The organism is Nocardia lasii, assembly GCF_042658545.1.
Classification (GTDB): Bacteria; Actinomycetota; Actinomycetes; order Mycobacteriales; family Mycobacteriaceae; genus Nocardia; species Nocardia lasii.
The window spans coordinates 113,924-170,645 of the sequence record NZ_JBHSQN010000005.1 but is presented as its reverse complement, the minus strand read 5'-3'; the positions used below and the strand labels follow the sequence as shown (position 1 = coordinate 170,645).

The 56,722-nt window shown below is 67.8% G+C and carries 53 protein-coding genes (1 of these 53 only partly in view); 30 read left to right on the top strand and 23 right to left on the bottom strand.

Annotated features, from left to right (window positions below; genetic code table 11):
* Window positions 1-122: 122 nt before the first annotated feature.
* Window positions 123-692, top strand: a complete 570-nt coding sequence (locus ACFP3H_RS11250; RefSeq protein WP_378603639.1) for a hypothetical protein — start codon at window positions 123-125, stop codon at window positions 690-692.
* A gap of 69 nt (window positions 693-761) precedes the next feature.
* On the opposite strand, the gene ACFP3H_RS11245 is transcribed toward ACFP3H_RS11250, so the two are convergent.
* Both ACFP3H_RS11245 and ACFP3H_RS11240 read right to left on the bottom strand, forming a co-directional pair.
* The gene (locus ACFP3H_RS11245; protein ID WP_378603636.1) at window positions 762-3,212 is read right to left on the bottom strand and encodes a hypothetical protein; all 2,451 of its coding nucleotides are present in this window, start codon (window positions 3,210-3,212) and stop codon (window positions 762-764) included.
* Entirely contained in the window at window positions 3,209-3,664 is a 456-nt protein-coding gene (locus tag ACFP3H_RS11240) for an NUDIX hydrolase (RefSeq protein ID WP_378603721.1), read from the bottom strand. The genes ACFP3H_RS11245 and ACFP3H_RS11240 overlap by 4 nt, the downstream gene beginning before the upstream one ends.
* A 169-nt stretch (window positions 3,665-3,833) precedes the next feature.
* Between ACFP3H_RS11240 and ACFP3H_RS11235 the strand changes: the two genes are divergently transcribed.
* Window positions 3,834-5,300, top strand: coding sequence for a CCA tRNA nucleotidyltransferase (locus ACFP3H_RS11235; RefSeq protein ID WP_378603633.1), 1,467 nt, complete (start codon window positions 3,834-3,836; stop codon window positions 5,298-5,300).
* On the opposite strand, the gene ACFP3H_RS11230 is transcribed toward ACFP3H_RS11235, so the two are convergent.
* Window positions 5,301-6,116 (bottom strand): hypothetical protein, encoded by an 816-nt coding sequence (locus tag ACFP3H_RS11230; protein ID WP_378603630.1) that lies wholly within the window; start codon window positions 6,114-6,116, stop codon window positions 5,301-5,303. It lies immediately after the preceding gene.
* Between the two features lie 93 nt (window positions 6,117-6,209).
* On the opposite strand from ACFP3H_RS11230, the gene ACFP3H_RS11225 reads away from it, so the two are divergent.
* The 3 genes from ACFP3H_RS11225 to ACFP3H_RS11215 all read left to right on the top strand — a co-directional run bounded on the left by ACFP3H_RS11225 (window position 6,210) and on the right by ACFP3H_RS11215 (window position 8,589).
* Entirely contained in the window at window positions 6,210-6,959 is a 750-nt protein-coding gene (locus ACFP3H_RS11225) for a LamB/YcsF family protein (protein ID WP_378603627.1), read from the top strand.
* 15 nt (window positions 6,960-6,974) lie between these two features.
* The gene (locus ACFP3H_RS11220) at window positions 6,975-7,640 is read left to right on the top strand and encodes a 5-oxoprolinase subunit B family protein (RefSeq protein ID WP_378603624.1); all 666 of its coding nucleotides are present in this window, start codon (window positions 6,975-6,977) and stop codon (window positions 7,638-7,640) included.
* A gap of 70 nt (window positions 7,641-7,710) precedes the next feature.
* Window positions 7,711-8,589 carry a 5-oxoprolinase subunit C family protein gene (locus ACFP3H_RS11215; RefSeq protein ID WP_378603621.1) on the top strand — a complete coding sequence of 293 codons (879 nt, stop codon included), beginning with the start codon at window positions 7,711-7,713 and terminating at the stop codon, window positions 8,587-8,589.
* Here ACFP3H_RS11215 and ACFP3H_RS11210 read toward each other — a convergent pair.
* Window positions 8,558-10,081 (bottom strand): DUF4185 domain-containing protein, encoded by a 1,524-nt coding sequence (locus ACFP3H_RS11210; protein ID WP_378603618.1) that lies wholly within the window; start codon window positions 10,079-10,081, stop codon window positions 8,558-8,560. The two genes, ACFP3H_RS11215 and ACFP3H_RS11210, sit on opposite strands and share 32 nt — an antisense overlap.
* A 99-nt stretch (window positions 10,082-10,180) precedes the next feature.
* Between ACFP3H_RS11210 and ACFP3H_RS11205 the strand changes: the two genes are divergently transcribed.
* The gene (locus ACFP3H_RS11205) at window positions 10,181-10,429 is read left to right on the top strand and encodes a hypothetical protein (protein ID WP_378603615.1); all 249 of its coding nucleotides are present in this window, start codon (window positions 10,181-10,183) and stop codon (window positions 10,427-10,429) included.
* Here the strand turns inward: ACFP3H_RS11205 and ACFP3H_RS11200 are convergent.
* Entirely contained in the window at window positions 10,401-11,711 is a 1,311-nt protein-coding gene (locus ACFP3H_RS11200) for an MFS transporter (protein WP_378603718.1), read from the bottom strand. The genes ACFP3H_RS11205 and ACFP3H_RS11200 overlap by 29 nt on opposite strands.
* A gap of 156 nt (window positions 11,712-11,867) precedes the next feature.
* On the opposite strand from ACFP3H_RS11200, the gene ACFP3H_RS11195 reads away from it, so the two are divergent.
* Entirely contained in the window at window positions 11,868-12,584 is a 717-nt protein-coding gene (locus ACFP3H_RS11195; RefSeq protein ID WP_378603612.1) for a pirin family protein, read from the top strand.
* Window positions 12,585-12,586: 2 nt separating this feature from the next.
* Here ACFP3H_RS11195 and ACFP3H_RS11190 read toward each other — a convergent pair whose 3' ends face one another.
* Complete coding sequence (locus ACFP3H_RS11190; protein ID WP_378603609.1) at window positions 12,587-13,120, bottom strand: hypothetical protein; 534 nt, start codon at window positions 13,118-13,120, stop codon at window positions 12,587-12,589.
* Between the two features lie 222 nt (window positions 13,121-13,342).
* Here ACFP3H_RS11190 and ACFP3H_RS11185 point away from each other — a divergent pair, with 222 nt between their 5' ends.
* The 4 genes from ACFP3H_RS11185 to ACFP3H_RS11170 all read left to right on the top strand — a co-directional run bounded on the left by ACFP3H_RS11185 (window position 13,343) and on the right by ACFP3H_RS11170 (window position 17,452).
* A complete protein-coding gene (locus ACFP3H_RS11185) occupies window positions 13,343-14,197 on the top strand; it encodes a helix-turn-helix domain-containing protein (protein WP_378603606.1) in 855 nt (284 codons plus the stop codon).
* 10 nt (window positions 14,198-14,207) lie between these two features.
* Window positions 14,208-14,567: a DUF397 domain-containing protein gene (locus ACFP3H_RS11180; protein WP_378603604.1), complete on the top strand. Its 360-nt coding sequence runs from the start codon at window positions 14,208-14,210 to the stop codon at window positions 14,565-14,567.
* A gap of 52 nt (window positions 14,568-14,619) precedes the next feature.
* Window positions 14,620-16,635 carry a M13 family metallopeptidase gene (locus ACFP3H_RS11175; RefSeq protein WP_378603601.1) on the top strand — a complete coding sequence of 672 codons (2,016 nt, stop codon included), beginning with the start codon at window positions 14,620-14,622 and terminating at the stop codon, window positions 16,633-16,635.
* 67 nt (window positions 16,636-16,702) lie between these two features.
* Window positions 16,703-17,452, top strand: coding sequence for an MBL fold metallo-hydrolase (locus ACFP3H_RS11170; protein WP_378603598.1), 750 nt, complete (start codon window positions 16,703-16,705; stop codon window positions 17,450-17,452).
* 41 nt (window positions 17,453-17,493) lie between these two features.
* Here ACFP3H_RS11170 and ACFP3H_RS11165 read toward each other — a convergent pair whose 3' ends face one another.
* Both ACFP3H_RS11165 and ACFP3H_RS11160 read right to left on the bottom strand, forming a co-directional pair.
* Complete coding sequence (locus tag ACFP3H_RS11165; RefSeq protein ID WP_378603715.1) at window positions 17,494-18,780, bottom strand: IS256 family transposase; 1,287 nt, start codon at window positions 18,778-18,780, stop codon at window positions 17,494-17,496.
* Window positions 18,781-19,518: 738 nt separating this feature from the next.
* Complete coding sequence (locus tag ACFP3H_RS11160; RefSeq protein ID WP_378603595.1) at window positions 19,519-20,508, bottom strand: Rpn family recombination-promoting nuclease/putative transposase; 990 nt, start codon at window positions 20,506-20,508, stop codon at window positions 19,519-19,521.
* Window positions 20,509-21,309: 801 nt separating this feature from the next.
* On the opposite strand from ACFP3H_RS11160, the gene ACFP3H_RS11155 reads away from it, so the two are divergent.
* Together ACFP3H_RS11155 and ACFP3H_RS11150 are read left to right on the top strand one after the other, a co-directional pair.
* The gene (locus ACFP3H_RS11155; protein ID WP_378603592.1) at window positions 21,310-21,558 is read left to right on the top strand and encodes a FitA-like ribbon-helix-helix domain-containing protein; all 249 of its coding nucleotides are present in this window, start codon (window positions 21,310-21,312) and stop codon (window positions 21,556-21,558) included.
* 3 nt (window positions 21,559-21,561) lie between these two features.
* The gene (locus tag ACFP3H_RS11150) at window positions 21,562-21,969 is read left to right on the top strand and encodes a type II toxin-antitoxin system VapC family toxin (protein ID WP_378603589.1); all 408 of its coding nucleotides are present in this window, start codon (window positions 21,562-21,564) and stop codon (window positions 21,967-21,969) included.
* 17 nt (window positions 21,970-21,986) lie between these two features.
* Here the strand turns inward: ACFP3H_RS11150 and ACFP3H_RS11145 are convergent, their stop codons facing one another.
* The 6 genes from ACFP3H_RS11145 to ACFP3H_RS11120 form a co-directional block, all read right to left on the bottom strand.
* Window positions 21,987-23,063 (bottom strand): ABC transporter ATP-binding protein, encoded by a 1,077-nt coding sequence (locus ACFP3H_RS11145; protein WP_378603586.1) that lies wholly within the window; start codon window positions 23,061-23,063, stop codon window positions 21,987-21,989.
* A 71-nt stretch (window positions 23,064-23,134) separates the two neighbouring features.
* Complete coding sequence (locus ACFP3H_RS11140; RefSeq protein ID WP_378603583.1) at window positions 23,135-24,463, bottom strand: ABC transporter substrate-binding protein; 1,329 nt, start codon at window positions 24,461-24,463, stop codon at window positions 23,135-23,137.
* Between the two features lie 19 nt (window positions 24,464-24,482).
* A complete protein-coding gene (locus tag ACFP3H_RS11135) occupies window positions 24,483-25,349 on the bottom strand; it encodes a carbohydrate ABC transporter permease (RefSeq protein ID WP_378603580.1) in 867 nt (288 codons plus the stop codon).
* Window positions 25,346-26,257, bottom strand: a complete 912-nt coding sequence (locus tag ACFP3H_RS11130; protein ID WP_378603577.1) for a carbohydrate ABC transporter permease — start codon at window positions 26,255-26,257, stop codon at window positions 25,346-25,348. Before ACFP3H_RS11130 ends, ACFP3H_RS11135 begins: the two co-directional genes overlap by 4 nt.
* A gap of 159 nt (window positions 26,258-26,416) precedes the next feature.
* Complete coding sequence (locus ACFP3H_RS11125; protein WP_378603574.1) at window positions 26,417-27,313, bottom strand: L,D-transpeptidase; 897 nt, start codon at window positions 27,311-27,313, stop codon at window positions 26,417-26,419.
* 320 nt (window positions 27,314-27,633) lie between these two features.
* Window positions 27,634-28,971, bottom strand: a complete 1,338-nt coding sequence (locus ACFP3H_RS11120) for a cytochrome P450 (RefSeq protein ID WP_378603571.1) — start codon at window positions 28,969-28,971, stop codon at window positions 27,634-27,636.
* A gap of 120 nt (window positions 28,972-29,091) precedes the next feature.
* Here ACFP3H_RS11120 and lppU point away from each other — a divergent pair, with 120 nt between their 5' ends.
* Together lppU and ACFP3H_RS11110 are read left to right on the top strand one after the other, a co-directional pair.
* On the top strand, window positions 29,092-29,715 hold the full coding sequence (gene lppU, locus ACFP3H_RS11115; protein ID WP_378603568.1) for an LppU family putative lipoprotein: 624 nt from the start codon (window positions 29,092-29,094) through the stop codon (window positions 29,713-29,715).
* A gap of 21 nt (window positions 29,716-29,736) precedes the next feature.
* Window positions 29,737-31,176: an MFS transporter gene (locus ACFP3H_RS11110; protein ID WP_378603565.1), complete on the top strand. Its 1,440-nt coding sequence runs from the start codon at window positions 29,737-29,739 to the stop codon at window positions 31,174-31,176.
* 57 nt (window positions 31,177-31,233) lie between these two features.
* Here the strand turns inward: ACFP3H_RS11110 and ACFP3H_RS11105 are convergent, their stop codons facing one another.
* Entirely contained in the window at window positions 31,234-31,902 is a 669-nt protein-coding gene (locus ACFP3H_RS11105) for a S1 family peptidase (RefSeq protein ID WP_378603562.1), read from the bottom strand.
* A gap of 477 nt (window positions 31,903-32,379) precedes the next feature.
* Between ACFP3H_RS11105 and ACFP3H_RS11100 the strand changes: the two genes are divergently transcribed.
* The 10 genes from ACFP3H_RS11100 to ACFP3H_RS11055 all read left to right on the top strand — a co-directional run bounded on the left by ACFP3H_RS11100 (window position 32,380) and on the right by ACFP3H_RS11055 (window position 42,550).
* Complete coding sequence (locus tag ACFP3H_RS11100; protein WP_378603559.1) at window positions 32,380-33,234, top strand: MlaE family ABC transporter permease; 855 nt, start codon at window positions 32,380-32,382, stop codon at window positions 33,232-33,234.
* Window positions 33,235-33,237: 3 nt separating this feature from the next.
* Window positions 33,238-34,101, top strand: a complete 864-nt coding sequence (locus tag ACFP3H_RS11095; protein ID WP_378603556.1) for an MlaE family ABC transporter permease — start codon at window positions 33,238-33,240, stop codon at window positions 34,099-34,101.
* A gap of 7 nt (window positions 34,102-34,108) precedes the next feature.
* Window positions 34,109-35,572 (top strand): MlaD family protein, encoded by a 1,464-nt coding sequence (locus ACFP3H_RS11090; RefSeq protein ID WP_378603553.1) that lies wholly within the window; start codon window positions 34,109-34,111, stop codon window positions 35,570-35,572.
* Complete coding sequence (locus ACFP3H_RS11085) at window positions 35,569-36,594, top strand: MCE family protein (protein ID WP_378603550.1); 1,026 nt, start codon at window positions 35,569-35,571, stop codon at window positions 36,592-36,594. Before ACFP3H_RS11090 ends, ACFP3H_RS11085 begins: the two co-directional genes overlap by 4 nt.
* Complete coding sequence (locus tag ACFP3H_RS11080; RefSeq protein WP_378603547.1) at window positions 36,594-37,589, top strand: MCE family protein; 996 nt, start codon at window positions 36,594-36,596, stop codon at window positions 37,587-37,589. Before ACFP3H_RS11085 ends, ACFP3H_RS11080 begins: the two co-directional genes overlap by 1 nt.
* Complete coding sequence (locus tag ACFP3H_RS11075) at window positions 37,586-38,683, top strand: MCE family protein (protein WP_378603544.1); 1,098 nt, start codon at window positions 37,586-37,588, stop codon at window positions 38,681-38,683. Before ACFP3H_RS11080 ends, ACFP3H_RS11075 begins: the two co-directional genes overlap by 4 nt.
* A 5-nt stretch (window positions 38,684-38,688) precedes the next feature.
* Window positions 38,689-39,783 carry an MCE family protein gene (locus ACFP3H_RS11070; RefSeq protein ID WP_378603541.1) on the top strand — a complete coding sequence of 365 codons (1,095 nt, stop codon included), beginning with the start codon at window positions 38,689-38,691 and terminating at the stop codon, window positions 39,781-39,783.
* Window positions 39,780-40,949, top strand: coding sequence for an MlaD family protein (locus ACFP3H_RS11065; protein WP_378603538.1), 1,170 nt, complete (start codon window positions 39,780-39,782; stop codon window positions 40,947-40,949). Before ACFP3H_RS11070 ends, ACFP3H_RS11065 begins: the two co-directional genes overlap by 4 nt.
* Before the next feature lie 138 nt (window positions 40,950-41,087).
* On the top strand, window positions 41,088-41,867 hold the full coding sequence (locus ACFP3H_RS11060) for a hypothetical protein (protein ID WP_378603535.1): 780 nt from the start codon (window positions 41,088-41,090) through the stop codon (window positions 41,865-41,867).
* A gap of 77 nt (window positions 41,868-41,944) precedes the next feature.
* The gene (locus ACFP3H_RS11055) at window positions 41,945-42,550 is read left to right on the top strand and encodes a hypothetical protein (RefSeq protein ID WP_378603532.1); all 606 of its coding nucleotides are present in this window, start codon (window positions 41,945-41,947) and stop codon (window positions 42,548-42,550) included.
* Between the two features lie 64 nt (window positions 42,551-42,614).
* Here ACFP3H_RS11055 and ACFP3H_RS11050 read toward each other — a convergent pair whose 3' ends face one another.
* From ACFP3H_RS11050 to ACFP3H_RS11025, 6 genes are all read right to left on the bottom strand, one after another.
* The gene (locus ACFP3H_RS11050) at window positions 42,615-43,232 is read right to left on the bottom strand and encodes a ribonuclease H family protein (RefSeq protein WP_378603530.1); all 618 of its coding nucleotides are present in this window, start codon (window positions 43,230-43,232) and stop codon (window positions 42,615-42,617) included.
* Between the two features lie 10 nt (window positions 43,233-43,242).
* Window positions 43,243-43,716 (bottom strand): SRPBCC family protein, encoded by a 474-nt coding sequence (locus tag ACFP3H_RS11045; RefSeq protein WP_378603527.1) that lies wholly within the window; start codon window positions 43,714-43,716, stop codon window positions 43,243-43,245.
* Window positions 43,717-43,765: 49 nt separating this feature from the next.
* The gene (lhgO, locus tag ACFP3H_RS11040; RefSeq protein ID WP_378603524.1) at window positions 43,766-44,983 is read right to left on the bottom strand and encodes an L-2-hydroxyglutarate oxidase; all 1,218 of its coding nucleotides are present in this window, start codon (window positions 44,981-44,983) and stop codon (window positions 43,766-43,768) included.
* Window positions 44,980-45,588: a hypothetical protein gene (locus tag ACFP3H_RS11035; RefSeq protein ID WP_378603521.1), complete on the bottom strand. Its 609-nt coding sequence runs from the start codon at window positions 45,586-45,588 to the stop codon at window positions 44,980-44,982. The genes lhgO and ACFP3H_RS11035 overlap by 4 nt, the downstream gene beginning before the upstream one ends.
* Before the next feature lie 518 nt (window positions 45,589-46,106).
* On the bottom strand, window positions 46,107-46,898 hold the full coding sequence (locus tag ACFP3H_RS11030; RefSeq protein ID WP_378603518.1) for a TIGR03084 family metal-binding protein: 792 nt from the start codon (window positions 46,896-46,898) through the stop codon (window positions 46,107-46,109).
* Between the two features lie 104 nt (window positions 46,899-47,002).
* Window positions 47,003-48,358: a DUF445 domain-containing protein gene (locus ACFP3H_RS11025; RefSeq protein WP_378603515.1), complete on the bottom strand. Its 1,356-nt coding sequence runs from the start codon at window positions 48,356-48,358 to the stop codon at window positions 47,003-47,005.
* Window positions 48,359-48,523: 165 nt separating this feature from the next.
* Here ACFP3H_RS11025 and ACFP3H_RS11020 point away from each other — a divergent pair, with 165 nt between their 5' ends.
* Window positions 48,524-49,399: a 3-hydroxyacyl-CoA dehydrogenase family protein gene (locus ACFP3H_RS11020; protein WP_378603513.1), complete on the top strand. Its 876-nt coding sequence runs from the start codon at window positions 48,524-48,526 to the stop codon at window positions 49,397-49,399.
* Window positions 49,400-49,404: 5 nt separating this feature from the next.
* Window positions 49,405-50,301 carry a hypothetical protein gene (locus ACFP3H_RS11015; RefSeq protein ID WP_378603511.1) on the top strand — a complete coding sequence of 299 codons (897 nt, stop codon included), beginning with the start codon at window positions 49,405-49,407 and terminating at the stop codon, window positions 50,299-50,301.
* 112 nt (window positions 50,302-50,413) lie between these two features.
* On the opposite strand, the gene ACFP3H_RS11010 is transcribed toward ACFP3H_RS11015, so the two are convergent.
* Window positions 50,414-50,749, bottom strand: a complete 336-nt coding sequence (locus ACFP3H_RS11010) for a hypothetical protein (RefSeq protein WP_378603509.1) — start codon at window positions 50,747-50,749, stop codon at window positions 50,414-50,416.
* A 155-nt stretch (window positions 50,750-50,904) separates the two neighbouring features.
* Between ACFP3H_RS11010 and ACFP3H_RS11005 the strand changes: the two genes are divergently transcribed.
* Both ACFP3H_RS11005 and ACFP3H_RS11000 read left to right on the top strand, forming a co-directional pair.
* A complete protein-coding gene (locus tag ACFP3H_RS11005; protein ID WP_378603506.1) occupies window positions 50,905-53,814 on the top strand; it encodes an ATP-binding protein in 2,910 nt (969 codons plus the stop codon).
* 206 nt (window positions 53,815-54,020) lie between these two features.
* Window positions 54,021-55,721: a serine/threonine-protein kinase gene (locus ACFP3H_RS11000; RefSeq protein WP_378603503.1), complete on the top strand. Its 1,701-nt coding sequence runs from the start codon at window positions 54,021-54,023 to the stop codon at window positions 55,719-55,721.
* Window positions 55,722-55,928: 207 nt separating this feature from the next.
* Here ACFP3H_RS11000 and ACFP3H_RS10995 read toward each other — a convergent pair whose 3' ends face one another.
* Complete coding sequence (locus ACFP3H_RS10995) at window positions 55,929-56,546, bottom strand: TetR/AcrR family transcriptional regulator (RefSeq protein WP_378603500.1); 618 nt, start codon at window positions 56,544-56,546, stop codon at window positions 55,929-55,931.
* Window positions 56,547-56,626: 80 nt separating this feature from the next.
* Between ACFP3H_RS10995 and ACFP3H_RS10990 the strand changes: the two genes are divergently transcribed.
* Window positions 56,627-56,722, top strand: partial view of an Rv1157c family protein gene (locus ACFP3H_RS10990; protein ID WP_378603497.1) — the beginning only. 675 nt of this gene lie beyond the right edge of the window; 96 of the gene's 771 nt are visible here — the first part of the coding sequence; its start codon is at window positions 56,627-56,629; its stop codon lies beyond the right edge, outside the window.

The following is a 56,722-nucleotide window of genomic DNA, read 5'->3' as shown; positions in this document are numbered from 1 at the left end:
CCCTGGGGTGGGCCGGGGCGCGCGGAGGGGGGTTGGGGTGCGCCGGGGTCGGCCGCATTGGGTCGATAGCCGGCGGGCCGATAACCCTGCGGACCGGCGGCATCAGGACGTTGTCCGGGCCCTTGCGGACGATTCGCCTGATCGCGCGGTCCCTGACCCGAATCGGGTTGCCGAGGTCCCCCGGACTGCCGAGGATCGGGTCGCTGCGGCGTTCCGGGGCGGCCCGTGAGGGGCATCCCGCCATCGTCACCGCTGCGCTGACCAGCGCGAATGCCATCACCCTGCGCGAATCCCGGTTCACCGGGGCGAGGCGCCCTGCCGGCCTCGTCCCCAACGGGTCGCTGACCAGGCGCTATTCCACCGCCCTGCTCGAATCCGGGTTCGCCGGGGCGAGGCGCCCTGCCGGCCTCGTCCCCAACGGGTCGTTGACCAGGCGCTATCCCACCAGCCTGCTCGAAACCGGGTTCACCGGGGCGAAGGGGCGGGCGTCCGTGGCGGTCGATGCTCGGCACGGACTCGTCGCGATCGGCGTCCTGACCGGCCGTCATGCCGCGCTCCCACGGCGCGGCGGGGGCCCGGCGCAGGGTCGGGTCGTCGCGATGGTCGTCGTGGTCATGCCGATGAGCGGAATCATCGTCGCTCATCATGCCTCCTGTACCCGGCCCGACCCGCGGATCCCGCCGGTCCGCTGAGCGTTTCGCTCACCCGTGCCACTCTCGTCCTCTGCCATGGTGCCCCTCTCGCGCGTCAGGCGCGGGGGTTCACTGCCGTTGCAGTCGTGCCCGTGCTCGTCGCAGTCGACCTGCCCGTTCGACCGTCTCCGGGGCGAACCCTTCGTCGGCGGGGTCGGGCTGCCCCCGGAACCGCCGCAGCAGTCGGCGCCCGGCCAGCAGCAACAGCAGTATCGCGGCACATCCGGTAATTATGGCCAAGGCCTGACCGTAGGCGTTCGAGCGCACCGAGACCGAGGTGGCCTCTCCTAGCGCTATTCCCTCGGGGGTGGTAAGGGCGATCGGAATGACCAGCTTACGGCTGTCGCTCACCTCGGTCGGGATCTGGAAGGACCGGGTCCCGAACGGTGGAAGCAGCTGTTCGCCGATGTCGGTGATGTTCGTCTCTGCCGGTGCCTCGATCCGGAACGTCACCCGGATGGCGACGGGCAGGTTGTTGCGCGCGACCAGCAGCAACGGGCTCTGTTCGGAGGCCAGCGTGTACACCCCGCCGGGTGGCAGCACCGAGACCGAGGAGAACATGGTGTCGAGTTCGCGGGTGACCTGGTCGACGCGCCGTCGGGCGTGCAGGTCGGCGAGGGTGTCGTCGTCGCCGCGCCGGTCCGACAGGCTCAGCGCGCGCAGCATGTCCTCGCGCGCGGGTGTCAGATAGGCCATCGGGGTGAGTTCGGCTTCGGGCACTTCGACCATGGCGCGCAGCAGCTCGGTGACCCGGGCGCCCTGGGCCTGGATCGGTGCGACGAGTTCGGTGGGCGCCGCGTCCTGGGCCGCGTGCGGCAGGTAGTCCAGGGCGAACGGGCGCGGGTCGGGCGCCTGGGCGACGAGGTCGACGAAGGCGCGCGGCCCGGCGAGGTTGTTGCGGGTGAGCAGTTCGATCTGTTTGAGCAGCGCCACCCCTTCCTCGCGGCTGGCGCCCCACTGCTGCGGCGGCATCAGCAGTTGTGAGCGCGGCCGGTCCGGCGCCGGGTTGAGCGCCGTCCACGCCATCGCTCCGAGCGCGTCCTGGAGGCGGGCCGAGCGGGAGTCGTTGGTGACGTCGAAGCGCACCTTCGATGGTGTGAACGACGGTGTCGGCGGGTTGGACCCGACCGCGGCCAGCGCGGTGGCCGACCAGATGTCGAAGGTGGTCACGTGCAGCGCCGGGTCGATTCCCGGTGCGTGCGGTTCGGTGCTCACGGCGGGCACCCGGACCACGTCGGGCGCGGCCTGCTCCCCGCCGACGACCACGTCGGGGGTCAGGGTGGTGGGCGCGGTGGTGAGCGCGTTGTCGGTGTCGGCGGGTTCGCCGTCGGCGGTCACCGCCGAACTGGCCAGCACCGCCGTCCCGAACCCGTGCGCGCGCACCAGGTGTCCGGCCGCGTCGTCGATGCTGCCGGAGTCGGGCAGGCTGACCCCGCGCAACGACTGGGTGCCCAGGATCGCGTCGACCACGTCGGCGGGTGCGAGCAGCGCCCGCGCCGACAGGCCCGGATCGTTCACCACCGCCAACGTCGACAGGTCGACCTGCGCGAACGGCAACGCCACCGTGCACATCGACCCGGCCAGCGCCCGCAACCGGTCGAGCCAGGCCTGCGCGGCCACCGCCCCGGTGCCCTCCCTGGTCGCCCCGCTCGGGTCGGACGGACTGGCCAGCACCCGGTACCCGCGCGTCATGGTCTGCACGGTCGAGAGCAGGTCGGGGTCGATGGCGATGCACACCGACCCGGCCACCCCCCGGTCCTTGCCGGGTGCGGGCACCACCGATTCGAGCGCGGCGACGAGCTGTTCGAGCCGTCCGCCCTTGCCGACCGACACCGCGAGTTCGTCGTCGAGCAGTTCGACTTCGCCGTTCACCGCGCCGGGCCTGCCCGCGACCATGCGCGGGCGGTCGGCCAATGGCCAGATCATCGTGGTGGCGACCGGGGTGGCTTCCGGCGGCGCGGCGATCGGCGTGTCGGTGGGCCCGGTCGGGGGCAGGCCGAGGACCGGCAGCAGGAAGCGGGCGTCGTCGAGCCGGGCTTGGGTTCCGTACGCGGGTTCGCCGTTGACATTGAGCAGCAGCGGATACACCCCGGGTTCGGTGAGCCCGAGCGAGGCCTCCGAGCCGGGTCGAAGGGCGATACTCACCGAGAACTGTTTGCGCTGACCGGGACTCAACCGCTCGGCCACGTCCTGGAACGGCCCGGTGACCTCGTAGTTCACCTGATCCAGCCGCAGCGAACTGCGCAGCCCGCTCGGTGTCTGCACCGCGCCCGCGCGCTGGATTCGCACGCTCACGTCGTCGACGACCCGGTCGCCGATATTGGTGACCGTGCCCGATACCGTGAGTTTGGGGTCGCTGCCGGTGGTGACCGTGCCCGGCGCCACCGCGTCGAGGGTCAATTTCAGAAACTTCGGTGTGCCCGACCCGTCTGTTTGAGCGTGCGCGACCGCGGGGAGCAGCGTCATCGAACCCAAGATGGTCAGGACCGCCGTGATCAGCCGGAACAGTCCACCCGTCATCGCTTGCCGGTCTCCATCCGGTCGATCAATCGATTCGCCACTTCGGCCAGGCGCCGTTCGTCGGCGTAGGCCAACCGGGAATCCAACTCGCTCAACGGAACCCACGCAACCTGGGTGACCTCGATATCGGCGTCGGAGAGTTCACCGCCGAGGCAACGCAGCAGGAAATGGTGCACGGTCTTGTGTACCCGCCGACCCTCGGTGACGAACCAGTAGTCGATGCTGCCGAGTTCGGCGACCACTTCCCCGTCGATCCCGGTTTCCTCGGCGACTTCGCGGATGGCGGTCTGCTCGCAGGTCTCACCCTGTTCGATGTGGCCTTTGGGCAGCGACCAGAGCAGTCGCCCGCGCCGGTCGGTGCGCCCGATCAGTGCCGCGCTGCGCAGCTCCTTGGGCCCGTCCAAACCGTCCACGACCAGGCCACCGGCGGAGGTTTCGCGCACGGTGCGCATGCGGGGTTTGCCGGCGTTGTTCGCCGAACCGCGCCGCCGCGGCTGGCGGCGTCGACTGTTCGCGCGATCGGCCGGAGGAGACACCCGCTCAGCTTATAGGGAAGAAGGGCGGTGGTTCTGAAGGGCGACGGTAGGGGAAAGGATTCGACGCGGTCGGTAAGGTGCCTATGTGGTTTCTCCTGACGTTGTCCCTGGTGCTGTGGCGGATCGTCGTGCTCGCCTGCTGGCGGGGGCGGCGGTGACACTGGGGCAGCTCACCGACGTGCTGACGCCGTTGGGGGCGATGTTCGCCGAGCGGGGACACAGTCTGTATCTGGTGGGCGGCAGCGTGCGCGACGCGGTGCTCGGACGCCTTGGCAACGACCTGGATTTCACCACCGACGCGCGGCCGGAGGTCGTGCAGGAGTTGCTGCGGGGTTGGGCCGATCACCTGTGGGATACCGGTGGGCTGGCGTTCGGCACGGTCAGCGCCGCCAAGGACGATCAGCAGCTCGAGATCACGACGTTTCGCGCCGATACCTACGACCGGGTCTCGCGCAATCCCGAGGTGACCTTCGGCGACACCCTGGAGGGCGACCTGGTTCGCCGCGATTTCACGGTCAACGCGATGGCGGTGAAGATCGCCGCCGACGGCTCGCTCGAGTTCGTCGACCCGCTCAACGGCATCGACGCCCTGCTCGAGGGTGTGCTGGATACGCCCGCGCTGCCGCAGGATTCGTTCGACGACGACCCGTTGCGGATGCTGCGCGCGGCCCGTTTCGTGGCCCAGCTCGGTTTCGACGTGGCCCCGCGGGTGCGTGCGGCGATCATCGAGATGGCCGAGCAGATCGACCGGATCACCGCCGAGCGCGTCCGCGCCGAGCTCGACAAGCTGATCGGCGCCGCGCACCCGATCGACGGCATCAACCTCATGTGCGACACGGGTCTGGCCCAGCGGGTGCTGCCCGAGGTGCCCGCGATGAAGCTCGAGATCGACGAGCACCACCAGCACAAGGATGTGTATCAGCATTCGCTGACGGTGCTCTCGCAGGCGATCGACCAGGAGGAGGGCGATCCCGACCTGGTCCTGCGCTGGGCGGCGCTGCTGCACGACATCGGCAAACCCGACACCAAGCGCAACGAGCCCGCGGGCGGGGTGAGTTTCCACCATCACGAGGTGGTCGGCGCGAAGATGGTCCGCAAGCGGATGCGCGCGCTGAAGTACCCGAAGGCGTTCACCGAGGAGGTCGCCCGCCTGGTGTTCCTGCACCTGCGTTTCCACGGTTACGGCAAGGGTCAGTGGACCGATTCGGCCGTGCGTCGCTATGTCACCGACGCCGACGACCTGCTCGATCGCCTGCACAAGCTGGTGCGCGCCGACTGCACCACCCGCAACAAGCGTCGCGCCGCCGCCCTGCGGTCGACCTATGACGAGCTGGAAACGCGCATCGCGGTCCTGCGCGAGCAGGAGGATCTGGCCCGGGTGCGCCCGGATCTGGACGGCAACGCGATCATGGAACTGCTCGGCCTGCCGCCGGGTCCGCAGGTGGGTAAGGCATGGAAGTTCCTGAAGGATCTGCGCCTGGACCGTGGCCCGATGACCCACGAGGAGGCCGAGCAGGCCCTGCGGGAGTGGTGGGCGGCCGAGCAGGCCTGATCAGAACACGATCAGCGTGGTCCCCGCGATGATCGCGTCCCTGATCTGGGTCAGGTCGAACGAGCCGGTGGTCTCGGGCAGTTCGAGCCGGAACTTCACCACGTCCCCGCGTCGGTGCGCGTAGGAGATGCTCGCCCGGTTGGGCAGGTCGTCGAGCAGCAGCGCGGGCGCGGGCACGGCCCGCTTGGGTAGTCGGATGCCGTACCAACTGGCCTTGCGAATGTCGATGTCGAGCAGGTTGTCGTAGACCTGCGCGTCCACGATCGCGCTCATCTTGCGGGTGCGGTGCGCGGCGACGATGCGCCCGTGCGCGTCCAGGCGCACCCGCCAGTCCAGGTTCTGGGCGTCGACCCACTCCACCAGCGCGCCGACGCTGATCGTGCCCTCGATGTCGAGCTGTTGGACGCGCACCTTGGTCGGCACCCCGGGAATAAGCCGCACCCCGTGCGCGATCACGGTGACCGTTTCGAACGGATGCGAGTCCCACACCAGGTCCGAGAGCACCGTTTTGGACTGGAAGTGCGCGCCGCGCCTGCGCACCTTGAACGTGTCGAGGGTGGCGGTGAGGTCGTGGCCGAGCAGCGTGGCGTCGACTTCCTGCCCGCCGAAGCGGCTGAGGATGCCTTCACTGAGCACGGTCATCAGCACGTCGGGCATGAGCGCGGTGATCGTGCCGGAGCCGAGATCGGCCACCGGATCGGCCCAGGACGTGGTGAAACCGAGCCACTGGTCGATCCATGACGGGTCGAGCAGACGCTTGCCGATATCGAACGCGCCCGCCAGTGACCAGGACTTCGGGTCGAAATACGTGGCCATGATGCTCCGAGCGTACTTGGCCGAGGTCGCGGAAACCATGAGTTGTGGTGTGCTGGGGAGACTTCACGATCCCGAAAGACCGGAGGGCAGCACGTGCCGCTGGACCTGAACAGTGACCTCGGCGAGGGTTTCGGCCCGTGGCGCATGGGCGAGGACGAGGCCATGCTCGACATCGTGACCAGCGCGAACATCGCGTGTGGTTTCCACGCGGGCGATCCGTCGATCATGCGCCGCACCTGCGAATCGGCCGTGGCCAAGGGTGTGCGGATCGGCGCGCATGTCGGCTATCGCGATCTGGTCGGTTTCGGGCGCCGCGATATCGCCATCGCCCCGGCCGACCTGCGCGATGAGGTGCTGTATCAGATCGGCGCGCTGCAAGCCTTCGCCCGAGCCGCCGGCGACCGGGTCCGCTACGTGAAACCGCACGGCGCCCTCTATCACGCGGCCGCCCGCGACCGTCTGCTCGCCGAAGCCCTGGTCGCGGCGGTTTTCGAGGCCGATCCGACCCTGGCGCTGCTCGGTCCGGCGGGTACCGAATTGGACCGGGCCGCACAGCGCGTGCGTTTCGTCGGTGAGGGATTCGCCGACCGGGCCTACACTGCGACAGGTTCGTTGGCCCCGCGCGGTGTTGCCGGGGCGGTGCTGCCGCCCGACGACGCCGTCGCGCAGGCGACATCTCTTGCGCTGTCGGGGACCGCGCGTACCGTAGACGGTCCCGGGACGGTCGCCGTGTCCGTGGCCAGCGTGTGCGTCCACGGCGATTCTCCGGCGGCCGTGCAGATGGCCCGCCGGATTCGGGGGGCGCTCGACGAAGCCGGAATACCGGTGGAGCCGTTCAGCTGAGGGGTGGGAGGCACGATGAAGACTGATTGGAACGCACGGATCCGACCGGCGGGCGACCGCGCGATGCTCATCACGCTCGATGACTCGCGCCCGGTGCAGCGCCTGGCTTCGGCGTTGCGCGTGCACGCCATCGCCGGCGTCGAGGATGTGCTGCCCGCGGCGGAAACGGTGCTGGTCACCATGCATTCGGTCACCTACGGCACGCAGGTGCGCCGCGAGTTGGTCGCGCTGCTCGATCGTCTCGACCAGGAATTGCCGGGTCCCGATGTTTCCCGTGGAACAGTGCCCGATCCCGAAGCGGTGCTGGAGATCCCGGTCCGCTACGACGGCGCCGACCTGCCCGCGGTGGCCGAGCTGCTCGGGCTCACGGTCGCCGAGGTCATCGCGGCGCATACCGGCACGGTCTGGCAGTGCGCGTTCGTTGGTTTCGCGCCCGGTTTCGGCTATCTCACCTCGCCCGACGGCAGGCTCACGGTGCCGCGTCGCGCGGTCGCCCGCACGGCCATTCCGGCGGGTTCGGTGGCCCTGGCGGGTGGTTACTCGGCGGTGTATCCGCGCGGCACGCCGGGCGGATGGCAGCTGATCGGCAGTACCGATCTGCGAATGTGGGTGGTGGACCGTGATCCACCCGCGCTGGTGCGGGCGGGTTCGGCGATCAGGTTCGTCGCGTCCGAGGATTAGCCGCTTCGGCGGGACACGCAATGGCTGCTCAACGATGCGCCGCCTCGACAGCGAATCGGGGAGAGATCGCATGCTGATCTTTATCGAGCGGGTGGGACCGCTGGCGACGGTGCAGGACCTGGGCCGCCAGGGTTGGTTCGATTCCGGCGTCGGACAGGCGGGTGCGGCCGATCGCGGTTCGCTGCGGTTGGCCAATCGCCTGGTCGGCAACCCGGAGGACTTCGCGGCCATCGAGGTGCTGCTGGGCGGGTTGGTGTTGCGCGCCGACGGGCACCTCACCGTGGCCGTCACCGGCGCCCCCGCCCCCGCGCTGATCGACGGCACCCCGGTCGGCCACGCCAGTGTGCTGGAACTGAACGAGGGTCAGGTCCTCGAACTCGGCCTGGCCACCAGCGGCTTACGCAGCTATGTGGCGATTCGCGGCGGGATCGATGTGGCGAAGGTGTTGGGCTCGCGCAGCCGCGACACCCTGTCCGGGATCGGTCCCGACCCGCTGGTGGCGGGCATGCAGGTGGCGATCGGTCCGCCGCCGCGCACCCTGCCGACCGTCGAATTCGCGCCGGTCCCCCTCCCCCCGGATGTGCTCGAGGTCCGTGCGTGTCCCGGCCCCCGCGCCGATTGGTTCACCGATCCCGGTCAGCTGTTCCGCGGTTCGTGGGTGGTCACCGCCGATACCGACCGGGTCGGCGCGCGCCTGGACCGGCTCGACGGGCCACCGCTGGTGCGCTCGATCGCGCGGGAACTGCCCTCGGAGGGGGTCGCGCTCGGGTCGGTGCAGGTGCCGCCGAACGGTCAACCGGTGGTCTTCCTCGCCGATCACCCGATCACCGGCGGTTATCCGGTGATCGCGGTCGTGCTCGACGCCGATGTCGACCGGGTCGCCCAGGCGCGTCCCGGCGAGCGGCTGAAATTCGTGATCAGCGCGGCGGATTCAGGCGCGCGTGCATGAGGTACACGTTGTAGCTGTCCCACGCCGAGATCGTGAAGTACAGGTCGTGCGCCGTCGACCAGGGGTGGATGAACCCGCCGTAGGCCTTCGGGTACATCTCGGTCGACACCAGCGGCACCGTCGAGGTCCACGCGCCCTGCGGTTCGGCCGCTGTGCGCAACACGATCTGGTTCGCTATCGCGTCGAGGTACACCATCTGCCACTGGCCGCTGTCGGCGTCGAAGCGCACGGACAGCTCACTGGCCGTGCCCGCCACCAGCGGCGTCGCCGAATTCTCCGCCGCGGGCGCCCAGTTGCCGTTCACCCAGTACTGGTAGGCCGTCTTGTTGAGCACATCGGCCGCGCGCACCCTGGCCAGGCCGATCACGCCGATGCGCCCGTTGGGGGTGCCGAACATGTACACGTACTCGCCGTGCGGCACCATCGCCGCCACCTGGAAGCGTCCGAGGCCGAACATGTTCTCCCAGCGGGCGTGTTGATCTTTGGTCCAGGTCTGGCCGCCGTCGTCGGAGTAGGCCAGGCCGCCGTAGTTGGTCAGCCACATGCCGGGGATCTTCGACCAGTGGTTCACCGACATGTAGCTCATGAATTGCCGTGTGCCGAGGGCGAATCCCGAGGTCGGGATGGTGGTGGTCTCCCAGTTCTTGATCTTGCGGCTGCCGAGCAGTTCGGCGGCGTGGCACGGGCTGTCCTGGACCATCGACTCGATGGTGATGCCGTCGTGCAGGTCCCGGTCGGTGCTGAAGGCGAGCGCGTTGGAACGCCAGTCGGCGGTGTCGGAGCCCGCGCCGCCGTAGACCCAGCCCTCGCCGAAGGTGTCGCCGAAAACCATGGCCACCCTGCCCGGTTCGGTCTCCCAGAACAGGCCGAGGTCGGTGCCGTCGACCTGCCAGCGCATATCGGTGCGGTTGGTCGAGCCGGGCCCGGTGACCTGCTCGACCAGGCGCACGGATTCCACCTGCGCGGGCGCGACCGGCGCGGCGACCGGTCCGGCCTCGGCCGGTCGGATCACCGGTGCGGGCGCTTGCTGGGCGGGCTCGCCCTCGCCGCCGGGCACCGGGATCGGAATGGGTTCGATCTCGGGCTGGATCCTGATGCGCGGCACGGCGATCGCCGACCCGGTGGAGGTGGTCTCGTCGGTGGTCGCCGGTTCGGGTTCGGGGGTGTCGCGCACCGTCGGGCACGGATTGCGGCACGGGTCGGCGGGCAACGGCACCTGGGCGACCCGGGTCTGGTCGTGCGGCGGATCGGGCACCGGCACCGGCGTCAGCTGCGGCACCCAGACCGGGATGTCGATGCTGGGCGGCAGCGGGGGCGCGGGCGGCGCGGCCGGATCGGGCAGGCGGTTGACCGGGTCGAATCCTGTTTCGCCGCACAGGTTCACCGGCGGCGGCTGCCACGGCAGCGGCGCGGCGTGGGCGGGAACGGCCAGGAGCGCGGTGAGCGCCACGGCCACGGTGACAGTCGCGTGCGAGACCGGTTGTGCGCGCATTCGTCTCCCGAATCAGGGTTATCGAGCCGCCGGCGGATCCCCGGCGAACTCGTGCGAATTTACCGGAACCGAATGCGTTCGCGGTGCGTCCAAACAGATGTGAGCGACATCGAGTACGTCTTCGGGATCGGTGACGGCATCGCCGGGCACTGGTATGGCCACGGCCTGGCCGACACGAGCGTGGCCGACGCACTGTGGATCGATTACGACGCCGGGATCGAGGATGCGCCGTGGCCGACGGGCGTGTCGCTCGACGACGACATCCCCGACATTCCGCTGGCCACGGTCGATTACCGGAAGGTGTTGGCGCAGGAGCCGGTCAAGCCACCCTGGCACGACGGGAATTGAGCAGCACGGCCGCGATGCCGAGCGCGTACACGCCCGCCCCCGCCAGCACCACCCCGATCGATCGACCGTCGGCCGGGATCACCAGTGCGGTCACCGCGATCGCCGCGACGAACGAGATGTTGAAAACCGTGTCCTGCAGGGCGAATACCTGTCCGCGCTGATCGTCGTCGATGTCGATCTGCATGCTCGCGTCGCCGGTCAGTTTGATGGTCTGGCCGGCCAACCCGAGTCCGAACGCGCCGAACAGCAGCAGCCGGTGCGCGTTGTCGACGCCGGTTCCGGTGGCGAGCGCGATCGGGGTCACCAGGGTGAGCTGCACGATCACGGCGGTGACCAGTCCGAGCAGCACCGTGCGCGGTCGGCCCAGGCGTGGGATCAGAACGGGCGCGAGGATCGCCGCGATCAGCATGCCCGCCGCCGCGAAGCCGATCGCGACGCCGAATCCGACCAGTCCGCCGCTCATGTCGGTGTCCTGGCCGGGTTGGCGCAGTACCAGCACCATGATCAGCGTGTTCATGCCGAACACCACGCGGTGCGCGCCGATGCCGATCATCGCCGTGGTCACCTGCGCGCTGTGCCAGACCGCTCGCGCGCCGGTGCGCAGGCCGGTCGCGATGGCGTGCACGGTGCTCTCGGTCGCGGCCGAGCCCCGATCGGGTCCGAGCACGTGCGGCCGGAACCCGAGGGTCAGCACCGCGCCGACCACCGAGCCGATGCCCGAGAGCGCCACCGCCACCGCCGAGGCCGCGTCGCCCGCGCCGATCAGCGCGATCACCGCCACCGAGGCCGCCGCGCCGATCCCGGCGCACACCGAGGCCACCGTCGCCAGCACCGAGTTCATCGGCACCAACCAGCGTTGTTCGAGCACCCGAGGCAGCGCCGCCGACACCCCCGCCAGCACGAACCGGCTGATTCCCACCGTGGCCAGCGCGAGCACCAGCAGCAGCGTCTCCCCCGCCCCCGCGAACAACGCGATCGCCGCGGCCGCGATCAGCACCGCCCGCGCGATGCTCGCGACCAGCAGCACCCCGCGCCGATCCCACCGGTCCAGCAGCGCGCCCGCGTACGGTCCGAGGATCGAATACGGCAGCAGCAGCACCGCGAATCCGGCGGCGATGGCCAGCGGATCGGTTTCGCGTTCGGGGTTGAACAGGATCGCCCCCGACAGCGCCGCCTGGAACATGCCGTCGCCGAATTGCGCGGCCAGCCGCAGCAGGGCCAGGCGCGGCATCTGCGGATTTCGCCGGAAAACGCCGCGCGACTCGCGCAGCAGTTGCCGCATCGTGGTCGGCTGCTCAGCTGCCGCATGCGAGCCGTCCGGGGGATGCGTCGACACCGCCATGACCCTAGTGCCACCGATCGGTGCCAGAATCGAAGGGTGACGCCCACATCACCGCCTGCTCCCCCGCGGATCGAACTCCACCGCGGTGGCGACCGGATGAAGACGCGGATCCCCTGGTTGGACTCGAAGCACTCGTTCTCCTTCGGCGAGCACTACGACCCCGACAACACCCACCACGGCCTGCTGCTGGTGAGCAACGAGGACGTGGTGCTGCCCGGCGAGGGTTTCGACACCCACCCGCACCGGGACATGGAGATCGTCACCTGGGTGCTCGGCGGCAGTCTCGTGCATCAGGATTCGCTGGGGCACAACGGTGTCATCTATCCGGGTCTGGCCCAGCGGATGAGCGCAGGCACCGGCATTCTGCACTCGGAGAAGAACGATTCGTGGCGGCTGGACGGAAATACCCACGACGAGCCGGTGCATTTCGTGCAGATGTGGGTGGTGCCCGATGAGCCCGGCGTGGATCCGGGCTATCAGCAATTGGAGATCGACGACGAACTCGCGCGCGGTGAACTGGTGACCGTGGCGTCTGGTCTGCCGCGCTATCGCGACCGCACCGCCATCGCGATCAATTCCTCGCACGCGGCCATGCACGTGGCCCGCTTGGCCGCCGACAGTCCCGCTTTCACCCTGCCGGACGCGCCCTACCTGCATGTTTTCGTGGCGCGCGGCGAGGTCGATGTGGAGGGTCTGGGCACCTTGTCGCAGGGCGATGCCGTGCGGTTGACCCGGTCAGGTGGGCAGTCGGTGCGTGCGCACGGCGCGGCCGAGGTGTTGGTCTGGGAGATGCACGCGCGCCTGGGCGGGTGAGTTCAGGCCGAGCCGGTGGTGCTGCGCAGCAGGGTCGAGGACCTGGCGTTGGTGCGGGTGGCGGCGACGATCTGCGCGAAATCGGGGCGGAAGTCGCCGTCGGGGGCCTGCATCCAGGTGCGGTAGCCGCTGCGTTCGTCGGCCGGGGAGGGCAGGACGATATCGCTGCCCGGCAATGCCACCGAGGCGCAGACCCGGAACAGTTCGGCGAACAGTTCGGTGTCGAGATAGGAATTGTCGACCGGTCCGGTGAGGAAGGTCCAGCGGCCCGAGCGGGGGTGGGCGATGATCGGCCCGCAGCGTAGGCCGCGGGTGGTGAGCAGCCCGCGCACGCGTTCGCCCAGCGTCGATGGCATCACCACCGCGCCGACCGCGCCGATCTCGAGCACGATGCGCCCGAGGTTGGCGTCGACGACGCCGTAGAGCCCGTGGTGTTTTCGATAGTGGCGACAGCGTGCCAGTGCGTCCTGGGTGACCGAGAATTCCTCGGCCGCCGTGAACCCGCCCTTATCCTCGTCAGTGCGCAACGTGCTCATCACGACCTCGTCTCTGTCGACGCTGGACTCGGATGTAGCTGTGAATTCGCTCGATCGGGGAAATCTCGGGGAGCGCTGTACCGTCACGAGCGGATGGCGCAGGAAACTTTTTCATAACGGCAGGTTGTGAGGGAAAATCACCGTTCTATACAGCCTAGTGCCGCACAACCGTGCTGACAATAGTCAGTAGCTGGCGTGTCGAGCGGCGTACGATAACGGTTTATGGCACCCGTTTCGCCGACCGTCGCGCGGTGGGAACTCGTGCTGCGTCTGCGCGATCTGCGCGAGCAGCGCGGCTTCGATTCGGCCGGATTCGCCCGCCGCGTCGGCTTCACTCCCGCCAACTGGTCGCACGTGGAGAAGGGTCGCCGGGTGCTCACCCGCACCACTATCGAACCGGTGCTCGACCTGCTTGATGTGGGGCTCGAGGAACGGCGCGAGATGCTCGAATTGCTGGAGGCGAGCAAGGATCGGGGCTGGTGGGCGACCACGTCCGCCGCGCTCATCGGCCCGGAGTTGCAGCGGTTGTACGGCATGGAGGCCGGCGCGCGCAGTATCCGCAGCTACGACAGTCTGATCGTGCCCGGCCTGTTGCAGACCGAGGCGTACGCGCGGGCGCTGATCAGCGCCGATGTGATGATCCGCCCCGTCCAAGTAGACCAATTAGTCTCGATCAGGCTGCGCCGCCAGGAGCGTTTACGCGAACCCGACCCCCTCGAACTCACCGCCGTGCTCGGCGAAGCCACCCTGCGCCAGCAGACCGGCGGCCCCGAGGTCCTGCGCGACCAGCTCCGCCACCTGGTCGCCCTCGTCCGCGAACTCGACACCGTGGACGTGCGCGTCATCCCCTTCACCGCCCCCGAGGGCGCCGTACTCGGCGGTTCCAGCTTCCACCTCCTCGACTTCGCAAGCGACCAGCTACCGACCTTCGCGTGGGCCGAGAGCGCCGTCTTCGGCGGCCACGTCGACGACGCCGACCAGGTCCGCGATCTCGACTTCGCCTACGTCCGCGCCCGCGAACAATCCCTGTCCCGCACCGATTCTCTGGCCCTGATCAGTGACTATGCGAGCGTGTAGAATTCGACCCATGTCCGCCACCGCTCGACCTCACCCGGCCGACAACGGCTGGTTCACTTCCTCGTACTCCAACAACGGCAACCAATGCGTCGAAGTCCGCTTCACGGAAAACGCCGTCCAGATACGAGACAGCAAGTTCCGCCGCACCCAGGCAACCGCCCCCCAACCCGTCATCACCGTCCCCATCCCGGTCTGGATGGCCTTCCTCGCCGCCCTCCGAACCACCACCCCCCACCCCACCCTGATAGCCACCACCACCCCCGACGGCTCAACCACCCTGCACCACAACCGAGTAACCCTCCACTTCACCGCCCCCGAATGGACAGCCTTCCTGTCCGGCGTCCACGCCGACGAATTCGCCTGCGCGTAGTCGGTACCGATCGTCGGCGTGCGCACGCCGATGTTTGGGCATACTGGAGCGCGTGACTTCGGATCTGAGCAGCCCCTCCGGTATCGATCTGTCCTTCCGTAACGAGGATGTGCGGGTGCAGGACGATCTGTTCGCGCATGTCAACGGGCAGTGGTTGGCCGGGTATGAGATACCGGCGGATCGGGCGGTCGACGGGGCGTTTCGCACGTTGTACGACCAGGCCGAGCTCGATGTGCAGGCGATCATCCAGGACAGTGCGGCGGGGGCGGCCGATGATGCCGACGCGCGCAAGATCGGGGATCTGTACTCGAGTTTCATGGCGACCGATGTGGTGGCGGCGGCGGGGTTGGTGCCGGTGGCCGACGAGTTGCGCGCGATCGCCGAGGTTGCCGACGCGAGTGCGTTCGCGGGTCTGCTCGGTCGGTTGCAGCGCACCGGGGTTCGGGGGGCGGTGGCGTATTACGTCGACACCGACGACAAGAACTCCACCCGGTACCTCGTGCACGCGACCCAGTCCGGGCTCGGTCTGCCCGACGAGTCCTACTATCGCGCAGAGGAATTCGCGCCCATCCGCGAGGCGTACATCGCGCACATCACCAAGATGTTCACCATCGCGGCCGCCGATGCTTCGCTGGAAGGTCTGGTTCCCACCGATCCGGCCGAGGCCGCGCAGCGCGTGTTCGAGCTGGAAACCACGCTCGCCGCGGGACATTGGGATGTGGTCCGGCGTCGCGATGCCGAGAAGAGCTACAACCTCACCACTTTCGCCGACCTCATCACCGAGAATCCCGAATTCGACTGGGCGGCATGGGTAGACGGCATCGCCGAAGGACTCGACCGCGACGGCGCCGACCTGTTCGCCGAACTCGTGGTCCGCCAGCCCGACTACCTGCGCGCCTTCGCCACCGCGTGGGCCGAAGTGCCGCAGGCGGATTGGCAGGCGTGGGCGGCATGGCAGGTCCTGCACGCCCGCGCCGGATTCCTGACCGACGAGCTCGTCGAGGAGAACTTCGACTTCTACGGCCGCACGCTCACCGGCGCGCAGGAGAACCGCGAACGCTGGAAGCGCGGCGTGTCGCTGGTACAGGAGTTGCTGGGCGAGGCCGTCGGCAAACTGTATGTGGCACGGCACTTTCCGCCGCAGGCCAAGGAACGCATGGTCGAACTGGTCGCCAACCTGCAGGAGGCCTACCGCCGCAATATCGCCGAGCTCGAGTGGATGGGCGCCGACACCCGCGCGGCCGCGCTGACCAAGCTGGAGAAGTTCACCCCCAAGATCGGCTACCCCGACACCTGGCGCGACTACTCCGCCGTCGAGATCGACGCGGGCGACCTGGTCGGCAACTATCGCCGCGGCCACGCCGCCGATCACGACCGTGACCTGGGCAAACTGGGTGGTGAGGTGGATCGCGGCGAGTGGTTCATGACCCCGCAGACCGTGAACGCCTACTACAACCCCGGCATGAACGAGATCGTGTTCCCCGCCGCGATCCTGCAGCCGCCGTTCTTCGACATGAACGCCGACGACGCCGCCAACTACGGCGGCATCGGCGCGGTGATCGGCCACGAGATCGGCCACGGTTTCGACGATCAGGGCGCCAAGTACGACGGCGACGGCAACATGCAGGACTGGTGGACCGACGAGGATCGCGCCGAGTTCGGTAAGCGCACGAAGGCCCTGATCGACCAGTACGACGTGCTCTCCCCCGCCGAGTTGGCCGACGAGCACACCGTCAACGGCGAGTTCACCATCGGCGAGAACATCGGCGACCTGGGTGGTTTGTCGATCGCGCTGGCCGCCTACAAGATCTCCCTCGACGGCGCCGAGCCCCCTGTCATCGACGGTCTCACCGGCCTGCAGCGCGTGTTCTACGGGTGGGCGCAGGTGTGGCGCACGAAGGCGCGCCAGGAGGAGGCGATCCGCCGCCTCGCCGTCGACCCGCACTCCCCGCCGGAGTTCCGCTGCAACGCGGTGGTCCGCAATATCGACAGCTTCTACGAGGCTTTCGACGTCACCCCCGACGATGCCCTGTTCCTCGAACCCGAAGCGCGAGTGACGATCTGGTGATGTGCGCGCCGACCCTGCCGACGCGTCGGTAGGGTCGGACCACGTTGTCCGTGAAGGGGGTAGGTCAGTGCGTTATGAGCAGGTAGCCGACGAGGTGTTCGTCATCCGCGGCACCGACGTGAACATGTTCCTCCTGCGCGAGGGCCGCGACCTCACCCTGATCGACGCGGGTTGGTACGGCGACGCCGGAATCATCGAGCACACCGTCGAGGCGCTGGGCCACAAACCCCAGGACATCCAAGCCGCCCTGCTCACCCACGCCCACCTCGACCACGTCGGCGCCCTCAACCACCTCCACACCCGCTACGGCATCCCCGCCTACACCAGCCCCACCGAGGTAGGCCACGCCAAGGGCGAATTCCACGAATCCGCAACACCTTTGGATGTCATCAAACGCCTGGGCGACTACTCCACCTGCTGCTGGGCCCTCCGCATCACCCGCGCGGGCGGCCTCCGCAAAAACCCGGTCCCCCACATCCACCCCTTCCCCACCGAAGGCCCCCTCGACCTCCCCGGCGCCCCCACCCCCATCCCCACCCCCGGCCACACCTCCGGCCACTCCGCCTTCCACCTCCCCCAAGCAGGCGCAATAGCCACCGGCGACACCCTCGTCACCGCCCACCCCACCTCCAAACACCAAGGCCCCCAACTACTCCCCCGCTTCTTCAACCACAACACCGAAGAAACCCTCGCGGCCCTCACGCCCCTGGCCCTCCTCCCCGCCGACCTCCTTCTCCCCGGCCACGGCCCCACCTTCTCCCAGCCAATTGCCGATGTCGTAGCAGCAGCCACCACCCACGCCACTACTCTCACCTAATCGGGTCTGTCAAGATAACGGTGTAACTTGTTGTCAGACTTCTAATCTCGGTTAGCGGTCAAGCGTCCGTCGAAGGCGATGTCGAACGCGTTGAGTGCCGCTTTCCACCGCATCACCCACTTCCGCTGACCCGTGCCGGTCGGGTCGAGACTCATGATCGCCATGTAGATGCATTTGAGCGCGGCTTGCTCGTTCGGGAAGTGCCCACGAGCACGCACGGCCTTGCGGATACGGGCGTTGACCGACTCGATCGCGTTGGTCGTGCAGACGACTTTGCGGATCTCGACATCGAAGGCAAGGAACGGGGTGAACTCGGCCCACGCGTTCTCCCACATCCGCACGATCGCCGGATACTTGGTGCCCCACACCTCGACGAACTCGTAAAACCGTTCCAGCGCTGCTGATTCCGTCGGCGCGGTATACACCGGCTTCAATGCTTTGGCGATCGCGTCCCAGTCCTGGCGTCCCGCGTAGCGAAACGACGCGCGCAGCAGATGCACCACGCAGGTTTGCACCACCGTGGCCGGCCATACCTGGTTGATCGCGTCAGGGAAGCCTTTGAGCCCGTCGCACACGCACATCAGCACGTCTTCGACGCCGCGGTTACGCAGCTCGGTCAGCACCTGCAACCAGAATTTCGCCCCTTCACCTCCGTCGCCGGCCCACAAGCCGAGGATGTCGCGGCGGCCTTCGACGGTGACCGCCAACGCCACATAGATCGGCCGGTTGGCGACTTTGCCGTCACGGATTTTGACGTGGATCGCGTCGAGGAACACGACGGGATAGACCGGGTCCAGGGGCCGGTTCTGCCATTCGGTCATCCCGTCGATGACTTTGTCGGTGATCGTGGTGATGGTCTGTTTGGACACCTCCACGCCATACACCTGTTGCAGGTGAGCGCAGATTTCTCCGTGGGTCAGGCCCTTCGCCGACAGTGATAACACCATGTTCTCGACCCCTTCGAGGCGGCGTTGGCGTTTACGCACCAGTTGCGGCTCGAAACTGCCGTCACGGTCGCGAGGTACGTCGATCTCGACCGGGCCGACATCGGTGACCACGGTCTTGGATCGGGTTCCGTTGCGGGAGTTCCCGGTTCCCCGTCCCGCGGGGTCGCTGTGTTCGTAGCCGAGGTGGTCGGTGATCTCGCCTTCGAGTGCGGACTCGACGACCAGTTTGGTCAATTGCGCCAGCAGCCCGCCTTCGCCGGTGAGTTGCAGCCCGCTATCGCGGGCTTGGGCCACCAGCTGCCCGACCAGGTCGGCATCGACTACCGAGTCGCGTTCCTTACGTTTCGCCACCTCGCCAGTATCGGCCAGGTCGGCCAACATCACATCAGTCATGAAGTGCTACTCCTTGTTTGGAGTTACACCCTTGTTCTTACAGTCCCACCTAATCCGAGTATCGGGTTGTGATGGGGACGAGGTCACAGGGATACGGAGGACGAAGTGCCCGAAACTGTTGACGCAGCAGCCGTTCGCAAATTTTCTGGGACGTATTGGTTGGTATCGTTCGTGGTCAGCGCCCTGGCAACCCTCGCCGGTGGAGCGCTGGTAGCCAATTCATGGGCCACTTGCGAAGTCGGTGTGAACGTTGGCTCGAGCACTATTGGACTGGCATTATTCGACCTGCCGCTTGTTTTCTTTCCATTGTTCGCGGCATGGCTCCTGATATTGCGATCCACTCTCCGTCAGGGGCAATGGTCTCGTGCAGGTGGAGTTATTTTCGCAATCCTGGTGTCACTGTTCGCAGTTTGGTTGATCTTTTCGTGGCGGCACAATCCCGGCGGCCACTACCCGGCGCCGATCTGTCCACCGGACAATGTTCCGCCGTGGTGGCCATCATGGATTCCTGTGTAGGAGCCACCGACCGCACACTGGGCGGCGGGAGATCAGGTGCTGCTCAGCGCAGGATGTCGGTGAGTGAGTTCGCGCTACCGGCTGTTGTTCTCCTGGTCGAACACGGCAGAGATGGACCGCGAGAGCCTGGACTGCCGGCACCCAAGGCAATGTGACCATCTACGCCCCGTGAGTGCGACCGCCGTGCTCACGGGGCGTTTCCGGCGGTTTTCAGCGAAGGACTTCGACTACTGAGTCGGCGGTGAGGATGCGGTCGCACCAGGTGCGCAGTTGTTCCATGGGGGCGTGCTCGACGCGGGCGCGGTCGCTGGCTTCGAGGGTGCCGAACTTGAGCGTGAGCAGCGAAATCAGCGTTTCTGACACACCCTCGGTCCGGCCTTCGGTTCGGCCTTCGGTCCGGCCCTCGTTGCGGAGGGTTTCGGCGATTGTCACGATGATCTCCTCTGCCTTGGGGCCGAGTTTGCTGGTCAGCGGTTGCAGGCTGGTGTGGTCGCCTTGTTTGAGTGTGAACAGGTAGTTGAAGGCCTGGGCGAGCAGTCGTGCGCCGTCTGGGCTGTGCAGGATCTGCTCGAACAGGTCGACATTGGCCATCATATCGGAGACGACGTCGGGATTGCGGCCGACGATTTTCTGCATGAACAGCATCAACATCAGTGGTTCGTTGAGGGGGCGGGCGCGCAGCTGGTCGATGGTCAGGGGTGAAACATCGTCGACCAGGTATTCGAAGTGCGGGATCACGCTGGTGAGCAGCGTGCGGGTGGGGTCGTCGGCCTTGATGAGATCGGCGAATTGAGTGGGTGCCGTCCACCGGCGTCGACTGCGGGAGCTGTGGACGATGAGCGGGATGATGGCGGGCAGGGTGGTGGCGCGTGGGTGGTCGTCGAGGTAGCGGCGCCAGATGTGGACCATGTAACTGAGGAGCCGGTAGGCCATGAGCGGGTCGTTCTTGGTTTGGTGCTCGATGAGGATGTAGATGTAGGCGGGGCGCTGGTTGAGGGTGGTCTTGTACAGGATGTCGCCGTATTCGGCGCGCTGGTCCTCGGTGATGAAGCTGGTCGATTCCAGGCGCAGGTTGTCGAGGTCGAGGTGGGCGACGAGTTCGGGGTCGAGGATGTCGCGGAGTTCGCTGGCGGCGTTGGCGGGGTGGGAAAGTACTTCGCGGGCGTAGATGTCGTGGCTGTTGAACGTACCTTTCGGCATTGTTGAAAACTCCTGTCTCGCAATGGTTGTGGTAGATCCGCTGGGAGGGAAGGGAAGTGGCGGGAGGGCAGGGGTACCCCAGTACCGCGGGTACTAGGTGCGCCCGGATGGGTCCGCCGGTCAGTCGGTCGTTTCGTCTCGGTTGGTTCGCACAGGACGCCGGGTATTGGTCGGCCGGTCCTCGGGACTGGGGTGTTGGGCAGAGTCCTGCCGTTGGACGCAGTGCGCGGGGAACCCGGGTGTCGTCCGACGGCCGTCCCGCGACCACGCGGGAGCGCTCCGAGTCCGCCTTTACGCGCGGCTCTGCCTCATCGGAATTGGCGCAGTTGCCCCTCTGACGGGCGACGACTGCGCGGGTGAGGCGCATCGCCCGTGGTGCTCGCTCGGGCGCACAGCGGCAAGCGGGGGAAGGTGGCTGAATAGCCGAATGCGGTAGGCTTCTCGCCTACGGCGTCGGACTGGTGTCTCAGTTCCTCGCCCAGGGCCTCACGGGAGTTGCTACCTCCTGTGGGGCCTGACTTGTGCTGCGAGAGTAACACATTGGCTAACGGGGGATTTCGGCGATCGTCGCAGCTCGGTGGCGTGCTTCGCGCAGGTCAGCCCGCGAAGAGATCAGCGGCGACTTTTCCCGGGGTTCCTCACGGCTATAGCTTGTGCACACCAAAGTATAGTAAGTGCACGGTTGCTGTACTTTACGAACGTTTCTATGCGGCCACTGACATCCTCGCCGCGATCGGCCGTCGCACGGTGGCGGCGCTGTCCTAGCGACTGGCCGCAGATCCGGCGACGCATGAGCATGTCATGAGCATGTTGTTCTGGGGTATGGCTGTCGCGATCCAGATCAAGGATGTTCCCGAAGAGGTCCGTGACGTGCTTGCCAAGCGGGCGGCCGAGCGCGGGCAATCCACCCAGCAGTACCTGCGCGGACTCCTGGAACAGGAGTACCGCCGTGAGCGCAACAAGCGGCTGTTCGAGGATATACACATCCAGCGCGGCACGACGATGCCTGCGGACGAGATGGTGGAGTTCATCCGGAGCGGACGGGACTAGCCCGTGCTCGTTGTCGACGCGTCCGCGATGTGCGCGGCCCTGTTGTGGCAGAACGAGTTCGGACAGCGCGCGAGACTCGAACTCGGCAAAGACACCGACTGGGTCGCCCCGTCCCACCTTCCGCTCGAGGTCGTCCGAACGCTTCGCAAGGCCGTGCTCTCGCGGTATACCAGCCAGGACGACGCGAACGAGGCATTCCGCGCACTCGCGTATTCAGGCATCGAGTACATCGGCGTGGACAGCGCCCTCTTGGCGCGAATGTGGGCGCTGAGCCACAACGTGTCCTCCTACGACGCGGCCTACCTGGTGGTGGCCGCCGAGAACGAGTCGCCGCTGGTGACCTGCGATGTGCGGCTCGCCGAAGCCGCCGAACAAGCCAAGGTCGATGTCGAGGTCCGGGTAGTCCGCTGAATGGTGGAGGCACTGTCCTAGCGAATCCGCAGGTCCGTTTCCGCGTCGAAGAAGAAGATTTCGTCGGGCTTGGGGCGCAGGTGCAGGGTTTGGCCGAGGGTGGTGTGGAAGCGGCGGTCTACGCGGACGACGATTTTGCCGGAGCGGGTGGACCAGTCGGTGCCCGCGCCGTGGGTGTAGACGAAGGATTCGGCGCCGAGTTCCTCGAGGAGTTCGGTGACGACGGGCAGGGAGGTGGGGTCGGTGGTGACTTCCCAGGATTCGGGGCGGATGCCGAGGACTACGCGGGGGCCGGAAGCCTTGTGTGGCAAGGGGATTCGGACGCCGTCGAGGACTGCCGCGCCGTCGACGACGGGGGCCTCGAGCAGGTTCATGCCGGGGGAGCCGATGAAGCCGGCGACGAAGGTGTTGACGGGGTTGTCGTAGAGCTCGCGGGGAGAGGCGATCTGCTGGAGGGTGCCCTCGCGCAGGACGGCGACGCGGTGGCCCATCGTCATGGCCTCGACCTGGTCGTGGGTGACGTAGACGGTGGTGGTGCCGAGGCGCTGTTGCAGGGCGGCGATCTGGGAGCGGGTCGAAACACGAAGCTTCGCATCGAGATTGGACAGCGGCTCGTCCATGCAGAAGACCTGGGGGCGGCGCACGATCGCGCGGCCCATGGCGACGCGTTGGCGTTGGCCGCCGGACAGCTTGGCGGGTTTGCGGTCGAGCAGCGGTTCGAGTTCGAGCATGGCGGCGGCCTCGCGCACGCGAACGAGCGTGTCGGACTTCGACATTCCCGCGTTGCGCAGCGCGAACCCCATGTTCTCGGCCACGGTCATGTTCGGGTACAGCGCGTAGCTCTGGAACACCATCGCCACGTCGCGCGCCCGGGGCGGCAGGTCGGTCACGTCGCGTTCGCCGATCCGAATCGTGCCTGATTCAACGGATTCCAGTCCGGCGAGCATTCGCAGGCTCGTGGACTTGCCGCAGCCGGAGGGCCCGACCAGGACCAGGAACTCGCCGTCGGCGATGTCGATGTCGAGTGCGTCGACAGCGGGGGCGTCGGCACCGGGGTAGCGGTGGGTCACACCGTCGAACTGCACTGTCGCCATGGCGAATCACTCCTACAGACACACGAATGAGAACGGGCCGGTGGCACGAGTACCACCGGCCCGCGGGTGAATTACTTGGGCAGCTTGGGCGTGATCTGCCGGTCGATGATCGCCTGCACGTCGGCGGCGACCTTGGCCAGAACCGTTGCGGGGTCGGCGTTCTGGAGGCCGATCTGCTCGTAGCCGGTGCCGATGATCTGGTCGGCGCCGGGCACGAACACGCGGGCGTAGTCCTGCGACTTGGCCACCGAGAGCTGGTCGATGGCGACCTTGGAGTTCGGGTTCTTGGCCAGGAAGTCGATCTCGGATGGGTCGGTGACCGCGGACTTGCGCACCGGCATGTAGCCCGTGTTCTGGGTGAAGTACGCGGTGTTGGCGGCGTTGGTGATGAACTCGATGAACTTGAGCGCGTTGACCTTTCGCTCATCGGAGATCCGCGAGGGCACGGCGAGGCCCGCGCCGCCGGTGGTGACGCCGGGGCCGTTGGGGTGCGGCAGGAAGGCGGTGCCGAGTTCGAAGTTGCCGGTGGAGTTCTTGAGGATGCCCTTGAGGTCGCCGGTGGAGGCGATGGTGGAGGCGGCCACGCCGGTGCCGAAATCGACCGCGATCTGCGGGCGGATGGCGGCGTACTTCTTCACGTTGATGGATTCGCGCAGGTAGGTGGCCGCCGCGATCGAGCCCGGATCGGTGAACTTGAGGGTCCACTTGTCGGAGTAGGCGCCGCCGAAGGTCCAGTTCGGGCCCTGGAAGGTCCAGCCGAGGTAGTTCTTGGCGTCACCCCAGGCGTGGGCGAACTTGTCGCCGCCGACCACGGACTGGATCTTGGGGCCCCACTCGTCGAATTCCTGCCAGGAGTTCGGGCCGCGGTCGGGCAGGCCGGCCTTCGCCCAGACGTCCTTGTTGTAGTAGAACAGCGGGGTCGAGCGGGCGTACGGCAGCGCGTAGTGCTTGCCGTCGAACAGGTAGTCGGCGGCAAGGGAGTCGACGTAGTCGTCGAGCTTCACCCCGGCGGCACCGAAGTGGCCGTCGAGCGGTTCGATGGCCTTGCTCAGCGCGTAGTTGAACCACCAGACATCCGACAGCACAACAACATCGGGCAGTTCGCCGCCGGTGAGCGCGGCGTTGAACTTCTGCGCCACCTCCTCGTAGTTCTTGCCCGCGTCGACCAGGTTCACCTTCAGGTCGGGGTGCTTGGCCTGGAACCGGTTGATCAGTTCCAGCTCCAGCTCCTTGGAGGTGCCGGGGTGGTTGGACCAGAAGGTGATGGTGCTCGCGTCACCGGAATCACCGGATCCGCCGCCGGTACCGGCGCAGGCGGTCAGTGCCAGCGCGGCGGCGGCGCCACCGGTGAGGCCGAGGAAGCCGCGGCGGTTCAGCGCCGGGAATCGTGAAGTGGACACGTGGAACTCCGTTCGAGAATCAACCTTTGACCGCACCGGAGGTGAGGCCTTTGATCATGTGACGTTGTAGGGCGAGGAAGACGAGCAGAATCGGCAGCATGGTGAGCACGGTCCCCGCCATCACCGGCCCCCAGTTGGTGACGCTGGGGTTCTCGGTGTTCTGCAGCAGGGTCAGGCCCACCGGCAGGGTGGCGACATCGGCGGAATCGGCCATGAGGAACGGCCAGAGGTATTCGTTCCACTCGTTGACCAGGGTCACCACCGCGAACGCCACCATCGTCGGGCCCGACATGGGCAGCACGACGCGGGTGAGCAGCCGCCACCAGTTGGCACCGTCCATGCGCGCCGCCTCGATCACCTCGGCGGGCAGCGACAGGAAGTGGTTGCGCATCAGGAAGGTGCCGAAGGCGACGCCGCAGAGCGGAATGATGATGCCCTGGAAGGTGTTTCGCCAGCCGAGTTGGGCGATGAAGGCGTAGTTGGAGATCACCGTGATCTGGTTGGGCACCATCAGCGCCGCGATGATCACCAGGAACACGATGTTCTTGCCGGGGAAGCGCAGGAACACCAGGCCGTAGGCGCTGAACACGCCGAGCGCGAACTTCACCGCCGAGACGATGCCGGTGACGATGAGCGAGTTGCGCAGGAAGGTCCAGAACGGGACGGTGGTGGTGGCGTGGCTGTAGTTCTCCGGATGCCAGGTGGAGGGCCAGTAGACCGCGGGCTGGGTGTAGATCTCGGAGCGATCCTTGAACGAGGTGATCAGGATCCAGAACAGCGGGACGCCGATGATGATCAGCACGCACACCATGGCCGCGTAGCCGAGCAGGGTCACCGCGCGTTCGCGTCGCTTGTACGAAAGGGTCTCAGGGCCTACATGTTTCATCGTTCGCCTCGATCCATCACACGCACCTGAACCAACGTGACCACCAGCAGGACCAGGAACATGATCGTGGCGACGGTGGCGCCGTAACCGGCCCGGAAGTTGCGGAACGACTCCTCGTACACCTGGAAGACCATGGTGGTGGTGCCGTTGCCGAGCGGGCCGCCGCGCGTCATCACGTTGATGATGTCGAAGACCTGCAGCGAGTTCAGCAGCACCGTGATCGACAGGAAGAACGTCGTCGGACGCAGTTGGGGCAGCAGGACTTTGGTGAACCGGGTCCAGCTGCTCGCGCCGTCCATCTCGGCGGCCTCGAGCAATTCCGCGCGCACGCCCTGCAGGGCGGCCAGGTAGATCACGAAGGCGTAGCCGAGGTTCTTCCAGATGTAGGTGATCGTCACCATGAACAGGGCCCAGTCGGGGTCCTGATAGAAATTCGGCACATTCTCCACACCGAGTCGGTGCGCGAGGTCTTGTACCAGACCGAAACTCGGATCGAAGATGAATTGGAAAGCCACGCCGATCGCCGCGCCCGAGATGACGAACGGCGCGAACAGCGCGGAGCGAACGACATTGCGCCCGAACAATTTACGATCCAACAGCATGGCCAGCGCGAGACCGAGCGCCATGCTCACCACGACCGCGGCCACGGTGAAGATCAGCGTATTACTGACAACTTTCCACGAATCGTCGCGTTGCCACCATTCGATGTAATTGTCGAACCCCACCGAATTGGCCACCGGGTCGGCGATGTTCCAGTCGGTGAACGATAGCCGGATGTTGTCGGCCAGTGGGCGATAGACGAACAGCGTCAGCAGCGCGAGGTTCGGGACCACCAGCACCGTGAACAGGGCATAGTCTGTCCACGGCCGTTTTCTCCCGGGGAGCACCCGCTCCGGACTCTTTCGCACCGCGGCAGCTTTACGGTGCATGGCGAACCGTCGGTTAACCCTGTCCGCCGATTTCCTGAACAACGGGCACACACTGGCGAGTACAGCAAAAACCCGAACAGTACGACCGGCAAAGATCGTATTGTTCGGGTTTTGTTCAGGCTGCGGGGTTTTCCGCTATCAGTTCCAGTCGCCCAGGCCGTCGCCGGAGCTCAGGGTGCCGCCCTGGGTGCCGGTGACCACGACCGCGTCGCCGCGGCGCGAGTTCTCCAGGAACCACTTGCCGTCGGCGGTGCTCACATTGAGGCAGCCGTGGCTGGCGTTGGAGTAGCCCTGCTGGCCGACCGACCACGGGGCGGCGTGGATGAAGATGCCGCTGTTGGACAGCCGCGTCGCGTATTCGACCTCGAGCTTGTAGCCCTCGGGGTCGGTGACGGGCACGCCGTAGGTGGACGAGTCCATCGTCATCTTCTCGAGCCGCTCCCCCACGATGTAGGTGCCGTTGGGGGTCTCGTAGCCGGGCTTGCCCAGCGAGGTCGGCATCTCGCGCACGACCTCGCCGTTGCGGGTCACCACGATCATCTTGGTGGCGTCGTCCACGGTGGCCACGAACGCGTCGCCGATGTGGAACGAGCTGGAGGTGCCGCCGGCGACCACGGTCACGTCGGTGTTGGCGGGCCAGAACTCATACGGCTTCCAGCGGACCTGCTTGCTCGAGGTCCAGTAGAAGTGGCCGGGCGCGTTGGCGCTCGAGGTGACCTTGATGGCCCGCTCGGCGGCCGCGCGGTCCTCGATCGGCTCCTTGAAGCTGATGACGATCGGCTGCGCGACGCCGACGGTCTCGCCGTCGGCGATGTTGATGTTCGGCGGCGCGAACTGGGCCACCGCGGGGGCGGGCTCGGCCACGGCGGGCGCGCTCGAGCCGGAGCCAAGGCCGAAGGGCAGGATCGGCTGTGCCTGCGCGGGCACGGCCACCAGCGCGCCGGTCGCCGCGATGGCCGCCGACAGCAGCAGGCCCCGGCGCAGCCAGTGCGATTGCTGCAGATTTGCCTCGAAGTACATAGGTTTCTCGTCCATTCCATCTCTCGTTCCGCGTGCGGCGGCGCGAGATCTACTCATTGACGCTGTGTTCAGTGACGCTTCAGGCCGCATCGGGTCTCTGTGGGGTAACGACTCCGCCAGACCCGGACCCTCCATTCCTACCCGCACCCGGTGAGCTGGTGCCAGCCACGCCGAGCAGTCATAACAGACCGGCAACTATGTGCGGCGGGTCACATAACGCCTCGTTATTCGTCGGGGCCGGGCAAACCCCGCGCTCACAGCGGCGAGTCGATCGCGGTGCGTCCGAGCAGCCGAGAAGCACATCGGTGTGACTCGTCGACACGGCGTGAGCGAGATCACGCGGTACGTGTGAAGTGGATCGCTCGATCCGGGGCGGTCGCGAGATTGCGCGGCACGGTGCGTGGCCGCACGCCGGTTCGCAGGGGTGGCTCGAGGCTCAAGCCGACCTCGGTCAGCAAGGTAGCCAGCACGATCCTGAGCTCGTAGTCGGCCAGGGTGGCGCCGATGCAGCGCCGGTGCCCGCCGCCGAACGGGGCGAACTCGAACGGGGTGGGTTTGCGGTCGAGGAAGCGGTCGGGATGGAACAGGTGCGGGGCGGGCCAGGTGCGCGGTTGGTGGTGCAGCACGCCGACGGCCAAGCCGACGGTGGCCCCGGCCGCGAGGTCGACGCCGTGCCAGCGCAGTGGTTCGCGCACGGTGCGTAAGACAATAGGAACAGGGGGGTGCAATCGCAGGGTCTCCTGGCAGACCGCGTCGAGCAGCGGCAGCCCGGTCAGTTCGGCCGGATCGGCGCCCGCGTCGGGGAGTTCGGCGAGCAGTCGGGCGAGCAGGCCGGGTTCGCGATGCAGGTGGTAGAGGGCCCAGGTGAGGGTGGTCGCGGTGGTTTCGTGGCCCGCCACCAGCAGGGTGCGCAGGTGTTCGCACAGGTCGGCGTCCGACAGCGCGGAACCGTCGTCGTAGCGAATGGCCAGCAGCAGGTCGAGCAGGTCGCCGTCGGCGGGGCCGGTGCGTCGGCGGGCGGCGATATCGGCGAGCAGCAGCGCCTCCAGGCGCGCGCGGGCGGCGGTGAAGCGCGCCCACGGGCCGAAACCGCCCATTTCCCTGCGTAATACGGGCGCCACCAGCAGCGGTGTGCTGAACGAGGCCAGGAAATCCTCGACCACGCCACCGTATTCGGGCTCCCGGTCCACCTCGGCGCCGAACACGGCCGCCAGGATCACCCGCAGGGTGATGGTGCGCGCGGCCGCGAGCGAATCGATCCGCGTCCCCAGTCGCCACGGTCCCGCTGTGCCGCCGCGGATCTCGCGCAGGGTCGCCTCCCGGATCACCGAGCCGAGTTCGCGCATCCGCGCCCCGTGCAGCGCGGGCATCACCATCGCCCGATCCGTGCGGTGGCGGGCGCCGGTGCTCAGGATCAACGAGGCCGCCCCGACCATCGGCTCGATCGGATTGGGCAGCGGCGGTTCGATCAACCCCACTGGCAATCGGAACAACTCGCGCGCCCCCTCGGCCGTTCCGGTGAACAGCACCGGCGGAAAACCGGGGAACCCGACCGCGAACGGATCGCCGCTCGCGGCGCGTCGTCGCAGGTAGCCCTCGAAATCGCGGCCCGCCGCGAGGCCGTGCAGCACCGAGAGACGCGGCGTGGCGGGCGCGGAATTCAGCGAGCTCATAGTCGTGACTACGGCGCGCGAGGCCGATCGGTTCACGCGAGTTCCGGCCGCCGGAACGAATGTGAGGATTGCGCACGGTTGGAGTCGACGCGAGTGGCTCCGGTGGTGTATTCACAGTGAGTGTTTGCAGATTTGCCATTCGGTCGGCTCGCCGGCGCGCTCGCCATCACCGTGACGGCGTTCGTCGCCACCGGCTGCGGCGGCACCATCGACGGTCACGCCCAACCGGCGATCGACGTCGTCCCCGCCACCAGCAGCGCGACCCCCACCACCAAGCCGAGCACCGGCAAGCCCACTGCGAGCAAACCCGCGCCGACCACGAGCAAGGCGGGCAAGACCGACTTCCAGGCCAATATCGGTGACTGCGTGGCACTCGGCGGCACCGTCGACGACGCCACCATCGAGAAGGCCGCCTGCGGGTCGCGCGCGTCGAACTACAAGGTCATCGGCAAGGCCAAGACCAGCAGCGGATGCGTCAGCGACCGCGACAACTACTACGCCGAGACCCTCAACGGCATCGAGACCGGCGCGCTGTGCCTCGACATCGACTGGGTCATCGGCGGCTGCCTCGACGTGGGCGGCGAGGAACCCGTGCGCATCGACTGCACCGAGGGCGGCACCGAGCCGGTGAAGGTCATCAGCATCAACAAGAACTCCGACAGCGTCGACGACTGCCCGCAGGTCGCCGACTCGGGCTTCAAGTACGAGGAACGCCACACCGTCGTCTGCGTCGAGAGCCTGTAGCCGCAGGTCTAGTTTGGAACCGTGCCCAACACGGTTCGACTGAACTCGGCCGCGGGCCGGTGGATCCTGCTGGCCACCATCCTCGGATCCTCGCTGGCGTCACTGGACGCCACCGTGGTCTCGGTGGCGTTGCCGCGCATCGGCGAATCGCTGCACACCGACGTCGCGGGATTGCAGTGGACGGTCAACGGCTACACCCTGACCCTGGCCTCGTTCATCCTGCTCGGCGGATCGCTGGGCGACCGGCTGGGCCGTCGTCGCGTCTTCGTCTGGGGCATCCTCGGATTCGGGGTCACCTCGGCACTGTGCGCGGCCGCGGTGAACATCGAGATGCTGGTCGCGGCGCGGTTGTTGCAGGGCGTGGCGGGCGCGCTGCTCACGCCGGGCAGTCTGGCGCTGATCTCGGCCTCGATCGATCGGCGCGATCAGGGCAGTGCGATCGGGCTGTGGTCCGGGCTCGGCGGGGTGGCGGGCGCGGTCGGGCCGCTGCTCGGCGGCGGACTGATCGACCTGATCGGCTGGCGGGCCATCTTCCTGCTGAATGTGCCGTTGTCGCTGGTGGTGGCGGTGGTCGCGGTGAAGACAGTGCCGGAGAGCCGCGATCCCGACGCGCCGAGCCGCATCGACATCCCCGGCGCGGTGGTCGTGGCGCTCGCGCTCGGCGCGCTCACCCTCGGGCTCATCGACGGGCGCGGGTGGCTGGTGATCGTCGGGTTCGTCGCGCTGGGGTGTTTCGTACTGGTGGAGATCCGCAGCGCGAATCCGCTGGTCCCGCCCGCGCTGTTCAGGTCGCGGGTGTTCACGGCCGCGAATCTGGTGACGCTGCTCGTGTACGCGGCGCTCGGGGGCGTGTTCTTCCTCCTTGTCCTGCAATTGCAGCTGGTCTCGGGCTATTCGCCGATCGCCTCCGGCGCGGCCGGGCTGCCGATCACCCTGCTGATGCTGTTCCTCTCGGCACCCGCCGGTCGGTGGGCCCAGCGGCACGGGCCACGGATTCCGATGACCGTCGGCCCGCTGCTGGCCGCGGCCGGGGTGTTCGCGCTCCAGCGGATCGGGCCCGACGCCGACTATCTCACCGATGTGCTGCCCGGGGTGTTCGTGTTCGGGCTCGGTCTGTCGGTGCTGGTCGCGCCGCTGACCGGGGCCGTCCTGGCCGCCGCGCCCTCGGGGGAGGCAGGCATCGCCTCCGGGGTCAACAACGCCGTCGCCCGCACCGCGCAGCTGCTCGCCGTCGCCGCGTTGCCCGGGGTGGCGGGTCTGTCCGGCGCGTTCGGCAACCCGACCGCCTTCGCGGCGGGGTTCGACACGGCGATGCGCTGGTGCACCGGGCTGCTGCTGTTGGGCGCGGTCATCGCGGCGGTCCTGCTGCGCACCCCGCGTCGGGCGCCCGAGCCGGCGCGGGTCGACTGCCTGCCGCACTGCGCGGGCGCTTCGGGACCGGCCATCGCGCCTCGCACATAGAAAACGGGCCGCGCAGGGGAGAACCCACGCGGCCCGCTCGACATCAGGAACAGAGAGTCAGATCGGTCGATACCCCGCGCCCACGCTGCCGCGCCCGTTGAGATCGTCCATGATCGAGTTCATGTTCGTGCCCACCTCGGGGCCGAAGCAGGCCACCGCCAGGTAGGCGTTCACCATCCCCACCAGCGTGGAACCGACCACGACCGGCGCACCGGAATCGCCCTCGACCACGCACATCTGCGACCACGTCTCCATCTGCGTGGCGAACACATCGCCCCAGGCGACGCCGCAGGTATTGCCGGTGGTCCGGCCTTCCTTACACACGACCGTCGGGAACTGCGGCGGGCCGCCGATGCCGGTGATGGTCACATTGCCGATGTGGTTGACCGGGGTGATCCGGCCCGGGGTGAACTCGATGACCGCGTAGTCGAGGTCGGGATTGCTGTAGACGAACCGGCCCACCTGCCCGTAGCCGGGATCGACCTCGGCCGCGACCGTCGAGCCCGCCTCGCCGCAGTGTCCCGCCGTGAGACCGACCAGCCGGCCCGCCCCGTCGTGACCGACGGTGGTGAGGGTGCACTCGAACGCGTCGTCGATCACGATGCCGGAGCCGCCGCCGAGCACCGGGGGGCCGGGTTGCGCAGTGGCCGCGCCGGAGCCGAGCAACACGGCGCCGAGGGCGAGTGCGAGGGCGGTGGTGGCGGCCCTGGCGAGTTTGCTGAACATGTCCCTCCAGATGTCGGAAGCTCGCACGATATCAATACGTTCTGCCTATCGTGCCTGTATTCGTGCCCGGGCGCGCCCTCGCAGCGGCGCGTTTGCCCGCGCGAAAGCCGACCATTGTCATAGCGAGGCCCTATTGAAATCGTGTCGCGATACGTGGTTCGTGTCCGCCGCGTGATCTGTTCCGATAATTCGACGAGTGCCTCGTTATGAATGACAGGGTTCCGCAATATTTCTTTACCCCGACCCTTGGGGCTGGGAAACCATGCGGAGAAACGCGTTCGAACGCAATCAACAGACCAGTACAAAAACGGGCTGTATCGTCCGTCGTGGCGGAACTCATAGCCGTTTCCGACAGTGACCTCCAACTATGACAGCGCTCACATGTCGGTGGTGTGTTCTGCGCTACTCCGTAGTAAGGTGCGTCAAGCGACAAGTCGCCGGGGCGTTGAGGGTCCGGCGTCGAGAGGGGTAAAAGCAGTGCAGTCGACCGAGAGTCCGCCCACACGTTCACGAGTCAGCGAGGCTGTCGACTGGACGAAGGGCCTTTGGGACGACCACCCGAAGAAGTCCCTGGAAACCTTCGGTCGACAGATCACGATGGGTTTCGAAGCGATCACGGAGCTGATCGTCGCGATCTTCCGCAAGCGCTTTCCCTTCGACGAGTTCGTCCGACAGTGCGCGTTCATGTCCAACGTGGCCGCCGCCCCCACCCTGCTGGTCGCGATCCCGATCGCGGTGATCGTGTCGATCCAGGTCGGCGCGGTCGCGGGCCAGGTCGGTGCCACCTCGTTCATCGGCGCGGCCAACGGCCTCGGCATCATCCAGCAGGGTGCCCCACTGGTCACCTCGATCATGATCGCGGGCGCGGTCGGTTCGGCGGTCTGCGCCGACCTCGGCTCACGCACCATCCGCGAGGAGATCGACGCCATGAAGGTGATGGGCGTCGACCCGCTGCGGCGCCTGGTGGCTCCCCGGCTCGGCGCCGCGATGCTGGTCAGCGTGCTGCTGTGTGGCTTCGTGGTCTTCGTCGGCTTCCTCACCGGCTACATGTTCAACATCTTCGCCCAGGCGGGTACGCCCGGCTCGTACATGAGCACCTTCGCCTCGTTCGCGGTCACCCGCGACCTCGCGGTGGCGCTGCTCAAGTCGGTGCTGTTCGGTCTGATCGCCGCGATCATCGCGTGTGACTGCGGTCTGAACGCGCGCGGCGGCCCCGGCGGCGTCGCCAACGCCGTGAACTCGGCGGTCGTCAGTTCCATGGTCATGCTGCTCGGCGTCAATCTGGCGATCACGCAGATCTACTCCGCCGTATTCCCCCCACAGGTGGTCTGAGCCTTGTCATCAACTTACGTACCCCCGCTACTGCGGCCGATCCGCCAACTCAAGGCGGTCGGCAAGGCGCCGGCGGGCCTGCTCGCCCGGCTGGGTCACCAGGTCTTCTTCTTCCTGCGCTCCATCGGCTCGATTCCGTTGGCGTTCAAGCAGTACCCGAAGGAAGTCTGGCGGCTGCTCTCCGATGTCACCTGGGGCAACGGCAACATCGTCGTCGGTGGCGGCACCATCGGCGTCATCCTGATCATCAGCGCCTTCGGCGGCATGACCGTCGCCGTGCAGGGCTACACCTCGCTGAACCTGCTCGGGTTGAGCCCGATCACCGGCGCCATCTCGGCCTTCGCCACCACCCGTGAGCTCGGCCCGCTGCTGGCGGCGCTGGCGTTCGCGGCACAGGCGGGCTGTCGATTCACCGCCCAGCTCGGCGCGATGCGCATCTCCGAGGAGATCGACGCGCTCGAGTCCGTGGCCATCCGCCCGCTGCCCTACCTGGTCAGCACCCGGATGGTGGCCGCGGTGATGGCGATCGTGCCGCTGTACTGCATCGGCCTGGCGATGGCCTACCTGTCGTGCGCGTTCGTGGTCGGCCTGATCGGCGGCACCGCCTCGGGCACCTACTCGCACTACTTCTATCAGTTCCTGGTGCCGACGGACGTGCTGTACTCGCTGCTCAAGGCGATCATCTTCGTCATGATCACGACGTTCATCCAGTGCTACTACGGCTTTTTCGCCTCGGGGGGTCCCGAAGGCGTCGGCGTGGCCGCGGGCCGCGCGATCAAGATGTGCATCATCCTGGTCGTGTTCGCCGACCTGTTCATGACATTGGCGATCTGGGGCGTCGACCCCGGCATCCGGATATCGGGGTAAGGGCGCGATGATCATCGATCCCAGTGGGCGTGGGCCCACCATGAAACAGCTGTACCTGGCCGGTGCGGCAGGGTTGGTCGTGCTCGGCCTGATCCTGACGTTCCTGATGGCCAGGTACGAGGGGTACTTCGTGCCCAAGACCAAGGTGGTCGCCAAGCTCGGCACCACCGGCGACGGTCTGCCCTCCGAGGCCGACGTGAAGTTCCGCGGCGTGCTCGTCGGCTCGGTCGACGGCGTCGACGTGCAGCAGCAGGGCGCGATCCAGAACGTGCGGATCAACCTCAAGCCCGACCTGGCCGACGACATCCCGGCCAACGTCACCGCCCGCGTCGTGCCGAGCAACCTGTTCGCCGTGACCTCGGTGGAGCTGGTCTACAACGGTTCCGACACCACCTTCCTCAAGGCGGGCTCGGTCATCGAAGAGGACCGCAGCAAGGGCACCATCGCGCTGCAGGACACCTTGACCTCGGTGCGCGAGATCCTCGACCAGATCGACCCGGTGCAGTTCGGCCGGGTCCTCGGCACCCTCACCCAGGCGCTCGACGGCAGCGGCCGGGTTCCGGGTTCGACCATCCAGCGCCTCGACGAATGGGTCACCCAGGTCGCCGACGCGGGCCCGAACCTCACCGGGATCCTGAACGACTTCTCCGGTGCGGCCCACGCGCTCAACGAGTCCGCGCCCGAACTGCTCGACGTGCTCGGCAAGTCGGTCCAGACCGCGAACACCATCGCGACCAACCGCCAGGGCCTGATGGACGTGATCACCGGCGTTTCGGCCACCACGGTCCGACTCGACGACCTGTTCATGCTCAACGGTGACGCGGGCAAGCAGATCACCACCGACGGCGCCGTCGTCTTCGGCGCGCTGGCCTACGACCCGACTGGCATCAGCAAGTCGCTGACCGACATGGGCGTGGCCGTCGCCGCGCTGAACACCACCTTCACCTGGGGCCCGAATAAGCAGCAGGTGTGGAACGCGGGCATCACCCTCGGCACGCCCTACATCCCGTACGCGCTGCAGGACTGCCCGCACTACGGCGAACTGGCAGGCCCGAGCTGCGCCACCGCGTCGGCCGAGCCGATCATCGCGGAGATGCCGGACAAGGTTCGTCCCCGCGCGCTCGACTCCGCGGCCGGGCTCGCGCCGCTGGTGTCGATCCCCGGGCTGAACCTGCCCGGCCTGACCCTGCCGGGCTTCTCCCCGACCACCGAACCCGACGCGGCCCCCGGCCTGCCGACGATTCCCGGTCTGCCCGGCTTCCCCGGTCTGCCCGCGATTCCCGGTCTGACCGTCCCCGCGGCGGCGACCGATCAGGCCGCGACGCCGAGTGCCAAGCCGATCTCCTACACGGGTAACGCGGCCATCGCCGCGATGCTCGGTCGCCCGCCGACCGTGGTGGATTACCTGCTCTACGGCCCGATCACCAAGGATTCGACGTTGACTGTGACCGAAGGCAAGGTCGATCGATGAGCATCAAGAAGCCGCTGATCGGATTCAGCCTCTTCGCACTGGTATCCATCCTGGTGACCGTGGTGGTGTGGAATACCCTGGCGCGCGCCGTGCCGGGCGACACCCGCAAATACACCGCGATCTTCACCGACGTGCTCGGCCTTCGCTCCGGCGACGACGTCCGCATGGCAGGCGTGCGCGTCGGCAAGGTCAGCAAGATCGAGCTCGACGACAACAACAACGCCAAGGTGTCGTTCATCGTGCAGGCCGACCAGGCCGTGTACACCGACACCAAGGCGCTGGTGCGCTACCAGAACCTGATCGGCCAGCGCTATGTGGCGCTGGCCCCGGGCAAGGAGGGCAGCTCCGAGCAGTTGCGCTCCGGCGCGACGATCCCGCTCACCAACACCGAGCCCTCCTTCGACGTCTCGGCCCTGCTCAACGGCTTCCAGCCGATGTTCCAGGCGCTCGAGCCCGCGCAGGTCAACGCCATGTCGGAGAGCCTGCTGCTGGCCCTGCAGGGCGACGGCGTCTCGCTGTCGGCCTTCATCCTGCAGGCCGCCGAGGTGGCCTCGGACTTCCAGCGGCGCGACGGAATCCTCTCCGACGTGATCGTCAACCTCTCGGCGGTCATGACCGGCCTGGCCAAGCGTGGTGACCAGCTCGAAACGCTGATCACCCAGACCAGGGCGCTGATCGGCGGCCTGTACTCGCAGGGGCAGTCGCTGCAGAGTTCGGTCCAGGCACTGTCGGACAACACCGCCTCGGTGGTCGACATGCTCGCGGCGATCCAGCCGAAGCTGACCCAGACCCAGAACGCCATGGTCGGGGCCACGAACGTGCTCATCGCCAACGGCGCTCGACTCGACCAGGCCGCGCTCGACCTGCCCGCGGTCGCCGCGGGCTTCGGCCGGGTCACCTCCGAGGGCGCCTACGCCAACTCCGGCTTCTGCCGGTTGGACGTGACGCTCTACGGGGTGCTGTTCCCACGGGGCATTTTCAGTCAGATCGGCGGAAACAAACAGTCGGCGGTGTGCAGGTAATGGTGAACAAATTCCGAAAGCGGTTCGACGGTAACCGCAACTTCTGGCTCGGCGTCATCGGTACCGCGGTCGCCGCGGTGCTGGTGATCGTGGCCAGTGTCTTCACCCTGCTCGGCATCGGCAAGCAGGGGATCGAGGCCGAGTTCACGCAGGCCGCCGGCATCCGCTCCGGTGACCGGGTCGCGGTCTCCGGTGTCGGTGTCGGCACGGTCAGCGGCGCGCGGCTCGACGGCGCCAAGGTGGTCATCTCGATGAACATCGACGGCGATATCGAGCTCAAGAAGAACGCGCACGCCACCATCAAGATGGCCACCCTGCTGGGCGCTCGCTACATCGAACTCGATCCCGGCGACGGGCCCGAACTCGACGGCGACCGCATCAACCTGGCGAACACGACGGTCCCCTACGACCTCGCCGACGTCATCCAGCGCGGTACCCCCGAGTTCCAGGAACTCGACACCGCGAAGCTGGCGGCCTCGTTGAACGCGGTCAACTCCCAGCTCAGCGGCAACCCCGAGCTGGTCGCCCAGGCGCTCGACAGCGTCGGCGCGGTCGCCAAGGTGATCGAACGTCGTCGCGGCGAGGTCGATCAGCTGCTCAAGGACCTCAGCCAGGTGACCACCATCCTCGGCGAGAACCGCAACAGCGTGCAGCTGGTCATCACCCAGGGTGAGGCCATCGCCGCGCGGGTGATGCAGCGTCAGGATCTGCTGCGTCAGCTGCTCGACAGCGTCGCCACGCTGACCCGTCAGCTCCAGGAACTCGGCGCCGACGACAACAACCAGCTCACCCAGACCATCGACAACCTCAAGACCATGTCCGAGGGCCTGCAGAAGAACAAGGAAAACCTCGACACCCTGCTCTCGGTCGGTGCCCCGACCGCGCGCTACCTGGCCAATGCCACCGGTGACGGTCCCTACGCCGGCCTGGCGCTGCCGTGGCTGTTCCCCGACAACTGGCTGTGCGCAGTCGACCTGGTAGAAGGATGCCAATGAACGCGAGAATCCGTGCGCGCGTAGCACGATCGTTCGTCGCGGGCGCTGCTGTGCTCGCACTCGGCAGCTGCTCGCTGCCGGGGCCGGTCGGGGATGTGTTCAGTTCCAAGACCAAGATCACCGCCGACTTCCTCAGTGCCGCGGGCATGTACGAGGGCAACGACGTGATGATCCTCGGCATCAAGGTCGGCACCGTCGACAAGATCGTGCCGAAGGGGCTGTACTCCGAGATCCACATGACCGTCGAGGCCGGGGTCGACGTGCCCGCCGATGTCGAGGCGGCCATCATCTCGCCCTCGGTGGTCACCGACCGCCACATCGAACTGAACCCGCCCTTCACCGGCGGTGAGAAGCTGAAGTCGGGCAGTCACCTGCCCGAGCAGCGCACCCACACCCCGATCGAGCTCGAGAAGATGATCGAGACGATCGACAGCTTCGCCAAGGCGCTGGGCCCCGAGCCGGGCCAGGAGGGTCTCGGCCCGCTGTCGGGTCGCGCCCTGTACCCGATCCTCAACGGCAACGGCGAGAAGATCCGCGACACGCTCAACGCGCTGTCGGCCGCCCTGAAGGTCGGTACCGACAACAAGGACGCGATCGCCAACATCATCATCCAGCTCAACGACCTCACCACCATGCTGGCCGAGAACGACCAGTCGGTGCGTGGGTTCAGCGATCAGGTCACGCAGATGACCACGATGCTCAACCAGCAGGCCCCCGGCCTGCAGGCCACCCTGGACAACCTCAACGCGGTGCTGTCCAACACCTCGAGCACGCTGAGCAACAAGAGCTCCGACCTGGCGATCACGCTGGCCGGGCTCACCGAGGTGACCCAGCAGCTGCGCGACAACTCCAAGGAGCTCACCGAGATCGCCGACGTGCTGCCGATGACGATGCAGAACCTCAGCAACGCCGTCGACCGCAACGGCCGCTACGTGCGCCTGCACGCGGTGATCGGTGAGTCGCTGTCGAGCGAGCTCGTCATCACCTTCTGCGAACGGGTGCAGATGCGGGCCGAGGCCTGCCGTACCGGAAACATGCAGGATTTCGGACCTGACTACGGGTTGACCGCCGCGATGCTGGGACTGACGAAATGATCTCGATGATACGAAAGACCGGCCGCGCCAAGGCGGTGCTGGCCGCCGCGGCCCTGACCACGGTCTCGCTGGCCGTGTCGGGCTGTGGCCTGACCGTGGAGTCGCTGCCGCTGCCCAAGCCGGGCGTCGGCGGTGACACCTACACCCTGCACGCGGTGTTCGACAACGCGCTGAACCTGCCCGATCAGGCCAAGGTCAAGATCGGTGGCTCCGATATCGGGGTCGTCTCCAACATCACGACCAAGAACTTCCAGGCCGTGATCGATCTGCAGGTGCGCGAGGACATCGAGCTGCCCAAGGGCAGTGTGGCCGAGTTGCGCCAGGCGACCCCACTGGGCGACGTGTTCGTCGCGGTGGTCAAGCCGGCCAACCCCAGCGGGGCGATGCTCACCGACGGTGACACCATCACCCGCGAGTTCACCTCCGCCGGCGCGACCGTCGAGCAGCTGCTGCTGTCGGTGACGATGCTGTTCAACGGTGGCGGTCTGGCCAGCCTGAGCAGGCTCGGCACCGAACTCGGCGACATCCTCGGCGGCCACGGCGGCGAACTCGGTCACCTGACCATGGAGTTGACCGGCGTGCTCGGCGACCTGAACGCCAACAGCGCCCAGATCGACTCGGTGCTCTCGGAGTTCAACACCCTCGCGGGCACCATCAGCTCCAAGCGCGGCGAACTCGGCCAGGTGGCCGACACCCTGCCCAACGCCATCGGCGCGATCGCGGAGAACACCCACGGTCTCACCGACATGCTGGCCCGCCTGGCGAACACCTCGCAGGCACTGGGCGATTACGCGCGGACCAACACCGATCAGCTCGGCACCCTGCTCGACAGCGTCACCACGCTGACCGATCAGCTCGCCACCAGCGGTGACAGTCTCGCGTTCGTGCTCGACCAGCTGCAGATCCTGCGCCCTGGTCTCGAGCAGACCACCAAGGGCAAGGGCCTGATCCCGTATGCCAACCTCACCAATCTCGATATCCCGGTGATCACCGCACCGGGCACCGCGCGGCTGCCCAACCTGCAGGACGTGAACGACATGGTCGGCTCGTTCGTCCAGGTGCTGCTCGTGGTCCAGGGCCGGCTGGGAGGCCAGCGATGAGCAAGATCTTCAAACACAAACTCCTCCTGGCGAACTGCACCCTGGTGCTGGTGTTCCTGATCGGCGGCAGTTACCTGCTCGTCGATGTGATGCGGTTCAACCCGTTGCAGCGCAACTACAACGTCACCGTGAAGCTGGACCGCTCCGGCGGTCTGCAGGCCGGCAACGACGTGACCATGCGCGGGTACCGCATCGGCCAGGTCACCTCGATCGAGATCATCGACAGCGGCGACTCGATCGCGGCGCAGGTGCGTATCGACAAGCGGTTCCAGGTGCCGACCGACACGCTGGTCACCGTGCAGGCGCTCTCGGCCGCGGGCGAGCAGTTCGTGGACTTCAAGCCCAACACCGACAGCGCGCCGTACCTGCAGAACGGCGCGGTCATCAATTACAAGGATGGCAAGGTGCGCACGCCGGTTCCGGTGTGGGAGGTGCTCGACGACACGACCCTGCTGGTGTCGCAGGTCGACCCCAAGCAGTTCAAGGTCATCCTCAACGAGCTCGACATCGCGTTGAGCGCGGGCCCGGATCAGCTGCGCAGCCTGGTCGAGGGTGCGAGCCTGGCCGTGGCCGGGCTGCACAATCTGCTCCCGCAGACGGTGAACCTGATCAAGAACCTGCAGGTCATCATGAACACCACCTCGATGGCCCAGCCCGACCTCGGCACGTTGACCCGCAATTCCAGCTCGCTGCTGGATCAGTTCAACAAGGCCGACGGGGAACTGCGTCAGGTGCTGCAGCAGGCGCCCGCCCAGTTCAACGCCCTCGGCGCGGTGCTCGACGAGAACCGTGATCCGATCACCTCGGTGGCGACCAACCTGACCGCCATCACCAGGGCGGCCACGCTGCGCGCCCCCGCGCTGCGGCTGCTGTTCCCGTCGCTGGGCCAGGGTATCGGCGCGTTCGGCATCCCGGCGCACGATAACGAGTTCCACGCGATGATCGACATCTGGCCGCGTCCGGTGTGCAAGTACGACACCAAGCCGGAACCCTTCTGGAAGGTTCAGGACGGTTCGTTCCCGAAGTGGAACTACTGCACCAATCCGCCCCCTGGCCAGCAGATTCGTGGTGCGGCCAACGCGCCGCGGCCGAATATTCCCGACAATGGGGCGTTCATGCCGCCGGGTGTCGACCCGAATGAGCGTACGTTGATTCCGGCGAAGTAATCATCGACCGGAGCCGCTGAGACGGCGCCGTGTGCGCCCGGCATACCATGCACCACGCCGGGCGCACACGCCAGTGCGACCCGCCCCGGTCGCCCATCGAAGCGCAACCGCGCGAGACAAGAACGAGGATTTGATTTCATGGCAACGGACGAGACCGCCAGCGACTCCACCCCGGAGGAGAAGCCGACCGATTCGACGCCGGATCCGGCGACCGAGGCTGTGGACACCGAGAAGACGGTGAAGGTGGACAAGTCCGCCCCCGCCGACGACGCGAAGACCGTCGTCGTGAGCAAGACCGCCGACGAGCCCGCCGCGAAGCCGGCCGCCGGCGAGACCGAGTCGAAGTCCGATCGCGGTCCCTGGATCGCCGCGGCCGCCGCCGGTGTCGCCGCGGTGGCACTGGGCACCGCGCTGGCCGTGTTCGTCGTCCTGTGGGCGCAGCGCGGCACCCAGATCGACGATGCCAAGGACGCGTCCGCGGCGGCGTGCGATTTCGCTCGAGCCTCGGCCACCTTCGACGCCAACGGCGATCTCGACGCGTTCTTCGCCGGCGTCGAGGAGCGCAGCACCGGCGAGGTGCAGTCCAACTTCCGTGACGGCGCGGCCGGGCTGCGCGCGGCCATGCTCGAGGTCGGCGCGAAGTCCACGGTCGAGGAGCTCGAGTGCGCCCCGCTCTCGACCGGTGACGACCAGGCCGTCGTGGCGGCGACCTGGATCCAGTTCCAGAGCAACAAGATCTCCGCCGAGTCGCGCTCGATGATCTTCCCGGTGAAGATCACCATCGACAAGATCGACGGCAAGTGGCTGGTCTCGAAGGTCGACTCGCCGATCCTGGACCGGCTCGGCGTCGGCGCCAACGTGGGCGGCGTCCCGACCGCACCCGAGGGCGGCGCGCCCGCACCGACCCCGGGCAACTGACCGAGGAGCCACGCCGACCAGGCATACTGCTTGCATGACTGGGTGGCGTGGCTCACTGGCGGGAACCGGGGTGGCACATGGCTGAGGTGGACACACAGCGTTCGCGCCGGTTCACGAACGGCCTGATCGCGGCCTTCGCGGTCGTGGGGATCGCGGCGGCGGTGGTCTTCTATCTGCGCGACAGCGGCAAGGCCGCCGAGCTCGACGCCGTGTCCGCCTCCTCCGAGGCGGCCTGTTCCTACGCCCTGGTGCTGGCCGATTTCGACTACTCCGACGGCCTCGACACCTTCCTCGACGCCGTCTCCGCCGGGGCCACCGGCGAGTACGCCACCGAGTTCGCCGCGGCCAGGAACGACATCAAGACGGCCATGACCTCCGCCGAGGTGAAATCGCGCGGCGAGGGCGTGCGCTGCGGGTGGATCTCGGGCTCGATCGACACCGCGACGGTGCTGGTGGCGGTGACACAGTTCCGCACCAGCGTCGGTCAGCCGGTCGAGCAGCGCTCGGATCTCACGGTGGAGATGTCGCTGGATCGCGCGCCGAGCGGCAAGTGGTTGGTGAACCGGATGGACTCTCCGCTGCTCAAGGGCGGTGTGGGGGTGTTCGGCGGCGGCGAACCCGCGCCGACCCCGTCGCCCGAACAGGCCGCTACCCCGGCGCCGGAGCCGACACCCGGTAACTGATACGCGAACGCCCCCGGCAACCATTGCCGGGGGCGTTCACTTTTCGGTCCCACTCCGGTCGCGCTCAGAACAGGGTGAGTGCCCCTGCGGTCGGCGCGACCGACTTCCCTGTGGAGACTGAATTCTTGGCGGCTGGTGCCGCGGGTTCTTCGTCGCACCCTCCAGTCAGTCCGGATCGAGGCGGGCCGAGAACCGAGTTCCTGGGGGACGACGAAGACCTGATCACCGTCTTCTTCGGGGCGGGGGCGGGGTTCTCCCTGACCGCGCGCGCCGCCTCGCCCGCGAGTTTGTCGGCCTGCTCGTTGAAGTAGTTGCCCACGTGGCCGCGCACCCAGCGGAACCGCACCGGGCCCTCGCGGGTGGTGATGGCGCGGTCGATCTGCTTGATGATCTCCACGTTCTTCACCGCGCCGCCGGTGGAGGTGCGCCAGCCGTTGCGGCGCCAGCTGGTGATCCATTCCGAGGCGCATTTGATGGCGTACTGGGAGTCGCTCTCGATGAGCATCGGTTCGGTGCCGGGGTGGGCCAGGATGGCTTCGAGGATCCCGCGCAGCTCGGCGATCTGGTTGGTGCCGGTGGGGGCGCCGCCGCTGTCGGCGGGTCCGGCGTGGTTGACCCAGGCCCAGCCGATGGCACCACCGGGGTTGCGCAGGCAGGACCCGTCGGTGCTCACGATGATCATGACCGCCACCCTAGGCGATCCGACCGACAAGATCGGTACCGTGGAATGCCTCTATCTCCCTTCGCAACCGCGATTCCGTTCGACGCAGTGCCGATTTCGCGGCCGCGTCAGCGAGGCCGTGGCACAGGCGGCCGAACATGCCGCGTGGTGGTGGATAGTCGGCTTCGGAGGTCAGCACCGACCGTTCGTAGCCGAGTGGATCGAAGCGCAGGGTAACGGTTCCGTATACCCGCCCCCGCAGGGTATACCCGATCACGGCGTCGCGCCGATATTCGGTGATCTCGCAGGTGGTGCGCAGCGGGATCACGCCGAACAGTCGGACCCGTACCGCGAAGGCGGCGCCGAGTCCGCGATCGGGTTCGCCGACGGGTTCGACCCCGGTGACGCCGACCATCCACTGCGCGGCGTGCCGGAAATTCTCGGCGTAGGCGAAGGCGGCGTCGACCGGGGCGCCGACGTCACTCGCGAACCTGATGTGGCCCATCGGTCCTCCCTGAGTGCGGATGGGCCCAAAAATACTACAAAAATCCTCTTTAATTCACGGAATCCAGTTGTTCGACCAGGTATTCCGCGATCGGCATCGCCGAGGTCGCCGCCGGTGAGGGCGCGTTGAGCACGTGGATCGAGCGCGGCGTGCGCTCGATGAGGAAATCGTGCACCAGCGTGCCGTCGCGCAACACCGCCTGCGCCCGGATGCCCGCGCGATGCGGCAGCAGGTCCGCGGTGCTCAATTCCGGGCAGTACTTGCGGCATTCGGCCAGGTAACCGCGCTTGAACAGCGAATTGCGCAGCTCGCGCACGCCGGTGCCGAAGTGGTCGCGGGCCACCTGGCGCACCCCGGCGAAGCTCAGCACGTCGGCGGCGTCGCGCCGGTTCACGCTGCCCTTGCGATATCCCTCGCGCGAGAGTCCGAGCACCGCGTTGGGGCCGACGGTGAGATCGCCGTCGATCGTCGGACTCAGGTGCACCCCCAGGAACGGCAGCGCCGGATCGGGCACCGGGTAGATCAGCGTGCGCACCAGGTCCGCGCGCCGCGCGGGCAGCCGGTAGTACTCGCCCCGGAACGGGACGATCCGAAAGTCGGTGTCTATCCCGGCCTTTCGCGCCATCCGATCGGCCTGCAACCCCGCGCACACGATCAGCGTGCCCGCGCTCACCGAGCCGTTCGACCCCGAAACCGTGACGGCCGAGGTGTTTTCGGTGATCGCGTCGACCGTCGTACCGAGCAGGATCTTCCCGCCCATCGCCACGACCTGATCGGCCAGTGCCGCAGTGACTTTCGTGTAGTCGATGATCCCCGTCGCGGGCACGAACAGCGCGCCGACGCCGGTGATCCGAGGTTCACGCCGCTTCAGTTCGTCCGCGTCGATCGCCTCGACCTCGACCCCGTTGGCGATCGAACGCTCGTACAGCGCCAGCATCCGCTCGTGTTCGTCGGAATCGGTGGCCACCAACAACTTTCCGCACTCACGGAACGGAATGTCGTTGGCCGTGGCGAACTTCTTCGTCCACTCCGCGCCCGCCCGGCACAGTCGCGCCTTCAAACTGTCGGGCGGGTAGTAGATCCCGGAGTGGATGACGCCGCTGTTGTGCCCGGTCTGATGCGCGCCGAGGGCGGCTTCCTTCTCGATCAGCACCAGACTCGAACCCGGAAACGTCGTGAGCAGCCGGTGCGCGGTGGCCACACCGACGATGCCGCCGCCGATCACACAGAAGTCGTAGGCACCGCCGGTGCCGCCGGGAGAAGTCACACGCCGACGGTAGCCGCTCGCTCTGGCAGTGGCGACAGGGGCGCTGGCGCGTCGATCACGAACGTGTGGGTGCCCAGCCCCGGATGGGAGAGCACGACCACCAATTCGCCGTCGTGGACGTCGAATTCGGTGCTCAGCGCGGTGACCGCCGCCGCGTCCGGTGACAGGCCGAGGCGTTGGGCCGCCGTGGACACCAGGTTCGTGTCCACGGTGACCGTCACGGAGTCGGTGCGCGCGGGCGCCACCTGCGCGCCCACATACGCGCCGCCGATCCCGAATCGCCCGGTCAGCGCCGTTTCGGTCGGCGAAACACCGGACTGCTGCGCGGTGATCGCGGTGCGGGTCGTCGCGGGCACCGACCGCTCGCCCGCGAGCACGGTGTCCCCGGTGAACAGGGCCAACTCCACCGACTGCCCCGCGGGGTCCTCGACGAACGGCCGGGGATGGGTGGGAGTGTCGGTGGGCGCGGCCTGCTCGGGCGGCGCGAGATCGGGCATCTGATGGACGATGTAGGCGCCCGCGGCCACGGTGAGGCAGAGGCTGGCGGCGCCGGAGAGCACGATCGCGGACAGGCGCACGATCTGCGCGGGTCGATGTGCGGTCACGATGCGGTCCTTCCTGAGAGGGTATGCCCGGGTGCCACGGGCCCGCATCGTTGAAAGCCACGCGCTCGATCCACGGTACGTGCTGTGTCGCACCCCGACCGCCTCCCACCGGTGAGATCAGAACCACAAGCGAAACCGCCCGGTATCACTCCTAGTGGGAGCGGGTACCGGGCGGTGTCGTGGTTTCTCACACCGGGCAGGGGGTAACTGAAGAAAGCAGGCGAGCGATGTTCGCGACTGCTCCGACGGGCGTTCCGGCCGACGATGTCCGGCAGTCCGCAGGAGAGTTCGCGAACCGCTCGCCTGTGTTTTTGGAGCGCTGGCGCGCTCGAGCGCGGCCCCCCAGGGGCCGCGAGTTAGCCACCGTTGCTGGCGGCTGCGCCGCGGACGCAACGGCGGCTAACTCGCGGCCGGGCCGCTACGCCGCTGCGCGGCGATCCCTCCTCGGGGTCGGGATGTGCGGGGTTGGGAGTGCGGTCATGGCGGAATTGGGGTGTGCGGGGGTTTTGTGCCGGGGGTCAGGCGAATTGGCCTGCGTTGCGGCCGGTGCCGGGGGGGCCTGCGAAGGCTTGGGCGATGGTGAGCCAGTGGGTGGCGTCGGGGCCCTCGGTGGTCAGGGTGGTGTCGGCGCGGTGGCGGCGTTGGGTGGCGGTGAGGCAGAAGTCGAGGGCGGGGCCGGTGACGCGTTGGGGGGCGTCTTCGGGGCCCCAGGTCCACAGGGTGCCGTCGGGGGCGGTGAGTTCGACTCGGAATTCTTCGGTGGGGCCGGATTCGCCGTTGACCAGGTAGGCGTAGTTGCGGGCGCGGACGCTGATGTGGGCGACGGTGCGTAGGCGGGCGGTGGGCTCGCGGGTGATGTCGAGGGCGTCGGCGACGTCTTGGCCGTGTGCCCAGGTTTCCATGATGCGGGCCGAGATCATCGAGGCGGCGCTCATGGGCGGGCCGAACCAGGGGAGTTTGGTGCCGGCGGGCACGGCGGCCAGGGCCTCGATAAGGCGCGCGCGTCCGCGTCGCCAGCGTTCCAGCAGGTCGGCGGGGGGCGTTTGCGCGATCTCCTCGGCGCCCTCGTCGACGAAGGTGGCTACCCTCGGCGCGGCGTCGACGAGGATCGCGGCGAAGGCGTCGGGGTCGGTCACGGCGGTGATCGAGATCTCGTCGGTCCAGGTCAGGTGGGCGATCTGGGTGGCGATGTCCCAGCGCGGCGCGGGGGTGGGGGTGCGCCACTGCTCGGGGGTGAGCGGGGCGACCATGGCCTCCAGGTCCGCGCATTCGGCGGCGAAGTCGTCGAGCAGCGCTGCGAGGTCAGCCATGGAGTTTCCTTGCCGATCATGGCGCGACTCGTGCCGGTGCGCCGTTGGTCACAAGGGTCGCAGCGCCCGCCGAAAAAGGCAAGCACGCGTGCTTGTTATTGCGGCTACCAGCCGAAGGTGATCAGGTGCAGCGCGCCGACGCCGATCCCGAGCGCCCCGCCGTGCAGGTACAGCAACCAGGCGTCCTGTTCGACCGAGGCGTAGAACATCTCCATGAACTCGCCGGGGGTGAGCGTGCGCAGCTTGCGCGCGGCGAAGTCGTCGATCTTCTTGGCCTGCTCGAGCACGAACGCCTCGTCCTCGACCATCGTGCGCGCCGAGACCAGCCCCGCGCCCGCACCCGAGATCGCCAGATTCTCGAACTGCTTCTTGCCCAGCGCCGCCCGCACCATGAACGCGGTGGGCCCGAGCTGCTTCTGGATCTCCTCGGCCACCACCCGCTCGATGAGCTGGCGGGTCTTGTCGCCGTTGGGGCCCTCGAGCAGCTCGTTGGACAGGTTCTCCACGGTCAGCACCTGGTAGGCCAGGATGTGGGCGAGGTCGGTCGCCGCCTGGGGCTGACGCTTGGCCAGCAGCGCCTGCCGCCACAGGTACTTGTAGCGCGGCTGCGGGTCGCCCGGTTCGAACACCATCTTGATCGCGATCACGTTCACCGTCACGCCGATCATCGCCGAGGCGAACAGCACGATCACCCACGCCGGAATCGCGCCGAAGTACGGAATGCTCGAGTGCACGTGCAGGTACAGCGCCAGGATCAGCCCGAACGGCGCGCCGAGCAGACCGATCCGCGCCATGAACTTGAGCTCGGGCGCGGCGATCGTGGTGGTGAGGTCCTTGAGGATGGCCGGGTTCTTCTGCAGGTACCGGATCACGAAGTTCTTCACGTCGAGCAGCTGGTCGATATTGTCGCCCAGGCTCTCGAACGCGCGCCGGCACAGCGCGGGCAGCTGGCGGTCCACCCGCTGGTAGACGGCCTGTTTCACCTGCCGGGGCAGCGAGCGCCACAGGTCGGGATTCTCCCGGTACATGATCTCGTCCACGATCGGCTGCACCTGATCGCGCGAGCGTTCGGCCAGATAGTCGCCGATGCCGTCGAGGTCGAGTTCGGAGATGAAATCGCGCGGACTGCCGATGCGCATCAGCGCCTTGTCCACGCAGATGCTGGCCATCTTCTCCGAGCGGGCCGGGATGAAACCCTGGAAGCCGAGCTTGCGTCCGTCCCCGGAGAACGTGGGCAGCACCTGCACGCGGCGCGGCAGGTACGGGTAGAGCACGTGCAGCAGCGGCACCCGGAAGCCCTTGAAGTACAGCGGCCAGAACAGCATCAGCACGCCGGTCCAGTTGGTGAGCCAGCCCGCCAACGCGCTGAAAATCGGGAAACTGACCAGCTCGACCACGAACTTCGACTGCCCCGTGAGCTCTTCCCAGTCGATGAAAAGTCCGGAGGCCAGTGTGGTCATCGTGTAGCCCCCTAGTGCTGACGCGCGAAATACGTGAAGAACGTGAGGATAAGGCAATCACATTCTGAGCGGTGGTGACGGGGTCTCGAGCCAACTCGGGGTTAGGCTGGCGAGGTTGGTGTGTCCTGGATCTCTTCCCCCGTCGTCCGTACAGAGGGAGTTGCCGTGAGCAGTGTTCCGCAGAACCATTTCGATCGACCGGTCGCCGTGATCGGGGGTGGCACGCTGGGTAGACGCATCGCCCTGATGTTCGCCACCAGGGGCGGCGAGGTTCGCATCATCGATCCCAACGGCGAAGTCGGCAACGCGGCGGTCGCCTTTGTGGAGAAGAACCTGCCCGATGTGGTGCCCACCGTGACCAACGGCAAGGCAGGCACCGCCGAGTACGTGCCCGATCAGGCCATCGGGGTCAAGGGCGCGTGGTTGGTCGTGGAGGCGGTGCCGGAGATCCTCGATCTGAAGAAGAAGGTCTTCGCCCAGCTCGACACCCAGGCCGATCCCGACGCGATCGTCTCCTCGAACTCGTCCTCGTACGCGAGTCGACTGTTCACCGAGGGGCTCAAGACCAACGATCGAATGCTCAACACCCACTTCTACATGCCGCCGCAGACCACCGCGCTGGACGTGATGTCGGACGGCAACACGTCCAAGGACGTCATCGATTTCGTCCTGAAGACCTTCCCGGACTACGGCCTGCACCCGTATCTGGTGCGCAAGGAGTCGACCGGGTTCATCTTCAACCGCATCTGGGCGGCCATCAAGCGCGAATCGCTCGAGGTGGTCTACGAGGGCGTGTCGACGCCGCAGGATGTCGACGCGATGTTCGTGCAGAACTTCGGCACCAAGGCGGGCCCGTTCCGGATGATGGACCAGGTGGGCCTGGACGTGGTGCTCGACATCGAGGAGCACTACGAGCAGGAGAACCCGAACCTGCCCAAGGGCCCGGTGAAACTGCTGAAGAAGTACGTCGACGCGGGCAAGCTCGGCGTGAAGACCGGCGAGGGCTTCTACGACGACTACCCCAAGCCGAAGAAGGGTTGAGCCGGATGACCGAAATCGTCGCTCTCGATCTCGCGGCCGGTGCCATGCACGCGGTCTCGCTCGACGGGAAGAACGTGCGCACCATCGTCGACGGACTCGACCGCTTCCCCGATGGTGTCGTCGTCGACAAACTGCGCGGCCACATCTACTGGACCAACATGGGCACCCCCGACGCGGTCCCGAAGCCGGGCACCGAGCCGGAGTTCTTCTCCCGCAACGGTTCCATCGAGCGCGTCGACCTCGACGGCGGCAATCGCACCACGATCGTCGAGATCGGCGGTTTCACCACCGGCAAGCAGATCGCCGCCGATTTCGAGTCCGGTCGCCTGTACTGGTGCGACCGTGAGGGCATGCAGGTGCTCACCTGCGACCTCAACGGCGACGATCTGCACCCCGTGGTCGTGACGGGCTCCGGCGACGCCGACGCGCACGTCGTGCGCAACTGGTGCGTCGGCATCGCCCTCGACCTGGACCGCCGCCTGCTCTACTGGACCCAGAAGGGCGCCCCCAAGGCGGGCGACGGCCGGATCTTCCGCGTCCCGATCGACCTGCCCGCCGGCGCCGACCCCGCCGCGCGCACCGACATCGAACTGCTCTGGTCGGATCTGCCGGAGCCGATCGACATCGAACTGCACGGTGTCGGCGACCTGGTCTGGACCGACCGCGGCGCCGCCCCGCGCGGCAACGCCCTCTACGAAGCCCAGGTCCAACCCGAAGTGGGCACGCCCGAGATCATCTCCACCGGCTACCACGAGGCCATCGGCGTAGCCGGCTTCGATTCCCGCTTCTATGTCAGCGACCTCGGCGGCACCATCCGCCTGGTCGACGTGGGCACCGGCACCGACACCGACCTGGTCCGCATCGGCCGACCACTGACGGGGTTGGCGTTGGCGGACCTGTAGGTGCTCGGCCGGTGACCTGCGGCCGGTTGCCGGCGGGACGTGAGGGCCTCCTGGATCGCGAGGCCGAGGCAGCGTCCGATCGGCAACCGGCTGCCCAGGATCGTCAGGGCGGTCATGACGGGGTGCCCGCGGCGTAGATGGCGTCGCGGTCCTGGTGGACGTGGACCGGGACGATCTCCACCCGGTCCGGGCCGGGCAGCAGGGTGGGGTCCTCGCCGGGCAGCAGTTCGGTCGCCAGGATCGTTTCGCGCACGGTGTGCAGGGCCGCTTCGGTCTCGGCGATGCCGATCACCACGCCCGAGCCGTCGGGGCGGCGCAGTTCGTAGTAGTCGAGCAGGCCGGGCACGGTGGCCACGGCGGGGCGGATGCGGTGGGTGTCGGCGAACTCGACGGCGGCGAGCGCGTCGGCGTTGCGTGGCTGGTCGAACCAGATGAGGTGCGCGTACATGATGTGCTCCTGACGTGGGAAAAGTGGATAGATCAAGGCTCGCGCCGAACGGGGTCGCGCGGATCAGTGCCGGTACGTAGTCGCGGTACTGAATTCGACCGACGCCCACCCGAAACTTCCGCCGGTCACCACCCGCCGCGCGCGATACTGGTTCGGTGCAGACTCCGGCCGTCGGACGGCATCGTGAGCTCGCCCGCCTGCGCGCCGCCGTGGTGGCCGCCGCCTCGGGCGCGGGCCGGTTCGTGCTGGTCAGCGGGCCCGCCGGGATCGGCAAGTCGTGGTTGGCCGAACGCGCCGCCACCCTCGCCACCGACACCGGGCTGCGGGTGGCGCGCGGCAACGCCGTCGACGACGCCGGAATGCCGCCGCTGTGGCCGTGGCACCGCGCCGCCCGCGAACTCCCCGAACTCGCCGCCGCCCTCGACACCGTCACCCAACCCGGCGGCGGCCCCGCCGCCCAGCGTTTCCGCATGTTCACCGAGGTAGCCGAGGTCCTCACCGCCGCCGCGGCGCCCTCGGGCCTGCTGCTGGTCCTCGAGGACCTGCACTGGTCCGACCCCACCTCCCTGGCCCTGCTCACCCACGTCGCCACCGACTCCGCCCACACCGAACTGCTCATCGTCGCCACCACCCGCGACCCCATGAGCGACCCCCTCGTGGCCGTCCAACCCGCCTGGCTCCGCCTCCCGCACTACCGATCCCTGCCGGTCCCGGCCCTGTCCGAGCCGGAAATCCGCTACTGGCTCGAACAACTCGAACGCCCACCCACCCTCGCCCCCCACATCCACCAACGCACCGCAGGCACCCCTCTCCTGGTCCGCCTCCTCCTCGACTCCGACACCGACGACCCCCTCCCCGGCATCCACCGCCTGGTCCTGTCCCAACTCGAACGCCTCACCCCCCACGACATCGACATCCTCAGCGCCGCAAGCGTTCTCGGCGAACGCATCGACCAAGACCTCCTCACCGCCGTATGCCTGAGAGCCCGAGATCCACACCACCCGAACCGCAGCCTCGATCCACGGCCGGACGGCGGCTCAGCTCGTGACGACCGCGACGCGGGTCAGCCGGTTCTCGGAGGAATTCAGGCCGATGAGTGGGGGAGTGCGGCGGACGAGCGCGGTCAGCTGACCGCCGGGGCGCGGTGGCAGGTGATGCGTGATCGGGTTTCGCGGGCGTTGGATGCGGCGACGGCGGCGGGTGTGGTTCGTCGATTCGATGACGGCGCACTGGGTTTCGCGCACGCGTTGGTGCGGGACGCGGTGTACGCCGACTTGGCGCCGTCGCGGCGGGCCGAGTTCCATCGGGGTGCGGCCGAGGCGTTGTGTGCGGTGGGTGGGCCGGATTCGGCGGTGGCGGGGGCTATCGCTACGCACTGGCGCCATGCCCGCCCGGACTCGGCGCAGGGGCGCGAGTGGTCGCGGCGGGCGGCGCGGGCGGCCAGGGCGAGCGCGGCCCATGATGAGGCAATACGGTTCGGGCAGTGGGCGATTGACGCGGCCGGGGTGACGGCCTCGGATGCCGAACGAGCCGAGCTGCTGATCGAGCTGGCGCGGGACGAGTTCGCGGCGGGTCGGGTCGCGGCCAGTCTCGAGCACTGCGTCGAAGCGGCGGAGCTCGCCGAACAGGCCGAGCGCCCGGATCTGCTCGCCGCGGCGGGTCTCGTCGTCCAGGGCGTCACCACCCCCACGGTGATGACCCAGTTGGACATGCTGTGCGGCAAGGCATTACGCCTGCTCGACCCCGACACGCACCCCGACCTGATCGCCCGCGTCCTGGCCCAGCGCGCCCTCTCCGCCGCCGACCGAGGACTGGGCGCCAAGGCCAGGGAACTCTCCGACGAGGCCCTGCGCGCCGCCCGCCGCTCCACCGACCCCGACGTCGCCCTCGACGCCATCCACGCCCGCCACCTGGCCCTGTCGGCGCCCGAATTCCTCGACGAGCGAACCGAACTCGCCGCCGAGGCCATCGAGATCGCGGTCGACGCCGAACAGCCGCTCGCCCAACTCTGGGGATACGTGTGGACAGCCGACGCCGCCCTGCAACGCGGCGACCTGTCCGCCCTCGACGACGCCCTCGACCACATCGAACTCCTCGCCGACCGCCGCCACCTGCCCCTGGCCCGCTGGCACCTGCTGCGCCTGCGCGCCACCAGGGCTGTGCTCGTCGGTGATTTCCCCGCCGGTCTCGCCGCCGACACCGCCGCCTTCGACCTGGCCGTGAGCATCGGCGACTACTCCCTCGCGGGCCTGCACCACGCCTTCCGCGGCATGTACGCGGTGATCGTCGGCCACATCGACCGCGTCGAACTCACCGCTGCCCTCGCGTCGCTCGCCTTCGCCCCCAAGATCACCATCGCCCAGCTGTTCGCCCCGATGATGCACGCGCTGGCGGGCGATCTCGATGAGGCCGCGGCCCTGTTCGAGCCGTTCCGCACGATCCCGGACACCCTCGAGATCGGCCCGCGCTGGTCGGGCACCGTGTACTCGGTGGGCCTGATCGCCGAACTGCTCGCCGACGCCGAGACCGCCGACCGCGTCTACCGGGCCATGGCGGGCTGCGAGCGCTACTACTCCGCGGACGGCACCGGCGCGCTCATCTGTGTCGGCTCGCTGGCCAGGGTTCGCGCCGACAATGCCCGCGTGGCAGGCCATCTCGCCGAGGCCGTCGACCTCTACCGCGACGGCCTCACCATGGACATCGCCATCGGCGCGCACCCTTTCATCGCCCTCGGCCATCTCGGGTTGGCCCGAACCCACTACGCCCGTGCCGATTTCCCCGCTGCCCGCGCGGCTGCCGAACAAGCCGCTGCGGCCTTCCGTCGCCTTCGGATGCCTCACCGCCTGGTTGCCGCCGATGCTCTTCTGCGCGACATCACCACCGCCACTCGCGCCGCCGATCCCCTCACGCCTCGTGAACGCGAAGTCCACGGGTTGCTGGCTACGGGGCTGTCCAACCGCGACATAGCCGCGCGGCTGGTTCTGTCCGAGCGAACCGTCGAAACCCATGTGCGCAACATCCTCACCAAACTCGCCCTACCCAACCGAAACGCGATCAGGCGGTAACTCGGCCAGCACCCGGGCCAGGGCCACGCGGGTGCGTTCGCCGCCGGACAGGGCTGTGTTTTTGGGGTGGAGGGGTTCGGGTGCGTGAGTATGGCGACGGTTTCGGTGGGGGTGGCTGTGTGGGCGTGGGCTTCTCCAGGTCGGGCCGGGGAAAAACAGTTACAGTTACCGCGCAAACGTGATCGTGTTCGGAGGAACCACCCGGTATGCACCCGCTAGGTCCGAATGATCCACGGCGGATCGGTGACTACCGACTGCTGGGCATTCTCGGTGCGGGTGGCATGGGCAAGGTGTATCTCGGACGCAATTCCGGTGGTCGCACGGTGGCCGTGAAGGTGATTCGCCCGGATTTGATCGATCCGGAGTTCCGCGCCCGTTTCCGGCGTGAGGTGACGGCGGCCCAGCGCGTCGGCGGCGCTTTCACCGCCCCGGTTCTCGATGCCGATGTAGACGCCGAATCACCGTGGCTGGCAACCGGTTACGTCGCGGGGATCTCGTTGACCGACGCGGTGTCCCAGTTCGGCGCCTTCCCGGAACCGGCTCTGCTCGCCCTCGCGCACGGCCTGGCCGAGGCGCTCGTCGCGGTGCACGCGGCGGGCATCATCCATCGAGATCTCAAGCCCTCCAACGTGATGCTGGCGATCGACGGCCCAAAGGTGATCGATTTCGGTATCGCCCGGGTGCTCGAGGACTCCGCGCTCACCACCACCGGAAAGTTCCTCGGCTCACCGGGTTTCATGTGTCCGGAACAGGTCAGTGGCGAAAACCTGGGTCCGGCGGGCGATGTCTTCGCCCTCGGCGGCGTCCTCACCTTCGCGGCGGCGGGTCACGGCCCGTTCGGCACGGCCGAGATCATGCAGATGCTGTGGCGCATCGTGCACGAGGAACCCCGCCTCGAGGCCGTCCCGGCCGCTCTCGTCCCCTTGGTCTCGGCCTGCCTGGCCAAGGATCCCGCCGCCAGACCCACCACGCACGAGGTCCTCGCGGAGCTGGCCCGTCTCGGCGCTCCCGAGCGCACGGGTTGGCTGCCGCCACAAGTGGTCCAGCTCATCAGCACCACCGCGATCTCCCTGCTCGACCTGGATTCCGGCCCCGCCGACCCCCCGTTCGACCCGCGCTCGCACCCCACCGCCACCTCGGCCCCGACCTGGTCCACCGCGACCTCGCGCCCGAACCACCCTGCCGCGACCCCGCCGACCGGCCCTTCCTTCACGTCCGGCCAACCCGTCACCGGCGCTTCGCCGTTCAACCCCGGCGACCCCCGAGACAACAGGTCGGCCGCGACCCACACCTACCCACCGCGCGGCGAATTCACCTCTCCCGGTTTTGTGACACCCCACAACCCGCCCGCGAATCCCCGCACCACCTCGCCCCGCCGCACCCGCACCCTGCTGATCGCCGCCTCCGCGATCGTCGCGATAGCGGTGGCCACCGGCGCCTACCTGATCGGCACGCGCCTCGCCGAACCCGGTTCCGGCCCCGCCACCACGGTCGCGGCCGCCGGCGCACCGGCCACCCCGGTTCCCGGCACCGCCGTGCCCAGTAGCGTCGCCGAGGCCGCCCAGTCCACCGTCCCCGCCGAATTCGTCGGCTCCTGGACGGGCCGAGCCGCCGACGGCCTCGTCCAGTTCACCATCGAACTGACCATCACCGACGGCACCGTCGGCCAGGAGCTCGCCACCTCGGTCAATATCGGCACCTTCGCCGGCTCCCGCTGCGAACGCGCGGAAACCCTCACCGCCGCGACCCCCACCACCCTCACCTTCACCGCCCGGCTGACCAGCGGCGCGGGCTGCGCCGACGACGGCCACACCTCCACCGCGACCCTGCGCGCCGACGGCACCCTGGCCTACGAAACCCCCGGTCTGCTCGGTGGCGCCATCGCGGGCACGTTGCGGAAGAGCTGACCGATGACCCGCTCTTTCGGCAGCGCCGAGCCCGTTCCCCCAGGTGGCGGCTGTCTCAGAAACCGACCCGTTGCGATCTGGGTCACTAATATGTCAAACTCTCGCCCACACTGTGAAGCCGATCGGTCTCACAATGTCCGGAAAGGGAATCGGTTGAGCAGGCAGTACGCGGGGCGGGTCGCTACCCGCCCGACGGCTGCCCGAATCTCAGTCGAACGTGACCAGCGCCAGGGCCGCCCCGGCCAGCAGATCGACCAGTTCGTCCACGGGCGGGCGCGACTCGCGCAGCAGCCACTCGTGCGCCACGCCCGTGACCGCCCCGGTGATCAGCGCGGTGGTGAGTTCGGCGTCGCCGCGCAACCGCACGCCCACCCTGGCCAGCGCCCCGGCGATCAGCACCGACCAGGCGTGGCGGCGGTCGCGGCGATGGTTCTCCATCCGATCGCTGACCCCGACCACCTCGATCAGCGCCACCTGCGCGCGGTACGGGTCGGAACCCAGCGATTCCAGGTAGGCGCCGAAGCCGGCGCGCAGCGCGAGTTCGGGCTCGGTGGTGCCAAGGGCGATCAGCGCGGTGGCCACGGCCGCGGCGGCGTCGTCCTGGATGCGGTCGTAGGCCGCGACCAGCACGTCCTCGCGGGTCTCGAACTCCTCGTAGAACTGCCGCTTGGACAGTCCGGCCGCCGCGCACACCTCGGCGAGCGAGCACGTGGCGTACCCGCGTTCGGCGAAGATTCGCGTCGCTGCTTCCAGGAATCGCAGTCGTCGTTCGGCTTTGCGCGCGACGACCGTACGACCCCCATACCGCCTGTCCGCTGTAGTCACCTCTCCAAAGTATCTGAAACCCGGGATAACACTGATAATTCCGGGTCGCTTGCTCCATCCCTCGAACGAAGGACCGACCAGTGCTGAGCACCCGAGCATCGCGGACCGCCCTGTCCGCACTCGTCCTAGCGGCGAGTGCGGCCCTCGTGGCGCCCGCACCCGCCTTGGCGGCACCC

Bases quoted from the DNA above. Each gene is read 5' to 3' on its own strand.
- ACFP3H_RS11245 (WP_378603636.1), bottom strand. From the start codon at position 3,212: ATGACGGGTGGACTGTTCCGGCTGATCACGGCGGTCCTGACCATCTTG.
- ACFP3H_RS11240 (WP_378603721.1), bottom strand. From the start codon at position 3,664: ATGCGCACCGTGCGCGAAACCTCCGCCGGTGGCCTGGTCGTGGACGGT.
- ACFP3H_RS11230 (WP_378603630.1), bottom strand. From the start codon at position 6,116: ATGGCCACGTATTTCGACCCGAAGTCCTGGTCACTGGCGGGCGCGTTC.
- ACFP3H_RS11220 (WP_378603624.1), top strand. From the start codon at position 6,975: ATGAAGACTGATTGGAACGCACGGATCCGACCGGCGGGCGACCGCGCG.
- ACFP3H_RS11215 (WP_378603621.1), top strand. From the start codon at position 7,711: ATGCTGATCTTTATCGAGCGGGTGGGACCGCTGGCGACGGTGCAGGAC.
- ACFP3H_RS11210 (WP_378603618.1), bottom strand. From the start codon at position 10,081: ATGCGCGCACAACCGGTCTCGCACGCGACTGTCACCGTGGCCGTGGCG.
- ACFP3H_RS11200 (WP_378603718.1), bottom strand. From the start codon at position 11,711: ATGCGGCAACTGCTGCGCGAGTCGCGCGGCGTTTTCCGGCGAAATCCG.
- ACFP3H_RS11195 (WP_378603612.1), top strand. From the start codon at position 11,868: ATGAAGACGCGGATCCCCTGGTTGGACTCGAAGCACTCGTTCTCCTTC.
- ACFP3H_RS11190 (WP_378603609.1), bottom strand. From the start codon at position 13,120: ATGAGCACGTTGCGCACTGACGAGGATAAGGGCGGGTTCACGGCGGCC.
- ACFP3H_RS11185 (WP_378603606.1), top strand. From the start codon at position 13,343: ATGGCACCCGTTTCGCCGACCGTCGCGCGGTGGGAACTCGTGCTGCGT.
- ACFP3H_RS11180 (WP_378603604.1), top strand. From the start codon at position 14,208: ATGTCCGCCACCGCTCGACCTCACCCGGCCGACAACGGCTGGTTCACT.
- ACFP3H_RS11165 (WP_378603715.1), bottom strand. From the start codon at position 18,780: ATGTTGGCCGACCTGGCCGATACTGGCGAGGTGGCGAAACGTAAGGAA.
- ACFP3H_RS11160 (WP_378603595.1), bottom strand. From the start codon at position 20,508: ATGCCGAAAGGTACGTTCAACAGCCACGACATCTACGCCCGCGAAGTA.
- ACFP3H_RS11155 (WP_378603592.1), top strand. From the start codon at position 21,310: ATGAGCATGTTGTTCTGGGGTATGGCTGTCGCGATCCAGATCAAGGAT.
- ACFP3H_RS11145 (WP_378603586.1), bottom strand. From the start codon at position 23,063: ATGGCGACAGTGCAGTTCGACGGTGTGACCCACCGCTACCCCGGTGCC.
- ACFP3H_RS11135 (WP_378603580.1), bottom strand. From the start codon at position 25,349: ATGAAACATGTAGGCCCTGAGACCCTTTCGTACAAGCGACGCGAACGC.
- ACFP3H_RS11125 (WP_378603574.1), bottom strand. From the start codon at position 27,313: ATGGACGAGAAACCTATGTACTTCGAGGCAAATCTGCAGCAATCGCAC.
- ACFP3H_RS11120 (WP_378603571.1), bottom strand. From the start codon at position 28,971: ATGAGCTCGCTGAATTCCGCGCCCGCCACGCCGCGTCTCTCGGTGCTG.
- ACFP3H_RS11105 (WP_378603562.1), bottom strand. From the start codon at position 31,902: ATGTTCAGCAAACTCGCCAGGGCCGCCACCACCGCCCTCGCACTCGCC.
- ACFP3H_RS11090 (WP_378603553.1), top strand. From the start codon at position 34,109: ATGATCATCGATCCCAGTGGGCGTGGGCCCACCATGAAACAGCTGTAC.
- ACFP3H_RS11085 (WP_378603550.1), top strand. From the start codon at position 35,569: ATGAGCATCAAGAAGCCGCTGATCGGATTCAGCCTCTTCGCACTGGTA.
- ACFP3H_RS11080 (WP_378603547.1), top strand. From the start codon at position 36,594: ATGGTGAACAAATTCCGAAAGCGGTTCGACGGTAACCGCAACTTCTGG.
- ACFP3H_RS11075 (WP_378603544.1), top strand. From the start codon at position 37,586: ATGAACGCGAGAATCCGTGCGCGCGTAGCACGATCGTTCGTCGCGGGC.
- ACFP3H_RS11070 (WP_378603541.1), top strand. From the start codon at position 38,689: ATGATACGAAAGACCGGCCGCGCCAAGGCGGTGCTGGCCGCCGCGGCC.
- ACFP3H_RS11065 (WP_378603538.1), top strand. From the start codon at position 39,780: ATGAGCAAGATCTTCAAACACAAACTCCTCCTGGCGAACTGCACCCTG.
- ACFP3H_RS11060 (WP_378603535.1), top strand. From the start codon at position 41,088: ATGGCAACGGACGAGACCGCCAGCGACTCCACCCCGGAGGAGAAGCCG.
- ACFP3H_RS11055 (WP_378603532.1), top strand. From the start codon at position 41,945: ATGGCTGAGGTGGACACACAGCGTTCGCGCCGGTTCACGAACGGCCTG.
- ACFP3H_RS11050 (WP_378603530.1), bottom strand. From the start codon at position 43,232: ATGATCATCGTGAGCACCGACGGGTCCTGCCTGCGCAACCCCGGTGGT.
- ACFP3H_RS11045 (WP_378603527.1), bottom strand. From the start codon at position 43,716: ATGGGCCACATCAGGTTCGCGAGTGACGTCGGCGCCCCGGTCGACGCC.
- ACFP3H_RS11030 (WP_378603518.1), bottom strand. From the start codon at position 46,898: ATGGCTGACCTCGCAGCGCTGCTCGACGACTTCGCCGCCGAATGCGCG.
- ACFP3H_RS11025 (WP_378603515.1), bottom strand. From the start codon at position 48,358: ATGACCACACTGGCCTCCGGACTTTTCATCGACTGGGAAGAGCTCACG.
- ACFP3H_RS11015 (WP_378603511.1), top strand. From the start codon at position 49,405: ATGACCGAAATCGTCGCTCTCGATCTCGCGGCCGGTGCCATGCACGCG.
- ACFP3H_RS11010 (WP_378603509.1), bottom strand. From the start codon at position 50,749: ATGTACGCGCACCTCATCTGGTTCGACCAGCCACGCAACGCCGACGCG.
- ACFP3H_RS11000 (WP_378603503.1), top strand. From the start codon at position 54,021: ATGCACCCGCTAGGTCCGAATGATCCACGGCGGATCGGTGACTACCGA.